Source organism: Frankia sp. CeCAU1 (assembly GCF_977971845.1).
Map to the genome: position 1 here is coordinate 1 of NZ_CDWWXA010000004.1, position 57,671 is coordinate 57,671.

At 70.9% G+C, this 57,671-nt stretch carries 47 protein-coding genes and 1 pseudogene (1 of these 48 running past the window's edge); 17 read left to right on the forward strand and 31 right to left on the reverse strand.

All coding sequences use genetic code 11. The annotated features are described in order from the left end of the window. Positions 1–150: 150 nt before the first annotated feature. Complete coding sequence (locus tag AC08OO_RS01505) at positions 151–1,854, reverse strand: sensor histidine kinase (protein WP_476618161.1); 1,704 nt, start codon at positions 1,852–1,854, stop codon at positions 151–153. Further along, positions 1,851–2,606 (reverse strand): response regulator transcription factor, encoded by a 756-nt coding sequence (locus tag AC08OO_RS01510; RefSeq protein WP_476606532.1) that lies wholly within the window; start codon positions 2,604–2,606, stop codon positions 1,851–1,853. The genes AC08OO_RS01505 and AC08OO_RS01510 overlap by 4 nt, the downstream gene beginning before the upstream one ends. A gap of 574 nt (positions 2,607–3,180) precedes the next feature. Between AC08OO_RS01510 and AC08OO_RS01515 the strand changes: the two genes are divergently transcribed. Beyond that, positions 3,181–3,522 (forward strand): hypothetical protein, encoded by a 342-nt coding sequence (locus tag AC08OO_RS01515; RefSeq protein ID WP_476609260.1) that lies wholly within the window; start codon positions 3,181–3,183, stop codon positions 3,520–3,522. Between the two features lie 58 nt (positions 3,523–3,580). Here the strand turns inward: AC08OO_RS01515 and AC08OO_RS01520 are convergent, their stop codons facing one another. The 4 genes from AC08OO_RS01520 to AC08OO_RS01535 all read right to left on the reverse strand — a co-directional run bounded on the left by AC08OO_RS01520 (position 3,581) and on the right by AC08OO_RS01535 (position 9,016). Next, positions 3,581–5,911, reverse strand: coding sequence for an Hsp70 family protein (locus AC08OO_RS01520; protein WP_476609259.1), 2,331 nt, complete (start codon positions 5,909–5,911; stop codon positions 3,581–3,583). Between the two features lie 375 nt (positions 5,912–6,286). Continuing rightward, entirely contained in the window at positions 6,287–6,952 is a 666-nt protein-coding gene (locus tag AC08OO_RS01525; protein WP_476618162.1) for a hypothetical protein, read from the reverse strand. 10 nt (positions 6,953–6,962) lie between these two features. Continuing rightward, positions 6,963–7,769 carry a response regulator gene (locus AC08OO_RS01530; RefSeq protein WP_476609257.1) on the reverse strand — a complete coding sequence of 269 codons (807 nt, stop codon included), beginning with the start codon at positions 7,767–7,769 and terminating at the stop codon, positions 6,963–6,965. Next, positions 7,766–9,016: a sensor histidine kinase gene (locus AC08OO_RS01535; protein ID WP_476618163.1), complete on the reverse strand. Its 1,251-nt coding sequence runs from the start codon at positions 9,014–9,016 to the stop codon at positions 7,766–7,768. The genes AC08OO_RS01530 and AC08OO_RS01535 overlap by 4 nt, the downstream gene beginning before the upstream one ends. A 364-nt stretch (positions 9,017–9,380) precedes the next feature. On the opposite strand from AC08OO_RS01535, the gene AC08OO_RS01540 reads away from it, so the two are divergent. Continuing rightward, positions 9,381–9,629: a DUF6158 family protein gene (locus tag AC08OO_RS01540; protein WP_476606536.1), complete on the forward strand. Its 249-nt coding sequence runs from the start codon at positions 9,381–9,383 to the stop codon at positions 9,627–9,629. A gap of 37 nt (positions 9,630–9,666) precedes the next feature. On the opposite strand, the gene AC08OO_RS01545 is transcribed toward AC08OO_RS01540, so the two are convergent. Together AC08OO_RS01545 and AC08OO_RS01550 are read right to left on the reverse strand one after the other, a co-directional pair. Next, complete coding sequence (locus tag AC08OO_RS01545) at positions 9,667–11,649, reverse strand: substrate-binding domain-containing protein (RefSeq protein WP_476609255.1); 1,983 nt, start codon at positions 11,647–11,649, stop codon at positions 9,667–9,669. Between the two features lie 291 nt (positions 11,650–11,940). After that, a complete protein-coding gene (locus AC08OO_RS01550; protein ID WP_476609254.1) occupies positions 11,941–12,774 on the reverse strand; it encodes a nucleotidyltransferase family protein in 834 nt (277 codons plus the stop codon). Positions 12,775–12,865: 91 nt separating this feature from the next. Here AC08OO_RS01550 and AC08OO_RS01555 point away from each other — a divergent pair. Next, positions 12,866–13,033 (forward strand): annotated as a pseudogene (locus tag AC08OO_RS01555) (zinc ribbon domain-containing protein); the annotation flags it as partial. A gap of 127 nt (positions 13,034–13,160) precedes the next feature. On the opposite strand, the gene AC08OO_RS01560 reads toward AC08OO_RS01555, so the two are convergent. Further along, a complete protein-coding gene (locus tag AC08OO_RS01560; RefSeq protein ID WP_476618169.1) occupies positions 13,161–13,622 on the reverse strand; it encodes a MarR family winged helix-turn-helix transcriptional regulator in 462 nt (153 codons plus the stop codon). A 471-nt stretch (positions 13,623–14,093) separates the two neighbouring features. Here AC08OO_RS01560 and AC08OO_RS01565 point away from each other — a divergent pair, with 471 nt between their 5' ends. Both AC08OO_RS01565 and AC08OO_RS01570 read left to right on the forward strand, forming a co-directional pair. Continuing rightward, positions 14,094–15,089, forward strand: coding sequence for a phospholipid-binding protein (locus tag AC08OO_RS01565; protein WP_476609253.1), 996 nt, complete (start codon positions 14,094–14,096; stop codon positions 15,087–15,089). Further along, entirely contained in the window at positions 15,086–15,949 is an 864-nt protein-coding gene (locus AC08OO_RS01570; protein ID WP_476609252.1) for a metallophosphoesterase family protein, read from the forward strand. The genes AC08OO_RS01565 and AC08OO_RS01570 overlap by 4 nt, the downstream gene beginning before the upstream one ends. A gap of 14 nt (positions 15,950–15,963) precedes the next feature. Here the strand turns inward: AC08OO_RS01570 and AC08OO_RS01575 are convergent, their stop codons facing one another. Then, on the reverse strand, positions 15,964–16,839 hold the full coding sequence (locus tag AC08OO_RS01575) for a Rieske (2Fe-2S) protein (RefSeq protein WP_476609251.1): 876 nt from the start codon (positions 16,837–16,839) through the stop codon (positions 15,964–15,966). Positions 16,840–16,986: 147 nt separating this feature from the next. On the opposite strand from AC08OO_RS01575, the gene AC08OO_RS01580 reads away from it, so the two are divergent. From AC08OO_RS01580 to AC08OO_RS01590, 3 genes are all read left to right on the forward strand, one after another. Beyond that, positions 16,987–17,415 (forward strand): DUF2795 domain-containing protein, encoded by a 429-nt coding sequence (locus AC08OO_RS01580; protein ID WP_476606543.1) that lies wholly within the window; start codon positions 16,987–16,989, stop codon positions 17,413–17,415. A gap of 81 nt (positions 17,416–17,496) precedes the next feature. Next, positions 17,497–17,763: a hypothetical protein gene (locus AC08OO_RS01585; RefSeq protein ID WP_476606544.1), complete on the forward strand. Its 267-nt coding sequence runs from the start codon at positions 17,497–17,499 to the stop codon at positions 17,761–17,763. Positions 17,764–17,772: 9 nt separating this feature from the next. Further along, positions 17,773–18,024: a hypothetical protein gene (locus AC08OO_RS01590; RefSeq protein WP_011434801.1), complete on the forward strand. Its 252-nt coding sequence runs from the start codon at positions 17,773–17,775 to the stop codon at positions 18,022–18,024. A 41-nt stretch (positions 18,025–18,065) separates the two neighbouring features. On the opposite strand, the gene AC08OO_RS01595 is transcribed toward AC08OO_RS01590, so the two are convergent. Next, positions 18,066–18,296: an FmdB family zinc ribbon protein gene (locus tag AC08OO_RS01595; protein ID WP_011434802.1), complete on the reverse strand. Its 231-nt coding sequence runs from the start codon at positions 18,294–18,296 to the stop codon at positions 18,066–18,068. Between the two features lie 94 nt (positions 18,297–18,390). Between AC08OO_RS01595 and AC08OO_RS01600 the strand changes: the two genes are divergently transcribed. Next, entirely contained in the window at positions 18,391–19,422 is a 1,032-nt protein-coding gene (locus AC08OO_RS01600; protein WP_476609250.1) for an asparaginase, read from the forward strand. Here the strand turns inward: AC08OO_RS01600 and AC08OO_RS01605 are convergent. Beyond that, positions 19,411–19,938 (reverse strand): J domain-containing protein, encoded by a 528-nt coding sequence (locus AC08OO_RS01605; RefSeq protein ID WP_476609249.1) that lies wholly within the window; start codon positions 19,936–19,938, stop codon positions 19,411–19,413. The two genes, AC08OO_RS01600 and AC08OO_RS01605, sit on opposite strands and share 12 nt — an antisense overlap. 270 nt (positions 19,939–20,208) lie before the next feature. Here AC08OO_RS01605 and AC08OO_RS01610 point away from each other — a divergent pair, with 270 nt between their 5' ends. The 6 genes from AC08OO_RS01610 to AC08OO_RS01635 all read left to right on the forward strand — a co-directional run bounded on the left by AC08OO_RS01610 (position 20,209) and on the right by AC08OO_RS01635 (position 27,092). Next, positions 20,209–21,600, forward strand: a complete 1,392-nt coding sequence (locus tag AC08OO_RS01610) for a CoA transferase (protein ID WP_476609248.1) — start codon at positions 20,209–20,211, stop codon at positions 21,598–21,600. Positions 21,601–21,806: 206 nt separating this feature from the next. Further along, positions 21,807–22,976, forward strand: a complete 1,170-nt coding sequence (locus tag AC08OO_RS01615; RefSeq protein ID WP_476609247.1) for a branched-chain amino acid ABC transporter substrate-binding protein — start codon at positions 21,807–21,809, stop codon at positions 22,974–22,976. Positions 22,977–23,048: 72 nt separating this feature from the next. Then, a complete protein-coding gene (locus AC08OO_RS01620; RefSeq protein WP_476609246.1) occupies positions 23,049–23,981 on the forward strand; it encodes a branched-chain amino acid ABC transporter permease in 933 nt (310 codons plus the stop codon). After that, on the forward strand, positions 23,978–25,390 hold the full coding sequence (locus AC08OO_RS01625; protein WP_476606551.1) for a branched-chain amino acid ABC transporter permease: 1,413 nt from the start codon (positions 23,978–23,980) through the stop codon (positions 25,388–25,390). The genes AC08OO_RS01620 and AC08OO_RS01625 overlap by 4 nt, the downstream gene beginning before the upstream one ends. A 134-nt stretch (positions 25,391–25,524) precedes the next feature. Further along, on the forward strand, positions 25,525–26,364 hold the full coding sequence (locus AC08OO_RS01630; protein WP_476606554.1) for an ABC transporter ATP-binding protein: 840 nt from the start codon (positions 25,525–25,527) through the stop codon (positions 26,362–26,364). Further along, positions 26,364–27,092, forward strand: coding sequence for an ABC transporter ATP-binding protein (locus tag AC08OO_RS01635; RefSeq protein ID WP_476606552.1), 729 nt, complete (start codon positions 26,364–26,366; stop codon positions 27,090–27,092). The genes AC08OO_RS01630 and AC08OO_RS01635 overlap by 1 nt, the downstream gene beginning before the upstream one ends. 159 nt (positions 27,093–27,251) lie before the next feature. Here AC08OO_RS01635 and AC08OO_RS01640 read toward each other — a convergent pair whose 3' ends face one another. From AC08OO_RS01640 to AC08OO_RS01660, 5 genes are all read right to left on the reverse strand, one after another. Further along, positions 27,252–28,604, reverse strand: coding sequence for a D-arabinono-1,4-lactone oxidase (locus AC08OO_RS01640; protein ID WP_476609245.1), 1,353 nt, complete (start codon positions 28,602–28,604; stop codon positions 27,252–27,254). A 171-nt stretch (positions 28,605–28,775) separates the two neighbouring features. Further along, positions 28,776–30,020, reverse strand: a complete 1,245-nt coding sequence (locus AC08OO_RS01645) for an acyltransferase family protein (RefSeq protein WP_476609244.1) — start codon at positions 30,018–30,020, stop codon at positions 28,776–28,778. A gap of 230 nt (positions 30,021–30,250) precedes the next feature. Beyond that, positions 30,251–31,084, reverse strand: coding sequence for an SDR family oxidoreductase (locus AC08OO_RS01650; protein WP_476609243.1), 834 nt, complete (start codon positions 31,082–31,084; stop codon positions 30,251–30,253). A gap of 540 nt (positions 31,085–31,624) precedes the next feature. Continuing rightward, positions 31,625–36,187: a cation-translocating P-type ATPase gene (locus AC08OO_RS01655; RefSeq protein WP_476609242.1), complete on the reverse strand. Its 4,563-nt coding sequence runs from the start codon at positions 36,185–36,187 to the stop codon at positions 31,625–31,627. 113 nt (positions 36,188–36,300) lie between these two features. After that, positions 36,301–37,491, reverse strand: coding sequence for a hypothetical protein (locus AC08OO_RS01660; protein ID WP_476609241.1), 1,191 nt, complete (start codon positions 37,489–37,491; stop codon positions 36,301–36,303). Between the two features lie 306 nt (positions 37,492–37,797). On the opposite strand from AC08OO_RS01660, the gene AC08OO_RS01665 reads away from it, so the two are divergent. After that, entirely contained in the window at positions 37,798–38,673 is an 876-nt protein-coding gene (locus tag AC08OO_RS01665; RefSeq protein WP_476609240.1) for an SDR family NAD(P)-dependent oxidoreductase, read from the forward strand. On the opposite strand, the gene AC08OO_RS01670 is transcribed toward AC08OO_RS01665, so the two are convergent. The 12 genes from AC08OO_RS01670 to AC08OO_RS01725 form a co-directional block, all read right to left on the reverse strand. Beyond that, positions 38,561–39,628, reverse strand: a complete 1,068-nt coding sequence (locus AC08OO_RS01670) for an LLM class flavin-dependent oxidoreductase (protein WP_476609239.1) — start codon at positions 39,626–39,628, stop codon at positions 38,561–38,563. The genes AC08OO_RS01665 and AC08OO_RS01670 overlap by 113 nt on opposite strands. 79 nt (positions 39,629–39,707) lie before the next feature. Continuing rightward, positions 39,708–40,286: a tetratricopeptide repeat protein gene (locus AC08OO_RS01675; protein WP_476609238.1), complete on the reverse strand. Its 579-nt coding sequence runs from the start codon at positions 40,284–40,286 to the stop codon at positions 39,708–39,710. Between the two features lie 86 nt (positions 40,287–40,372). Further along, the gene (locus tag AC08OO_RS01680; protein ID WP_476609237.1) at positions 40,373–41,449 is read right to left on the reverse strand and encodes a hypothetical protein; all 1,077 of its coding nucleotides are present in this window, start codon (positions 41,447–41,449) and stop codon (positions 40,373–40,375) included. A 135-nt stretch (positions 41,450–41,584) separates the two neighbouring features. Then, positions 41,585–42,070, reverse strand: coding sequence for a hypothetical protein (locus AC08OO_RS01685; RefSeq protein WP_011434820.1), 486 nt, complete (start codon positions 42,068–42,070; stop codon positions 41,585–41,587). 247 nt (positions 42,071–42,317) lie between these two features. Next, the gene (locus AC08OO_RS01690; RefSeq protein ID WP_476609236.1) at positions 42,318–43,217 is read right to left on the reverse strand and encodes a hypothetical protein; all 900 of its coding nucleotides are present in this window, start codon (positions 43,215–43,217) and stop codon (positions 42,318–42,320) included. Further along, positions 43,214–43,693: an OmpA family protein gene (locus AC08OO_RS01695; RefSeq protein WP_476609235.1), complete on the reverse strand. Its 480-nt coding sequence runs from the start codon at positions 43,691–43,693 to the stop codon at positions 43,214–43,216. The genes AC08OO_RS01690 and AC08OO_RS01695 overlap by 4 nt, the downstream gene beginning before the upstream one ends. Positions 43,694–43,833: 140 nt before the next feature. Next, a complete protein-coding gene (locus tag AC08OO_RS01700) occupies positions 43,834–44,892 on the reverse strand; it encodes a class I SAM-dependent methyltransferase (protein WP_476609234.1) in 1,059 nt (352 codons plus the stop codon). Positions 44,893–44,966: 74 nt separating this feature from the next. Continuing rightward, positions 44,967–46,814, reverse strand: a complete 1,848-nt coding sequence (locus AC08OO_RS01705) for a protein kinase domain-containing protein (protein WP_476609233.1) — start codon at positions 46,812–46,814, stop codon at positions 44,967–44,969. Positions 46,815–46,944: 130 nt separating this feature from the next. Then, complete coding sequence (locus AC08OO_RS01710; RefSeq protein ID WP_476618164.1) at positions 46,945–48,471, reverse strand: serine/threonine-protein kinase; 1,527 nt, start codon at positions 48,469–48,471, stop codon at positions 46,945–46,947. A gap of 131 nt (positions 48,472–48,602) precedes the next feature. Continuing rightward, on the reverse strand, positions 48,603–49,766 hold the full coding sequence (locus AC08OO_RS01715) for a TAXI family TRAP transporter solute-binding subunit (RefSeq protein WP_476609412.1): 1,164 nt from the start codon (positions 49,764–49,766) through the stop codon (positions 48,603–48,605). 194 nt (positions 49,767–49,960) lie between these two features. After that, positions 49,961–51,847 (reverse strand): hypothetical protein, encoded by a 1,887-nt coding sequence (locus tag AC08OO_RS01720; protein ID WP_476609413.1) that lies wholly within the window; start codon positions 51,845–51,847, stop codon positions 49,961–49,963. Positions 51,848–52,170: 323 nt separating this feature from the next. Continuing rightward, positions 52,171–52,671, reverse strand: a complete 501-nt coding sequence (locus AC08OO_RS01725) for a hypothetical protein (protein WP_476609414.1) — start codon at positions 52,669–52,671, stop codon at positions 52,171–52,173. 377 nt (positions 52,672–53,048) lie between these two features. Here AC08OO_RS01725 and AC08OO_RS01730 point away from each other — a divergent pair, with 377 nt between their 5' ends. Then, a complete protein-coding gene (locus AC08OO_RS01730) occupies positions 53,049–54,125 on the forward strand; it encodes a thioesterase domain-containing protein (RefSeq protein ID WP_476618165.1) in 1,077 nt (358 codons plus the stop codon). Between the two features lie 306 nt (positions 54,126–54,431). On the opposite strand, the gene AC08OO_RS01735 is transcribed toward AC08OO_RS01730, so the two are convergent. After that, positions 54,432–55,193 carry an SDR family NAD(P)-dependent oxidoreductase gene (locus AC08OO_RS01735; RefSeq protein ID WP_476607241.1) on the reverse strand — a complete coding sequence of 254 codons (762 nt, stop codon included), beginning with the start codon at positions 55,191–55,193 and terminating at the stop codon, positions 54,432–54,434. Between the two features lie 264 nt (positions 55,194–55,457). Further along, positions 55,458–57,671, reverse strand: partial view of a diguanylate cyclase domain-containing protein gene (locus tag AC08OO_RS01740; protein WP_476609416.1) — the 3' portion only. The gene runs 1,653 nt beyond the window's last position; 2,214 of the gene's 3,867 nt are visible here — the last part of the coding sequence; its start codon lies beyond the right edge, outside the window — the gene reads right to left on this strand; it ends in the stop codon at positions 55,458–55,460.

Sequence of the window (57,671 nt, forward strand, 5' to 3'; positions counted from 1 at the left end):
GGGGGGGCACGTGGGGGGGCTGGTCCCTGGTCCACGGCATGCGCCGCCGATGTCCAGGGGCCCGACCGCCTCCGGAGAGGGGCACCGGGTCGGTGAGTATGGGCGACATGGGGATCACTGTCGACCGCGGACCTTTCGGCTTCTTGTGATCTACCTGTGCGCAGGCTGTGAAGCTCGGTCGGGGTGCGTCGGGCTGGTCAGGCGGGCAGGCTCGGACGGGACCGTCTCCGAGGGGGGGAGGCATCGGGGCAGCTCGACCATGAAGGCGGTGCGTCCCGGCTCGCTCGTGGCCCGCACGTGCCCGTGATGTGCCTCGACGACGGCGGCGACGATGGCTAGCCCCAGCCCGGTGCTACCGGCGGCGCGGGACCGCGAGCTGTCGCCGCGCGCGAAGCGTTGGAAGACCTCGGGGAGCAGATCCGGGGGGATGCCCGGGCCGTCGTCCACGACCGCGAGGATCGCCGTGGGGCCGCTCACGGTCAGGCTCGCCGTGACCTGGGTGCCAGGCGGCGTGTGGGTGCGGGCGTTGGCCAGCAGGTTCGCGAGAACCTGGTGCAGGCGGGCCGGGTCCCCGGTGACCGTGACCGGCTCCTCGGGCAGGTCGAGAGCGAAGCGGTGGCCCGGGGCAGCCACGTGCGCGTCGTTGACCGCGTTGACGATCAGCCGGGAGACGTCCACCGGTTCCCGGACCAGGTCCCGACCGGAGTCGAGCCGGGCGAGCAGCAGCAGGTCGGAGACCAGCGCCGTCATCCGCGCGCTTTCGGACTCGACCCGGCTCATCGCGTAGGTGACGTCCGCGGGGACGTGCTCGCGGGTCCGGCGGGTCAGTTCGGCGTACCCGCTGATCGCCGCGAGCGGAGTGCGCAGTTCGTGGCTGACGTCGGCGAGGAACTGGCGCATCCGCATCTCGCTTGCGTGGCGGGCGGCCAGCGCGGCACCGATGTGGCCGAGCATCCGGTTGAGCGCCGCCCCGACCTGGCCGACCTCTGTGCGCGGGTCGGTGTCGACCTGCGGCACCCGCACCGACAGGGCCACCTCACCCCGGTCGAGGGGTAGCTCGGCGACCCGGGAGGCCGTCGCGGCGACCCGCCGCAGCGGTCGCAGCGTGACGCGGACGATCGCCGTGCCGGCGATCGCGGCGGCCGCGACCCCCACCAGCGCCACCACCCCAGCGATCATTGTCATCCTGGTGAGGGTCGCGTTCACCTGTTTCATCGGCAGCCCGGTGACGACGATCATATCGTCATGGGTGGTCCTCGCGAGGAGCCGATAGTCACCCTGATCGCCGAACGCCCGGGTATACGGCCGCAGGTAGGCGGGAATGCCCGCGACGACGGCGGTCTCGGCGGTGGTCAGCTCCTTCCCCCCGCCGGCGGTATCGATGAAGGCCCCGTAGGTTCCATCCTCGCCCACGACGGCTCCCAGCGTTCCCGGATCGACCGGTCCACGGAAGAACCGGCGAACCCGCAGCTGCTGCGGGCTGAGGCTGGACGGCTGGTCGGCGGCAGCGGAGTCGGTGGCGGCAGCGGAGTCGGTGGCGGCAGCGGAGTCGGTGGCGGCAGCGGAGTCGGTGGCGGCCGGGGCCGGGAGGGCCGGGAGGGCCGGCAGGGCCGGGAAGGACGGGAGGTTCTGGAGAAAGGTGGGTTCCGGCCGGTCCCATCGCCCGCTGGCCTCCCGCAGCCGCCTGTCGAGCTGGTCGACGAGGACACCTCGCAGCGCGACGGCGGTGACGAACACGATCACCAGCGAGACGGTCGCCAGCAGGAGCATCAGGAGGGCGAGCAGCCGGGTGCGCAGTGACCAGCGCGAGGGCGCGACCGGCACGATCCGGACCCGGTGAGCCGGGGAGCTCATGCCGGGCCCGGCGAGGTGCCCCTCGATGACGGGGCGGCGGAGGTCCTCGGTGCCAGCGCCGGATCGGCCGGCCGCAGGACGTACCCGGCCCCGCGCATCGTGTGGATCATCGGGGGGCGGCCGGCGTCGATCTTCTTGCGCAGGTACGAGACATAGAGCTCGACGACGTTCGCCTGGCCGCCGAAGTCGTAGTTCCAGACCCGGTCGAGGATCTGGGCCTTGCTGAGCACCCGGCGTGGGTTGCGCATGAAGAAGCGCAGCAGCTCGAACTCGGTGGCGGTGAGGTGCACCGGCTGGCCGGCGCGCTGCACCTCCCGGCTCTCCTCGTCCATCGTGAGGTCGCCGACGACGAGCCGGGCGCCCTGCAACGCCTCGGTGGTGCGCGCGGCGCGGCGCATCAGTCCGCGCAGCCGCGCGACGAGCTCCTCGAGACTGAACGGCTTCGTGACGTAGTCGTCGCCGCCGGCGGTGAGCCCCGCCACCCGGTCCTCGACGGCGTCCCGGGCGGTCAGAAACAGCACTGGTACGTCCGGGCTCTCCGCCCGCAGGCGCCGAAGCACCTCCAAGCCGTCCATGTCGGGCAGCATGATATCGAGAACGACCGCGTCCGGCCGGAAGTCGCGGGCGAGCCGCAGCGCTCCGCGACCATCCGCGGCGCTGCGCACTTCCCACCCCTCGTAGCGCAGCGCCATCGACAGCAGCTCCGCCAGTGTTGTCTCGTCGTCCACCACGAGGACCCGCACCGATTGCATGGTGTCAGCTTCGCCTCCTTGGCTGGCTGTTACCTGAGGTCTTGCTGTGAGCCTGCTGTGAATGCCGGGCCTGTGAATGCCCGGCGGGGCCGCGGAATCGTAGGCGTGCCACTCGCCGCGATGTCCATCGACGAGACAACCGGGACCCCCTCGAATGGCAGCCTCTCCCGGGGTGGCGGGCCGGACGGCTCCGATGGGACGGACACCACGCTCGACCAGGCATTGCACAACATTTTGCCAAGATTTTATCTTGGTGAGACCAATGAGGGCGAGAGTAGTGAGGGATGGGTTGATCTCAATGGGATCACAATGTGATCTGTCGTCGGGTTGACCGTCGGAGTATCCCCCTTCAGGGGGTTCACCTGCGCAAACTGGGTAGGTGCACAGCATGGCTCGCCACAGTCGTCCTCGGTCCGCCGTCCGCGGTAACCGTCCCCGTATCGTGCGCCGGGTGTTACTGCCCACCGCAACTCTGGTCACCGTGGGAGTCGTGACCGTGGGTACGGCGTTTGCCTGTTCCAGATCGCCCTCAGTGGCGTCGGTTCCCGGGGAAACCAGCCGCGTCGTCGCTGCCGTGGCTCGCGGCGCAGGCACCTTCCCGCCGTCGGCCGGGGATGCGGACGCGATTGCCGAGGCGGTCCGGACGAGCTCGTTCACCGCGCATGTTCCGCCGCAGAACTACGAGGTCACCGGAACCACCCTGGCCGCCAGCGACCCGAGCTGGGCACTGACCGAGCTGCGCCCGACCGTGGCCGATCTCGACCGGGCCGAGGGTGTACTGCATCACACGGGCTCCGGGTGGGAACTGGTCCAGCTCGGTACCTACGAGGTCGGGTGTGGCGTCGCGCCCGAGGCGGTGCTGGACGACCTCGGCCTGCAGTGCCCGCCACGGGACGGCGCGGTCTTTCCGACCTGATCTCCGGGAGTTCCAGGATCTCCGGGCGGCGGCTGTGCCTGCCGGGACGGCCGGAGCGTCAGGGGATGTAGACGATGTCCCAGAGCCGAGCGGTCATGTCGGTACTGGTGGTGGCGAGCAGGAGGCCGTAGGGGGCGAACGCGCAGCTCATCACCGTGCTGCTGTGCCCGGTGAGGGTGGCGATCGCGGACCCGGTCGCGACGTCCCACAGTTGCGCGGTGTCGTCGGTGCTCGCCGTCGCCAGCAGGTGGCCGTCCGGGGAGAAGGCGCAGCTCTGCGCCGAACCCGGCAGAGTGAGCACGGTGGTGCCGCTGGAGGCGTCGGTGAGCCGGGTGCCCTCGTTGCCGCTCGTCGCGAGCAGCCGGCCGTCGGGGGAGAAGGCGCATCCGCCGGCGAAGTTCGTGTGCCCCGGCAGGCTCATGATGATCTCGCCAACCGTGACGTCCCACAGCAGGGTGGACTCCGCGCCGGCGGTGACCAGCAGCCGGCCGTCGGGGGAGAAGGCGCAGCCGTAGACCGAGCCGCGATGGCCGTTGAGGGTGGCAAGGTTTTTCCCGGTCGACGAACCCCACAGCCGGACGGTGCGGTCGGTACTGGTCGTGGCGAGCAGGCTGCCGTCCGGGGAGAAGGCGCAGCCGTACACGGGTCCCCGGTGCCCGGTCAGGGTCACCGTCTGGCGGGCGGCGTCAACGTCCCAGATGCGGGCCGTCTTGTCGCTGCCGGTGGTGGCGAGCAGCTTGCCGTCCGGGGAGAAGGCGCAGCCGTGCACGACCAGGCTCTTGCGCCCGCTGAGTGTGACCGACGTTCGGCCGGTGGCGACGTCCCACAGCCGGGTGCCGTCCTTGCTGGTGGTGGCGAGCAGCTTGCCGTCCGGGGAGAAGGCCGCGGAGGTGACGTCGCGTTCGTGTCCCTTGAGGGTGGCCCGCGCGGTGACCTCGACGTGGTGGGACGGGCGGCTGCTGCGCTCGAAGCCGCGCAGGTCCGCCGGCACCGCCGATCCCATCGGCACCGGCCCGGACGGGAGTGTGGTCGCCAACCAGTCGGCGTCGCGGACCGGAGTGCCGGGTGCCGCGTGGGTGTGGATGAGGCTACCCGGCGCCTCGGCGGCCAGGTCGAACAGGGAACCGTCGGTGAGGCGGACCCGCGCCAGCACGGCGCTCGCGTCGAAGCGCTCCCCGGGCTCGACGAGCCAGCGCACCATCGTCGCCCGCCCGCCGGGGATGTCCCAGCGAGCCGGTTGCAGGACCGGATTCGGGCGCGCCGCGGTGGTCCGGCGGGTGGAGACCGAGCTTGCCCAGGCTGCGGCGCCGAGCACCACGGCGAGCTCGGGATCGGCGGGGAGGTAGATCTGCTGCCCCGGCCAGTCGGTGCCGACCCCGAGCCGACCTTCGAGGATGTCGGTGACGACCGGGATCCGGGAGCTGCCCCCGACGAGGAGCACCCCACTCAGCTTGTCCGGTCCGTAACCGGAAGACTTCAGCAAGTGCTGGCAGCAGGCCATCGTACGGGCCAGGATGGGGGAGGCGAGCTGGGCGAACCGGTCACGCTGCATGCTGACCAGCAGGCCGGCCGGGCTGAAAACATCCTCCACCACGGCGATGTCGGAGAGTTGATGTTTCACTGCCCGGGCGAAGTCGAGCAGCTCGTGGCGGGTCCGGTTGGCCGTGGTCTGGAACGTCTCGCCGATCCCGGGCGGATTCAGTAGCGGTTCCAGCCCCGGCCCGTACAACCCCAGGATCTCGTCGAACAGAATCTGGTCGAGTTCGCGGCCGCCGCAGTCGTGCAGAGCCGAGTGGGAGAGCATCTCGTGCCGGCCGTCCTCACCGACCGCGACCAGCGCCCCCTCGAACGTCCCGCCGCCCAGGTCGTACACGAGCATGAGCGAGCCGGGCTCGGGCGCGGCGCCGACCACCGGCGACCAGGCCGCCGCGACCGGCTCGGCGAGCAGGTCCACGTCGACGAACCCGGCGGCCTCCGCCGCGGCGATCATCGTCCGGCGCAGCGGGCCGGCGGGATCGTAGCTCGCCGGTATCGTGACGACGGCCCGCGACAGCGCCGCACCACCGAGCTGCTGTTCGGCCTCGGCCTTCAGCGCGGACAGCACCGCGGTCACCAGCACGTGCGCCGGATAGCCGCGGCCGTCGAGTGACACGGCGCTGTCCCGGGCCAGATCGCGCTTGACCTCGCCGCGGTATGCCGCGGGCCAGATCCGCTTGCGCCGCTCGGCGAGCGTGCCGACGATCAGGCTACCGCCATCCACGAAGACCGACGCGGGCCAGCTCGCCGAGCCGCTCGCGGGCTCCTTCACCGGTTCGATGCGACCGTCGACGGCCAAGGCGGCCGAGGCACTGCAGGTGCCGTAGTCGATGGCGAGGATCGGCTCGCCCACAGCACCCCCTGTCCACGTTTCCAGTGGGCAGATCGTAGCGATGTCGACAAAGCCACCAGCGACACCCTCATCAGTGGGGCGAACGCCGGGACCGAATGTTTGTGACCGGTTGCCCCCCGTGGCGGCTTTCACCGGTGCGGACAACGGCGGCCGGCGCTTGTCGGCATGAACAGGCGGACTGCCGACCTTCCCCGACGATCGACAGTCCGCGGAATCACGCCGGTGCGCCCCCGATTCGGCACCAAGCCATCTCGCTCCCCCGACGATCCGGCCCGAACCCGTCGCACCGGCGCGGTCCCTGCCCTCGATCCTGGTAGTTCCGATGGGCCGACACCATCCCTCAATCATCGGGGGAGAGCGGATGATCTCCGGCCGTTACCGATCCGTCCGGGTAATCCATCGGCTGGGGCGCCAGGGCACGCGACGCAGGTCGCCCATGGCTGCCGCCAGTCCGGCTACCTGCTCGGCGGCCTGCTTGCCGAGATCAACGGCCACGGTGCGCGGTAGCGAGGACCCCTCGCCCGGGATCGTGCGCAGCCGGGCGACCACCGGTCCGAGCCGGATGATCTGAAGGTACCCCGCGAGCGAATCGCCGGTGACGAGATGCAGATGGGCGGACCCGGCCGTGCCGTCCGTGACGGGCCTGGCCCGGGCGACCAGGCGTCGGGTGAGTGCGGCGGCCCTCCGGTTGTTGCGCAGCAGCCACCGCGAGTCGTCCAGCCGGTACAGATCCGCGTCCGGGGTACCCAGCCAGATCGCGTGCCCACGGTGCACCGCCTGGATCTCACGGCCGTCCGCCTCGGGATTCGTGCCGTCACCGGGGATCGGTTGGTCAGCCGGATGGGCCGTCGCGACGTCGGGAGATCTGATCCGCCACATGCCGACGGGGAGCGCCTCCGGTCCCAGGAACGACCCGCGGAAGGCCGCCCAGAGACGACAGGACCGCGGATGACCCTCATCCTCGCCGTCTCCCCCGCCCATCCTGACGAGGGTGTGACCGAAGCCGGCGCAGGGCAATCCCTCGAAATCAAGGGGCCTCAATCGAGGAGGCTCAGCCGAATCCGAGCTCGCGGGCCCAGAGGGCGGCCGCGGTGCTGGGCGGGATCGTCGCCGGGGCGTCGGGATGGCTCGCCACGTACTTCGCCTTCGCCGTGCGCAGATAGTCGGCGACGACACTGGCCTTGACGTTCATCGCCCGCGCCGCTTCCCGGTGGGACATACCCCGGCAACCGACGAGGACCATCACCTCGGCCTCCCGCGGGGAGGGCCGGTGCAGGCGGCGCCGTCGGCGGGCGGCGTCGAAGATTCGATCGAGCAGGTCGTGCACGGCGGCGGCGGTCATTCCCCACTCGCCGCGCAGCTCGTCAATGAGGTCGCCCTGGGCGAGTCCGCGCAGCAGGTTCCGTTCCCCGGGGCCGATCTCGCCCCGGGACAGCGGTCGCCGGTGCGCATCCTCCAGCAGAAACCCGGCGAGGCGGGCGGAGACGTGGAAGCTACCCCCGGCGACGGCGGTCACCGCCGCCACGAACTGCTGGGCCGGGGCGGTCTTCTCGACGAAGCCGCGAGCCTGCGCGGCGACCGCGTCGAGGACCTCGTCCGGTGTCGCAACCCCGGAGGTCGCCAGCACCCGAAGACCGCGTCGATGCAGGTCGGCCACGGCGGCGGCCCCGGACACCCCGGGCAGGTGCAGGTCGCACACCACGATCCCGGGCGTGGTGTCCCGGTCGAAGGTCTCCAGGCTCGGGGCTGGCGCCAGCACGGAGAACCCCGCGCCGGCGAACCTGGCGGCCAGCGATTCGGTGGCGATCGGATGATCGTCGATGATCGCCACCGGGACCGGCCGGCGATCGACGCTCATCGGCCGGTCCCGGGCGCGCCGGCTCCGGTCGGCTCGGCGGCGGGCCAGCGGAAGGTCACCTTCGTCCCATCGCCCGGCCAGGCGGTCACCAGGGTCTCCCCGCCATACCGGCGCAGGGCGGAATAGCTTCCGGTCATGCCCCCGCCCGCTCGGACGGAGCCGGGATCGAACCCCACGCCCCTGTCCCGGACGACCACCAGCACCGAATCCGCGTCGCCCTCGACGAAGAGGTGGACCTCGTCGGTGCTGGCGGAGTGTCGGACCACGTTGCGCAGGGCCTCCCTCGTCGCGGCCACCAGTGCCTCGCGGACCTCCGCGGGCGGTTCGCCCTTGATCGACACGAAGGGCACCAGGGCGAGCCCCTCGTCGGCGAAGGCGTCCACGACCGCGGACATCATCTCCTCGAGGCCGTTCTGGGTGGAGTCCGGTGAAGCCGTGCCGTCGACGGCCAGGGCCCGCGGGTCCATCCCGCGTGGATCCATGATGATCCGACGCGCCCGCTGTGCCCCGCGCCGGGCCTCCCGGACGAGTGCCGGTGAGGGCACTCCACCGGCGGCGACATGATCGACGACGGGGAGCAGGTAGTCGTGGATCTCCCGATGGGTGATCTCACGCTGGCGCAAGCTCTCGGCCTCCTTCTCCTGCTCGATCGCGAGCCGCCCGGCCGCCGCGGCCTCGTCCTGGGCGGCCGCGGTCGCAGCGGAGAGCGCGCGCAGCTCGCGGGCGATGAGCATGGCGACGACGTACCACAGGGCGAAGCCCAGCAGGTCCGAACCGAGCTTGAGGGAGACGTCCGGCAGCACGGCCAGGCTCCATGCCGCCATCAGGACGGCCACCGCACCGACCGCGAGCAGCGTCAGCCCGAGGCCGAAGCCGATGCCCGCGGGTGCGACGAGGCTGAACGGCACGAGCTCAGTCATGATCTTGTTGCGTTCGTCGGGTTGCGCGGCTCTGGACCCGACGAGCATCAGCGCCACGCAGAAGGCGACGTCCGCCAGGACCAACCGGGGGGACAGCCGGCCCGGCCGCCGCCAGACCCGCCAGGTGAACCAGGATGCCTCGACGGCTGCGGCAGCCACGATCAGCACGGCGATCCACGGGTGGCGCAGGCGAGCCCAGCCGAAGAGCGGGATGATCACGAACGTCGCACAGGCTGCTCGGGTGTAGCCGACCATCCGGGACATACGTTGCTCGGTACGTTGGATGACGTCGCAGGAGGAAGCCGCCGATCCGACCAGCCCGGTCATAGTGCGCAACGGTAGCGAGCCAGCCACAGATCGACCAGTGCCTGCCAGTGCCTGACCAGAAGGAGCGGGCATCTGGTCGTCCCGGTGTGTGAAGAGCGCCATCCGGGCACCGCAATCAGATGCAGACCACGTATCCCGTCACCGTCACGGTCCCGCCGCCGGGTCCCGGCCCGACGCCACCCGAGCCCTCGCAGCCCTCGCCGATCCCCGATCCTGTTCTGCCCGGTCCCGAGCCGACGCCACCCGAGCCCGCGCCGGATCCGGTACCACCGCCCAGCCCGGGGCCGGATGTTCCGATCCCGCCGAACCTGCTGGTCCTCCCGCCAGCCGGGAATCGCGCCGCCGGAATGGGTAGACCGAGGGCATGATGCACCGACCAGCTGGAATTCCCGCGCAGGAGCTGACCGACGCCGACCTCGTCCGAGAGCTGCGGCACCTGCATCGTACCCGGCACGATGCCTTCATCGCGGGGAGCGAGGACGCCTTCGAGACCCACACCGCACGGATGCTGGAGCTCGAACGCGAATACCTGCGGAGGTTCCCGGACGCCGCGAGTCCCGATCCGCGCCGGACCCGAGCCGGCAGACGGCGTGCCGCCGGGGTTCCCGTCTGAGCGGCTTCAGGGGCACGGTTTCAGGGGGCGCGTGGCTTCAGGGGCGGACGCGGGTGAGCGCGTCGAGGTAGATGTCGACCACCTGGCTCGGGTCCGGCCGGAGGTAGGAGCGTCCTGCGGTCGCAGCGGCGATGCGCGACAGCGCGGTGAGGTCGGCGTCGTTGCTGTAGGCGATCATGATTATGGCGACCGGCCGCTTCGGGTCGTACTCGGCGTGCAGCTGTTCGATCAGGCTGTCCAGGCTCGGCGCGGCCGCACCCCGCTTCGTGTCGCGACCGTCGGTGAGGATGACGACCTGGTTGAGCCGGCCGGGGACGTAGTGCTGGGTCAGGAAGCGGAAGGCCGCGAGCGTGGTGGCATACAGATCGGTGACTCCGCCGGGGACGATCCCGGCCTGCGCGGCGATCAGCTCGTCCCGATGGGTGCCGCCTCGTCCGGGTGCGTTGAGCGCAGCCATCGGCACGAGATCCCGGTAGCCCTGGACTCCCTGGGCGCCCTGCTCGCCGGAGAACCGCCAGAGACCGACCTGGCTGTCGGGTGCGAACAGGCGCAGGCCGGCCAGGGAGGTCTCGACGGCCGCCTGCAGCCGAGTTCTTGACGGGTCGGTGCCCGGGACCGGTTCGGCCATCGATCCGGAGCTGTCGAGCGCCACGAGGGTGGCACCACGCTGACGGGCATGGCGGAAGAACCGCCGAGCCGTGCCGAGCGTGCTGTCGGAGGCGTCCGTGCTCGCCAGCTTCGGCGGGACGGAGCGCACCCCGTCGGTCGCGTTCAGCGTCCCGGCCAGCCCGCCTGGGTCATCGTGGCCCGCCAGCTCGGTGGGTGTGCGGAAACCGGCTCCGCTGAGAGCCAGGCGGCCCGCGTCCCCGCGCAGGAACGCGGCGAAGGCGTCCGCCGCGGCCCGCCGGGACGACGAGCTCGCCGTCTTCTTCAGGACGATGTACGGCACCGTCGCCGTGAACATCCCGTCCGAGGGGTAGGACGCCACCAGCGTCGTGGCCGGGCGGTTACCGTTCTGGCTTGTCAGGGACCGGTTGTAGGCGATGACATCGGCCTCCAGGGCCGGGAAGGCCGAGGGAGCGGATCCGGCCGCGCCGTTCTCCGTGCCGCCGGTGCGCATCGAGTCGAAGAGTTGCTGATCATACTCCGGCAGCCGGTCGATGGAGCGTTCCTGCCGGAGCACGGTCAGCTGGGCCGCGCGATCCTGGTCGAACGTGCCGGTGGTCATCTCGGCCGCGGTGAGTCCGCGGGCGGCGCCCACCGTTGCGATGACGGCCCGCAGCGCGGCGGCCGAGTGCTCCGGATTGGCCATGGCGAACCGGAAGTCCCCCCACCGGGGCTCGCCCTGGTGGGTCCAGAAATCGGCCTCGCCCGCGGCCGCGGCCAGTTCGGCCCAGGTCACATGATGCTCGGGCCAACCGAGGCGCTGTGCCATGAGTCTCGGCATGGCGATGACGACGGGCGATCCCGCGATCGTCGTGGCCTTCGCCGGCAGTTTCGCCGTGACCGGGTCCGATTCCTGGCCCAGCTCCAGCCAGTCGGCCGACTCCGGGATCCAGACGTCGGGCGGCCCGGGGGAGTCCGGCGACTCCGGCCGGGACAGTGTGTCGAGCACCTGGTCGGAGGCCACCACCGACACGGCGAGGGTCACGCACGGGCCCGCCGAGCCCTCGGCACCGGCGCGCTGACGATCGAAGTCGGCGGCGAGCCGGCTGATCGGCGCCGCGAGTGCCGGCGCGGTGGTGATGGTCAGGGTGGCCCGTTCGCCGCCGTCCGCGCATTCCCCGGCCGATCCGGCATCCCAGGCGGCGCGGGCCGCGAACCCGATCCCGATGGCGGTCAACGCGCCCAGTACAAGCAGCGCCGCGCCGCTGACGGTGCCCAGGCCGACGGTGACGGCGCGGCTGCGGCCACCGGCCCGGGACCAGCCATACCGGGACCCGCCGTGATGGGACCCGCCGTGATGGGACGCGCCACCACGAAATCTGTTGCGGCGGGATCGATGGCGGGCGTCGGACACGGAGACGTCCTTTCCGCGAGCGAGCGTCGTGTCCGTCCCTGACCCGCCACCAGCACGATGGTCTGCCTAACGTCTCCCGCCGAGCCCATCGCGCAGCGCCCGACACCATCCCCGGGTGTCCGGCCAGCCTCAGATGGTGATGATATTGCGCCCCGCGCACGGTTACCGTGCCGCCGATACTGCCGGTGGCCCGGTTGGGCGTCATCCTTTCTTGGAATACCGGGGTTCGCTGTTGTTCCTCCGTTTCTCACGTCGTTGCTGCGGTGTTCCTACTCATGGGTCCTTAGCGTTCTACCTGGGCTGGGTGTGCGTGTCGCCGCTGGCGAGGTCGGCGGGGGTGTTGACGTCGGCGGGGGTGTTGACGTCGGCGGGTGAGCCGGTGCCGTCGCAGGGCACGCCGGTGACCTCTCCCGGGTGGGCCCGCAGCCACGCCCGGGCGCCGACCTCGCCGCGCGCGAGAGCCGCCACCTCGGGCCAGACCGAGCGGCGCAGCAGGACGGGATGGGCCGGCAGGCCTCCGTAGGTGGCGGTCATCGCCGGATGGGCCAACCCCGGGTCGGCCGCGGCGGAGATCAGACGTTGCACCGCCGCCGCGCCGAGGGAAGGTTGGTCCACCAGGGTGACAACCACGGCGTCGGCGTCGGTGCCGACCAGGGCTGCGAGACCGGCCCGCAGCGACGCGCCGACACCCTCGGTCCACCGCGCGGCCGATACCAGGCGAACCTCCGGTATCAGGCCTGCCGTGGGTTCCAGGCCTGCCGTGGGTTCCAGGCCTGCCGTGGGTTCCAGGCCTGCCGTGGGTTCCAGGCCTGCCGTGGGTTCCAGGCCGATCTCGGGCGCATCCCCGCCCGCGGGCGCCGGCCCGGCGACCCGGCGGGTGGCGAGGCGTTGCACGACGATGCCCACCTTGTCCGCGGCGGCGCCGGTGACGACCACGACCGGCCGGCAGCCCCCCGCCGTGAGCAGGCGGACACCCCGCTCGACCAGCGTCACACCGCCCAACTCGACCAGAGCCTTGGGGCGTCCCATCCGCCGTCCTGCCCCGGCAGCGAGCAGCAGACCGGCGACGTTCACCGGATTCGCGGCGTGGATGCCCCACGAGAGATTCGTGAAGTCACATTTCACCTTCGTGATCTAGACAGGCATCGGGCTGCTTCTGATCGGTGATGCCTGGCCATGCTAGGCGGAGCCGTCCCACGCTGGCTGGTCGCGGTTCGTCGGGATGCTGGAGTACAAGGCCGCCCGGTACGGCCGGACCGTGGTGAAGGTCGACCGGTGGTTTGCGTTGTCGCAGGTCTGTTCGGCGTGCGGGGTGAAGGACGGGCCGAGACCACTGGCGGTCCGGTCGTGGACGTGCCCGGCCTGCGGGGTCGTCCACGACCGGGATGTGAACAGCGGCGTAGCAGGCGGGAATCTCTACCCTTCAGGGCGGAGAGGACGTCAAGAGGCGGCGATACCGAAGATGCCGACCGTCATCGACCTCGGGCGATACGTAGCGACCCCGCATCGTGTTAATGGGGCCTATCCTGGTCGACGATGCGGGACAACATCGACAACAGAGCGGTCTGTTCCTCCTCGGACAGCGGAGCCAGCAGCTTGTCGTTCATCTGGTCGATGCGGTCCGCCACCTGACCGTGGGTCGACTCTCCCCGCTTGGTCAGCCGCAGGACATTGCGCCGGCCATCACGCGGGTCACGGACCCGGCGGATGAGCCCACGCTGCACGAGCCTCGCCACCACATCGGCCACCGTCGACCGATCCAGGGAGGCTCGTTCCCCGAGCGTGCGCTGATCAATATCGGGATCAGCGAGCAGGCTGTTGAGGACCACGAACTGCGGAGGTGTCGTCTCGGTCGAGACGGTGGTGGTCCAGAGCTGATAGGTCACCTGCTGGAGCCGGCGGGCCAGCTGGCCGGGATGGCTGGACAGGTCGACCACGCCGTGGCCGCCTGGGGCGGCCGGCCGCGAGGCCAGGGTGGCCGGCCCAGTGGCGCGTTGTTCAGGGAGGCGTTCGCCGGAGTTCTCCGGTGCGGCTGTTTCCCCTCCGAGGGCCCTGGCCAACTGGTCGGATCGTGTGCGCGTGTTCAGGGTTCGCTTCCAATCCGGTGTCGAAGTAGGCGGGCGACAGGTTTGCCGCGAAGGTCATCATCGCTCATGTCGACGCTCGGTGTCGTCAAGCTGTGAGATTCAGGTGTCTATCAAGCGTCGAAGTGGTAACTCTTGTGGCATGTAGTGAAATTATAACTACGGATAGCCGGACGGCGCCATGCTTCTGTAGTAGTCCTGTCACCGCTTCGAGGTAGTCCTTTAGAGGTGTCGCAATCGCGACAGCCCCACCTGCCGCCCGACTCCGGTGGGGTACGCGAGGTGCATCACATGGTTCCCGCGGGTACGGGCAGCGGTATGGAGGATGCGCCCAGAGGCCTGCGGGAGAGTCTGAAACGCGTGGCTGTGACCCTGAAGGAGGCGGGCATCCCGTTCGCTCTCGGGGGCAGCTACGCCTGCTGGGCCCGGGGCGGCCCCGAGCCGGTCCACGACGTCGATTTCATGCTGCGCGAGGACGACGTGCCGCGGGCGGTCGAGGTGCTTGCGAACGCCGGCCTGCGCCCGGTCGACTCACCCGAGGACTGGCTCACCAAGGTGTTCGACGGCGAGGTGCTGGTCGATCTCATCCACCATCCGGTGGGTCGGGCGGTGACCCGGCAAACGCTGGAGCGGTCCAGCGAGATGTCGGTGGACTCGGTGCGCATGCCCGTGCTGGATGCCACCGACTGGTTCGAGATGACCCTGTTGGCCCTGGAGGAACGGTACTGTGACCTCGCTCGCGTGATACCGATGATCAGAGCGATGCGGGAGCAGGTCGACTGGGATCAGGTGCGTCGCGCGACGGCCACCTCCCCCTTCGCCGAGGCGGCCCTGCTCGTGGCCACCCGGCTCAACCTGATCCCGGCAGCCGGTCGTGCGGTGTCGGCCGAAGGTGCTCCGTCTACCGAAGGTGCTCCGTCTACCGAAGGTGCTCCGTCTACCGAAGGTGCCCCGTCGGCCGGGGGCACCCCCACGGGTTCACGTCCGCACGGTCCGTTGGTGCCAGTGGGTGCGGCGGTGCCAGTGGGTGCGGCGGTGCAGGCCGGGACCGCGAAGCGGATCGCCGACACCGCCGGGTACGGGGCACTGAACCTCACCGAGGCCGATGAGTATCTTGCCGGTGACCTGCACGAACGCCTCGCCGAGGATCCAAGGGTGGCCGAGCTCGGGCTGGAGGTGGTGGTGGATGGCCAGCAGATCCTGGTCGAGGGCGAGGTCGCCACGGACGCCCGCCGCCGGGCCGTCGCGGATGTGCTCGCCGAGGCGCTTCCCGGACGCCTGGTGAGTAACGAGGTCACCATCGCGGATCGGGGGATGCCGACCGAGGCGCCGCCGAACGTGGAGACCATCTCATGATCAGAATTGCCGCGGTCGGCGACATCCACCTGGGCGTGGACAGCCGCGGAACCTTCGCACCGCTGCTGCGTGGACTCGCCGGTCGGGCGGACGTGCTGCTGCTGGCCGGTGATCTCACCCAGCGGGGGCTGCCGGCCGAGGCCGAGATCGTCGCGGCCGAGGTGGCGGACGCCGAGGTGCCCGTCGTCGCCGTCCTGGGTAATCACGACTACCACGGCGGTGCCGAGAACGAGATCATCGAAATGCTGGCCGATGCTGGCGTGACCGTCCTCGAAGGCGGCGGCACGGTCCTCGACATCGACGGCCGTCGTCTCGGAATCGCCGGCGTCAAGGGATTTGGCGGGGGGTTCGCCGGGGCCAGCGGAAGCGACTTCGGCGAACCACTGATGAAGGCGTTCATCCGGCACACGAAGGACGCCGGATCCCGGCTGCGCGGTGCGCTGGAAAGTCTGGATTGCGAAATCCGCGTGGCTTTGATGCACTATGCTCCGGTACCGGACACGCTCATCGGCGAGCGAACCGAGATCTTCCCTTTTCTCGGCAGCTACCACCTTGCCGAGGCAGTGGACGCGGGGGCCGCCTGCCTTGCGCTGCACGGTCACGCCCATGCCGGTTCGGAGCACGGGATGACGGCCGGTGGGGTGCCGGTCCGTAACGTGGCCCGGCCGGTGATCAGGAAAGCCTATGCGCTTTACGGGGTGGGCGAGATGGCCACCACCGGGCGCCCGGGCTCGGACCGCGCGGGCCTACAGCGCTCGGCTGGTGCCGCCGTCCGGGACGGCGTCCCGCCAACCGGCCCGCCAGCCGGGACACCCCGCTCCGCGGCGGACAGCCCCTCGACGCTGTCCCGCCCCAGTTAGCTATTCCGCGGTAGCTATCCCGCCCCAGGCAGCCGTACCCGGACCTCACCATCGGAGATCCACACATCGAACCGCGGCTGGGGCGCGGTCGCGGGACCATGCACCACCGCGCCGTCCGTCACCCGGAAGGTGCTGCCGTGCCAGGGACAGCGCAGGCAGGTGAAGCCGTCCCTTCGGATGATCTCTCCCTTGTGCAGTGGTCCGGACAGGTGGCTGCACCGGCTGGCCAGTACGTCGACGTGGTCTCCCTTCCGGAGGAGGACGAGCGGCACATCCCGCAACAGCCGCGCCTCGGGTCGGCCGTCCGCCAGTTCGTCCAGAAGGGCGAGCGGATGCCAACCGGGCGGCAGCAGGTGTGGTACCTCCTCGGTGTGGTTGACTCCCGACGCCTGCCGGTAGGCCAGATGACCGCCGAGGTAGGCCGACGTGCTGGCCGTGGCGAGGCCGAGCAGCGCGAGACGACGGCCGAGGCGGCCGTTGCCACGCCATCGGATGCCGAGCGAGGCGGCGTAGCAGCAGGCCGCCAGACTGTTCGTCGCGGCGTGCGCCACCCCGACCCGCAGTTGGCGCTCATGCAGCTCGGAGTAGTCGGCGAGGCCGCTGGCGGCGGCCGAGACCGCCGCGAGCAACCCCGTGGCGATCAGTACCCGGGCCGCCCGTTCGGACCCCTCGTGACGTCCCGCGAGCAGGTCCACGATCCCCGCGGAGATCCAGGTTCCGATGGGGAGCGCAGCGAGCGCCGGATGCAGCGGGTGGCCGAGCGGCACGCCGTGCAGGGTGTCCCGGATGGTCCCGTCGCGCAGGGAGCGGCGGACCACGTCACGGATCTTCACTGCCACTGGGTCGAGAGCTTCGGCCCGCTCCAGGCGTTCGGCGGGTCTGACCAACACGTTGTGGGGTATCCGCACCATGGATGCCGGTGTTCCCGCCCATCGCTGGCCGTGAACATCTGCTGACCGGAGATGCCGGGTGGCCCGATCGCGGGTTTGCTTCGTCCGTCAGCGCGCACCACTGGAACAGCGGAAAGGAACGAGAACATGGCAGTGGATCGCGGAAGCACCAAGCACGGCCCCGTGCGCGACGACATCTTGGCGCACGAGGTCGAGGGGCTTGTGCGGGCCGGGCGGGACACGCGGGCGGAGGAATGGCGCTCCGCTGAACCGTTCCCCGAGGAAGCGACCGGTGGCCCGCAGAACCTGAATGCCGCTGGGTCGCGGGTCGGTGTGCCGGCCGGGATGACGCCGGTGGACGTCGAGGAACGCTCCGAGCTCGCCCGCTGGCTCGGCCGGGCGGTCTTCCCCGCCAACCGTGACGAGATCATGGATCATCTGCGTCATCAGCACGCCCCGGACCGGGTGGTTGACGAGGTCGCCGGTGCGCCGCCCGACATCCAGTTCACCTCGTTGGGCGCGCTGTGGCGGGTACTGCGACCCGGCCCTCCCCACGTGGAGTCACGGCGTCACTGAATCCGTCCGATGATCCATAATATGACCAGCATCATGAAGTAGTCGGTATGACGCCGTAGCCGGCGGGGTACGGAGACACCCGTGGGCGGCGGGCTCGCCGCGAGCGTTCTGCTGCTCGTCGGCTTCGCGATGATCGGAGCATTCAACGTTTTTGCCTTCGGTGCCCTCGCCGGCCTGTGGGCGTTGGGTATCGCATGGATCATGGTGCTCGGCCCGCGGGCCATCGATCGCCGGGTCGTCCGCGCTCGGCTGCGGGAGGCGCTGCGGGAGGTGCGGCGGAGACGCCGGTGGCCCGGTGCCTTGCTCCCGTGCGCCCGGGACTGCGTGACACGCCGCTGGCCTGGGTAGGACACGCCCATGGGTACGAGTGGGTTCGGCTATGGCGACCAACGACCCGGATCAGGTGATCTGCTGCAGACCCTCGTAGCCGGTCTGGATCAGACGGAGCGGGAGGATACCCTGCGGTTGTTGCGACGGCGGCTGGTGGAGGACCGGGCCGCCGCGTGCGGCGGCCAGCGGGACCGTCAGGTGGATGTCGGCCCGCGGACCCGGGCGGCGCGTGGGCCGACGAAATCGCAGGCCGCGGGCATCCATCGCCACCGCGGATGAGCCACCGCGGATGAACGGTGGTGTCAGGATGAACGGTGGCGTCAGCCGCAGCAGCCGCCGCCGCAGCACGCGCCCCCGCCGGCGGACGGCGAGGCCATAGCCGGAGCCGGCGTGGCCGAGCCGCGGCTGACGGCGATCGCAGAGAAGATCCGCGAGGTCTCGGTGTGTCCGGAGGGGCAGCTCACCGCGCTGTCCGGCACGGACTCGTGCATGCTGCGGCGAACTTCGAACGATGCGTCACATACCCGGCAGCGGTAGTCGTAGGCAGGCACGGCACCAGGATATGCGGCCGTCGGGAGGCGAGCGTCGGATTCGGCGGATGGCGAGAACGGGTGAGCGGGAGGAGGCCCGACGTACGCTGGCTGTATGCAGCCGCCGGAGGGCCCGCAGGTGGTCGCCGAGGTTGTCCGGGGGCTGCGCAGCGGTGCGCCGTTCGTGGAGAGTTGCCATCACGGCACCGTCATCGGCCTCGGTCGGGATGGGGACAGTGCGCTCACCGTCGGCGTGCCCGACCACCCGATCTTCCCCCGGTCGGCGGTCAAGCCCCTTCAGGCCGCCGCGATGCTTCGTGCCGGGCTGGACGGCATCTTCCTGAGCCGGGAGATCCCCGGTGACCTGCTTGCCATCGTGTCCAGTTCCCACAGCGGCGAGCCGGTGCATCTCGCGCGGGTGCTGGAGATCCTCTCGGTGGCGGGCGTCTCCGTCGACACCCTGCGCTGTCCCGCCGATCTTCCGTTGGGCCCGGCCGCGGCCCAGGCGCACCTTCGCGCCGGGGGCCGCGCGGAGCCGGTGTTGATGAACTGCTCCGGCAAGCATGCGGGGATGATCGCCTGCTGCGTGGTGGCCGGCTGGCCGATCGAGAACTACACCGACCCCGATCATCCGTTGCAGCAGGTGATCCGGCGCACGATCGAGGAGCTGGCCGGCGAGGAGATCGTCGCGACCAGCGTGGACGGGTGCGGGGCCCCGTTGTTCGCGTTCTCGCTCACGGGCCTGGCTCGCGGGCTGCGGGCGATGGTCCGGGCCGCGCCGGGCGGCCCCGAGCGGCGGGTCATCAACGCCATGCGGGCGCATCCCGAGCTGATCGGGGGTGTTGGCCGGTCCGACACCGACCTGATGCGGGCGGTACCCGGCGTCGTCGCGAAGAACGGCGCCGAGGGTGTCACGGTGGTGGCGACGTCCGAGGGTCACGCAGTCGCAGTCAAGATCGCAGATGGTAGTGGGCGGCCCGGCGTCCCGGTCGCGCTGGCCGTGCTGACCCGCCTGGGTGCTCTTCCCGGTCCGGACGCCCCCGGGCACCAGGAGCTCGACTTCGCCCAGCTCGCCGTGCTCGGGGCGCCCACGGTGCTCGGCGGCGGGCGCCCGGCCGGTTCCCTACGCGTGCGGCTACCGGTCTGACCCGGGCGGGGGAGTGCGGTCGGCACGGACGCCCCGGTCCTCGCCTGCTCGGGGACGGGGGTCGGAAGGCACCCGACGGGGACGGCTCGCCACGGTGACCGCGACGGGCGGGATCATCGCCGCGACCACCATCATGATCATGGCGGCGGTCACGGAGTACAGCCGCACCACGGTGCCGGCCGAGATGAACAGGGTCAGCGCCACCAGCATCAGGGCGAGGTAGCGGCGACGGACCATCGGATCGGCACCCGGGCCCGGTGCGGACGGGCCCGGCGATGATCGGCGCGGCGCGGACGGGTGGGGCGTGCCGGCGGCGAGGCGCAGGTCGTAGCGGCGCCGCCGGTCGGGGTCGCCGAGAACGCGGTAGGCGAGGGTGACCCGATCGAAGGCCGGTGACGAACCACCGGCGTCGGGATGGGTGCGGCGGGCGGCCACGCGGTAGGCATGCCGGATCTGCTCGGCGGTGGCGCTGGGCGGTACGTCCAGCACCTCGTACAGCGAGCTTTGCACGCGCATCGGGGTGTCTCCTGCCATTGCCGACCACCCGACCGGGTGGCCGCGAGGCCGGTGTCATGGCGAAAGTACCTACACATGACCAGAATGGGCCTTGGACGGCCCGGGGCGAGCGCGAGTCGGGAGGCCGGGACAGCGGCAAAATAGGATTTTCTGTGCGTTGTGGCTCTTGGCTCTCAGGATCGTCTTATCGGGCGTGCCGGCCTCATTCCGGTTCGGCCGACGGCGCGCTCGGGGCGCCGCGTGCACACCAGGGTGGGACAGGATGGGTGGATGGGGCAATGGCAGAACTCGGAGATTGTCACCGAGGTCGCGTCGCTGGTACAGGATCCGGACATCGCCGAGCGGCTGACCGTGACCGGACCCGCCGACGTCCTGCCCAGCCTCTACCGGGTGACGACGGTGGCGACCGCGTCGGTGGCGGCCGCGGCCGTCGGGGCTAGCCGCCTGCTCGCGGCCCGCGGCGGCGGAGCCCCGCCGGAGGTCACCGTGGACACCCGTCACGCGAGCGCGGTCTTCCGCAGCGAACGGTACCTGCGAGTGGCCGGCAAGCCACCGCCGAGCCCGTGGGACCCGATCTCCGGGTACTACCGCACCGGGGACGACCGGTGGATCCAGCTGCACTGTAACTTCCCGCACCACCGCAACGGGATCCTGGATCTTCTTGGGACGCTGGGCGAGCGCGCCGCCGTCGAACGGGTCATCCGCCGTTTCGAGGCCGAGCCGCTGGAACTCGAGCTGCACGCCATGGGTCTGTGCGCCAGCATGGCCCGTAGCGAGCGGGAGTGGCGCGAGCACCGGCAGGCCCGGGCGGTTGACGAGCTTCCCCTCGTCGAGGTGCGCCGGCTCGGCGACGGCCCGGCGCTCGCCGCGCCCCCGGCCGAGACGCCGGCCGCGGGTCTGCGGGTGCTCGACCTGACCCGGGTCATCGCCGGTCCCGTCGCCGGTCGCACGCTGGCCGCCTACGGAGCCGACGTCCTGCGGGTCGGCGCCGCCCACCTGCCGGAGGTGCACACGGTGCTCGTCGACACCGGGTTCGGCAAGCGCAACGCCTTCCTCAACCTGCGGGTGACCGCGGACGCCCGCCGGCTGCGCGAGCTGATCGCCTCGGCGGACGTGGTGCTCCAGGCCTACCGGCCGATGGCCCTCGACCGGCTCGGCTTCGGCCCGGAGGCGGTCGCCAGGATCCGGCCGGGCATCGTCTGCGCGACCATCACCGCGTATGGACGGCAGGGCCCCTGGAGCGGTCTGCGCGGGTTCGACAGTCTGGTCCAGACCGCGTCCGGCATCGCGACCGCCGCCGCGGCGGTGACCGGGTCCGACCGCCCCGTGCCGCTGCCGGCACAGGCCCTCGATCATGCGACCGGCTACCTCACCGTCCACGGGGTGCTGGACGCGCTGGCGCGGCGGGCGACCGAGGGGGGCAGCTGGCACGTCGGTGTGTCCCTGGCCCGGACCGGTCGTTGGCTGCAGGGGCTGGGACACCACGACACGCTCGCGCTCCCCGACCCGACCCGGGAGGAGGCCGAGGAGTTCTGCGCCACGATGAACAGCGAGTTCGGACCCCTGTCGTACATCCGCCCGGCCGCCACCGTGGCCGGCGTCGCGCCGAGCTGGAGCTCCCCGCCGGCACAGCTGGGCACCAGCCCGGCGGTCTGGGCATAGCCATGCTGAGGTGCCGGGTTCCGCGGGATCGTGCCGGTGTGTAACCGTGCGCCGCCCCGTCCATCCGGGGGGCGGTGCGAATTGGTGCTGGTCAGCGCGTCATTCTCTAGGCGGTGGCGCACCGGCTCGCGGGCCGGGCGCGTCGGGGTGACTGGGCCGGGCCATGGCATCGGAGTCGGGTCCGGCGGGACCGGAGGAGGAATTGCATGGGTAGGCGCCCGCTCCTGGGAGCGATAGCCCTTGCCGCGACCGTGGCGTTGACTGCGGCGGCCTGTGGAAGTGACAGTGGTTCGTCCTCGAACGGGAAGCAGACCATCACGATCGGCTTCCAGGGAGTTCTCTCGGGCGACAGCCAGCAGCTCGGTCTGAACGCCCTCTACGGCGTCCGGACGGCGATCGCCGAGGTCAACGCGGATGCGAGCGCGCCGTTCCAGCTCAAGCTCGTCGAATCCGACGACGGCGGCTCGCCGGATCAGGGCCCGACGGCCGCCCAGAAGCTGATCGATGACTCCAAGGTCGTCGCGGTGGTCGGCCCGATGTTCTCCGGTGCCACCAAGGCGAGCGAGCCGGCCTACACCCAGGCCGGGCTGCTGTCGGTGAGCCCGTCGGCGACGAACCCCGCGCTCACCACCCTGGGCTTCAAGACCTTCTACCGGGTCATCGCCCCGGACACCGTGCAGGGCAAGGCCGCGGCCGACTACATCGCCACGGTGCTCAAGGCGACGAAGGTGTACTCGCTGGACGACAAGAGCGAGTACGGCACGGGCCTGTCGGGTGCGCTGGAGGCCGAGCTCAAGGCCAAGGGTGTCAACGCGACCCACGACGGCATCAACCCGACCAAGGACTACACCTCCGAGGCAACGAAGATCATCGCTGCCGCGCCCGAGGTCCTCTACTACTCCGGCTACTACCCCGAGTTCGCGCTGCTGTCGAAGGCGCTGAAGGGCAGGGGCTTCACCGGAAAGATCATCAGCGGTGACGGATCGCTCGACCCGCAGTACGTCGCGCAGGCCGGGGCCGCCGCGGCCGAGGGTGCCTACCTCACCTGCCCCTGCGGCGACGCCAACACCGACCCGAGGGCCGCGTCCTTCGTCGCGTCCTACAAGAAGGTCAACAACGGGACGAAGCCCGGCACCTACTCCGGTGAGGCCTACGACGCCACGCTCGCCCTCGCGGACGTCTTCAGGAAGCTCGGCAAGGACGTCACCCGGGAGTCCGTGGCCGGCGCGTTCGGTTCCGTGAACTTCCCCGGCATCACCAAGACCGTGGTGTTCGATCCCAACGGCGAGGTCAAGGGCTCCAACGTGTTCGTCTACCAGGTGAAGGGTGGACAGATCACCGTTCTCGGCAACATCGCGGACCTGGTCAAGTCCTGATGTCGGTGCGGGCGGTGGCCGGGGGTGGGACGTCCGGCCACCGCTTCGCCTGGTGGTGAACGAGGCACACGGATGGGTTTCCTCGACCAGTTCTGGCAGCTGACCGTCGACGGTCTGACGGTCGGCTCCCTGTACGCGGTCATCGCGCTCGGGTACACCCTCGTCTACGGGGTCCTCCAGCTCATCAACTTCGCGCACAGCGAGGTCTTCATGCTGGGATCCTTCGGCGGGCTGTTCGCCGCCCGCGCCCTGCTGCCCGGGGACGGCTCGGTCCCGGGCGGCCTCGAATCGGTGGGCCTGGTGACCATGGGCCTCGGCGCCGGCGCGATCTGCGGCGGGCTCGCTGCCTTCACGCTCGAACGGGTGGCGTACCGGCCGCTGCGGCGCCGTTCCGCCCCCCGGCTGGCCTATCTCATCAGCGCCATCGGGGCCTCGCTGTTCGCGGTGAACCTCGCCGGCAAGGAGTTCGGCCGGCAGAATGTGGCCCTGCCCGACCTGTTCACCGACGGAACGGTGTTCACGCTGTTCGGAGCGGACGTCTCCACCCAGTCGCTGGTCATCTTCGCGGTCGCGATCGCGATATTGGTCGGACTGGACCGGCTGGTCGCGGGGACCCGGCTCGGGCAGGGCATCCGCGCGGTGGCCCAGGACGCCGACACCGCGGTTCTCATGGGCGTGAACGCCGAACGCATCATCATCGTCACGTTCGTGCTCGGCGGCCTGCTGGCCGGGGCCGGTGGCTTCCTGTACGCGATGACGTTCAACGCCTCGTACAGCATGGGGTTCGTCCCCGGGGTGAAGGCGTTCACCGCTGCGGTCCTCGGCGGCATCGGCAACGTGCGCGGGGCGATGCTCGGCGGCCTGCTTCTCGGATTGGTGGAAAGCTATGGCGGATACATCTTCCAGGCGTCCTACAAGGACGTGATCGCTTTCCTGGTCCTGGTCGGCATCCTGATGATCCGACCGTCCGGCCTGCTCGGGGAACGTCTAGGGAGGGCAGCGTGAGCGCTGCGACGTCGTCCGCCCGCCCGCCGAGGGCCGGGGCGCCGCTCCCACCCGCCGGGCCGGGTGGCGGGTCTGGTGGCGGCCCGGCGGGCGCATCGCTGCGTCCGGCCGTGCTGTTCTCCCCGGCCCGGCTGCGCCAGCTCGGGGTGCTGCTGCTGGTGGGTGTGCTCGCCGCGGTGGTGACCGGTCCGGCCGGGGGCTCCGACAAACCGCTGAAGGCATTTCAGGATTCGGTGCTGGACGCGCGGATCCTGCCCTACCTGGGGCTCGCCGTCGCGTTGTGGATCGTCCTGGCGCTCGGCGTCGAACTGCGGGGCGCGGCGGGCCGGCTGACGGCCGGCATCCGGGGGCCGGTGAGCGCGGCCTACGCCACCCGGGGCGGCCCGATCGCGCTGAACCTGGCGCTCCTGGCGGTCGCGATCATCGCCCCGCTGGTCGTCTCGACCGCCGCGCAGCAGTCGATGGTCAACGATATCGGCATCTACGCGCTGCTCGCACTGGGCCTGAACGTCGTGGTCGGCTACGCCGGCCTGCTCGACCTCGGCTACATCGCCTTCTTCGCCATCGGTGCCTACGCGACGGCCTACTTCACCTCACAGACCGCGATGCCGTGGCACGCGCCCTTCGTGCTCAACCCGTTCTTCGTCTTCCCGATCGCGCTGGTCCTCGCCGCGCTCGCCGGCGTCGTCCTGGGCGCGCCGACGCTGCGGCTGCGGGGTGACTACCTGGCGATCGTCACGCTCGGTTTCGGTGAGATCATCCATTTGATCGCGAACAACGCCGACAACATCACGAACGGTGCCCGGGGGGCCTTCGGCGTTCCGCACCTGTCGATCAACCTGCTCGGCCTCGGCTACGAGTGGGGCATCGATCCGCTGCCGTATTACTACCTGCTCCTGGTCATCATTGTCGGAGTCATGATCGCCTTCGGTCGGCTGGAACGGTCCAGGATCGGCCGGGCCTGGGCGGCGATCCGCGAGGACGAGATCGCCGCCGAGGCGACCGGGGTCGCGACCCTGCGGATGAAGCTGCTCGCCTTCGCTATCGGCGCCTCGGTGTCGGGCTTCGCCGGCGTGCTCTTCGCCTCCAAACAGTTCTTCAACCCGCAGAGCTTCAGCCTGCAGGCGTCGTTCTTCGTCGTCGCCGTCGTCATCTTCGGCGGGATGGGTTCCCGGCTCGGGGTGGTGGTCGGTGCCGTCGTCCTCCAGGGCATCGCCTTCTACCTGCGCGACAAGGTCCCGCCCGCGGACCGGTACATCTACTTCGGTGCCGTCATCGTGATCATGATGATCTTCCGTCCGCAGGGACTCGTGCCGTCGCGCCGGCGGCGTCGGGAGATCCAGCTCGCGGAGGCCGGCATCGGCGCGGCGGACTCCCTGGGCGCCGCGCCCACGGGGGGCAAGCCGTGACCAGGGGCGGAGCGCACCGCGTCTCCCCGCCGGGACACCGGCGCTCCCGGGGCCGGCAGCGCGGGGACAGCCAGGGCCGCGGGAGCAGCCAGGGCCCGGGGGGCGCCGGGCGCGGCGGAGGCCCGGAGGACCTAGTGGTGGAGGCCCGCGGCCTGGCGCTGCGGTTCGGGGGTGTGACCAGCCTCGACGGCGTCTCACTGCGCCAGCGCCGGGGCGAGATCCTGGCGGTGATCGGACCGAACGGGGCCGGCAAGACCTCGCTGTTCAACTGCCTCACCGGGGCATACCGCCCGCAGCAGGGATCGGTCACCTTCTGGCCCCGGCCCGGCCGGCCGGCCGAGCTGGTGGGGCGCCGCCCGCACGCCATCACCCGGCTCGGCGTCGCCCGGACCTTCCAGAACATCCGGCTCTTCCCCGCCCTGTCGGCGCTGGAGAACGTCCAGATCGGGACCGAGGTGCGGCAGCGGTACGGGCCGCTGGCCGCGGTGCTGGGGCTGCCGGGCGCCCGGCGGGCCGAGCGTGACGGCGTGCGGCACGCGCTGGAGCTGCTTGAGCTCGTGGGCCTGCCGCACCGGGCGCACGAGCTCGCCTCGTCGCTGCCCTACGGCGAGCAACGCCGGTTGGAGATCGCCCGGGCGCTCGGGACCGAGCCGCGCCTGCTGCTGCTCGACGAGCCCGCGGCCGGCACGAACCCGGCGGAGAAGCGTGACCTGGCAGAGTTGATCATCCGGATCGCGGGCACCGGGGTGTCGGTCCTGCTCATCGAGCATGACATGCGGCTGGTCATGTCGGTGGCGACCTCGGTGGTGGTGCTCAACTTCGGCCGGATCATCGCGTCCGGCACGCCGGTGGAGGTCCAGCGGGACCCGGCGGTCATCGAGGCGTACCTGGGCCTGGCCGACGCCGGCGCGGCGGATCCCGATGTGGCGGATCCCGGCGCGGCCGGCCCCGCCGGGTGGAAGGAACTGCGCTGATGCTGCTGACCCTGGCCAATGTCGAGGTCGCCTACGGCGCCGTCACCGCCCTGCGCGGCGTCAGCCTGGAGGTGGCCGAGGGCGAGATCGTCACCCTGCTCGGGGCCAACGGCGCCGGCAAGACAACCACGCTGCGGACGGTCTCCGGACTGCTGCGGCCCCGGGCGGGACAGGCGTGGCTCGACGGTCGCCCATTGTCGTCAATTCCGGCGCACGAACTCGTCGGCCGGGGGGTGAGCCACGTGCCCGAGGGCCGGCGAATCTTCCCGAGCATGAGTGTCCGAGAGAACCTCCTGATGGGCGCCTACCACGACCGCCGGCATGTGCGGACCGACCTCGGCCGGGTGCTCGGGCTCTTCCCCCGGCTGGCCGAGCGGATCGCGCAGCCGGGAGGCACGTTGTCCGGCGGCGAGCAGCAGATGCTCGCGATCGGACGCGCGCTGATGAGCCGTCCCCGGCTGATGCTCCTCGACGAGCCGTCGATGGGGCTGGCCCCAATGATCGTTCAGACCATCTTCGAGGTGATCGCGGAGATCAACCGGGAGGGGGTCGCGGTACTGCTGGTCGAGCAGAACGCGGCCTCGGCGCTGCGGATCGCGGGTCGCGGCTACGTGCTGGAGACCGGCGAGGTCGTGCTGGCTGGCACCGCCGCGAGTCTGCTGGCCGACGACCGGGTCCGGCAGGCCTACCTCGGGGAGGACGTCGGCGGCCGGACCACCGCAGGCTGAACCGCCCGTGACCGCTGCTCCGCCCGTGACCGCTGCTCCGCCCGTGACCGCTGCTCCGCCCGTGACCGCTGCTCCGCCCGTGACCGCTGCTCCGCCCGTGACCGCTGCTCCGCCCGTCGCCACATCAGCGAGAAACCGCCGTGGCGTGCCGCGGTCGGGTCACCGAGCGTTGGTGGCGCAGGCCGGTGAGCCGAGGATGCGGTCGAGATACGCGTTCGCGAACACCCCGGTCGGGTCGGCGGCGTCGCGCACGGCCAGGAAGTCGTCGAAACGGGGATAGAGCCCACGCAGCGTCGCCGCGTCCAGCGAATGCAGTTTGCCCCAGTGCGGCCGGCCGCCGACCGACAGCATGATTTTCTCGGCGAGGCCGAAGTAGTCGCCGTGCGCACCGCGATGATCCACGTGCACGGCGATGTAGGCGGTGTCGCGGCCGTACGCCGTCGATATCGGGATCTCGTCCGCGGCGGCACATCGGACCTCCACCGGGAAGACGGCACGCACGTCCGCGCTCCCCATGGCGTAGACCAGCTCACGCAGCGTCGCAGCGAGATCGGCACGGGGGAGGGCGTACTCCATCTCCTTGAACCGGACCCGGCGGTGGGAGGTGAACACCCGGTAGGACAGGTCGCGGAACGTGCGGCTGCCCGAAGCCCGCGCGCTGACGTGCGCGATGGGCCGCACCGCCGCGGGCATCCGCCGGCCCGTCGTCATCAGCGCGCCGAAGAGGGTGTTCGACACCAGTTCGTCGTCAACCCAGCAGCGCAGCCGGGGCAGCGGCGCCAGGCCGTCGTCGAGCGGACGCCGCTGCCCGCGTCTGACCAGGGCCGTCGTGGTGTGCGGAAACCACGAGAAGCGGAGGTGGTCGGTCTGGTCGACGAGCTCGTCGTAGGTGTCGAGGACCTCGTCCAGGCGCATCGGACCCTCCTGGACCTGCAGGGCGAACAGCGGCACCGCCTGCAGGGTGACCGACGTGACGATGCCGACGGCACCCAGGCCCAGCCGGGCGGCGGCGAACAACTCGGGACGTTCGCCGCGTGAACAGGTGACCACACTGCCGTCGCCGAGTACCACCTCGAGCGCCCGGACCTGGGTGCACAGGCCGCCGAAGCGGCTCCCGGTGCCGTGGGTGCCGGTCGAGATGGCACCCGCGATGGTCACCTCGTCGACGTCGCCCTGGTTGGTCAGGGCGAGCCCGGCCTCCGCGAGCAGCCGGTTCAGCCGGCGCATGGTCATCCCACCGCGCACCGTCACCAGGCCGCTGCCGCCGTCCAGAGCGACGAGGTCGGCGCACCTGTCCAGGCGGACCTGGACGGAGCCCGGGTCCGGGCGGCCGATGGCGCTCATGGAATGGGACGATCCGATCGCCCGGATCTGATGGCCGTCCCGGATGGCGGTACCGACCAGGGCGGAGATCTCCTCCGCGTCGCGGGGGCGGGCGAGGCGCACCGACCGGACGGTCTCGTTGCCCGCCCAGTTGCGCCAGGCCGAGGACTTACCAACGGGCGAGCCCATGGGCACCTCCGTCTGCCGGGACCGATGGCCGCGGTCCGGGGCCGGTCCGGAGTCGGGACCGGCCACCATCGTGAACCGGGCCTTCCCGGCTCCGTCACGCGGGGGGCGGGTGATGGCCGTTCACAGGGCGATGCGTCGTCCGACCTCCGTCCGGGCGGGATGGGCCGGTGGTCACGGACGAGCGACAGGTACGACATGATCTGCGCTTGCGGACTCCGGTGGGATCCGCGGTGGCACATCGGGCAGCAGACTCCGGTAGGCATGACGGGGGGACGATCGTGACCGGAGTACCCCCATCAGCCATCGGCGGGCCGGGCCTTCCACCGTGTGATGCAGGACCGCGGCGAAGGCGAAGGACAGGGCGAAGTCGGCGAGGATGGCGAGCGCCGTCCCGGCCGCGGTAGTGGCGTCGACCCAGCCGAGTTCCCCGCTGATCGTGAGTGTGGCGGGGTGAATGAGATAGAAGGCGTAGGAGATCTCGCCGAAATAGACGAGTGGGCGGGAGCTGAACACCGGAATCCGGCGGCCGTCCGCCTCACGGGTGCCGGCCAGGAAGATGATGATGGCAAACGCCGGCAGTGTGAGCGTGTCCATGAATCCCTGTAGATGGCCGTAGCGGTAGCCCAGGAGTATCGGGACGACCAGCCAGGCGCAGGAGAAGGCAGTGAGCATCCGACGCTGCCACGGCGTTGCGCGGGCACCCTCACGAGCCAGCAACCCAAGGACCACGCCAAGGACGAACTCGCCGAGCCGCACCGCCGGGTTCGCGTACGCGGCAAGATCGAACCGAGAGCCCGCGGTGCTCGCCGCACATGCCACGGCCGCGGCAGGGAGAACGAACAGGAGCGCGGCGCGGATGCGTTCGAGGTTGGTGCGGGTCGCGAACCTGCGGTACACGTAGGGGAAGACCAGGTAGAAGAACGCCTCGCAGGACAACGACCACAGCACGGCACCACCCCAGCCGAAATAGATCGACTGGGTTGGAACCCATGCCTGGACGAGGAGCAGACTCGGCAGGATGGAGAGGGGCTTCGAGCCGAAGTCCCCGAGTGTCCCCAGCGGCCACGCGATCGCGAGCCAGACCCAGATGGCGGCGAAGTACAGGGGATAGACCCGGGCGAACCGGCGCCAATAGAACTGCTCCGCGGTGATCGGCCTGGTCGCCCAGGTGAGGACGAACCCCGACAGCACGAAGAAGAACGTGACGCCCACGTAGCCGATGTTGCCCAGCACCGCGACCACCGGCAGGGTCCCCTGGACGTCCGCGTGGATGTGGCGGAGGAACACCAGAGTGGCGGCGACTCCCCGCAAGCCGGTCAACGTGGGCAGCTCCAGCCCGGCCTGAGGTGCTGGGAGCTGCTGCGAGGGACGGAAGCTCTCCTGCTGGGCGGATTCTGGCGAGGTCCTCCGGGTCAACGCGCTCCCTTGATCGTCAGTCGAGGTCCTCCGGGTCAACGCGCTCCCTTGATCGTCAGCCGTGCGTGCCGTCCCAGGCGAGGTCGCGGCGATACCTCGGAGGAACAAACACTAACGTAGGTGTTGAATTGCCCATCGCGCCCCCGATCGGGTGAACATCGTGGCGCCGGCAGCCGGCTACTGGGCGAACCTGGGACCTGGGCGGCAGCCGCCGCACAGCGTTGTGAGGTCTAGCCCGTCTGTGGACGAGCTGCGAACGAGTCCCTTGGTCCGGGTCCATGGGTGGGGCGTATCACGATCTCGGTGATACTCGCGCGGTCGGGAAGTGCCACTGCCCCGGTCACGACGTCGGCGATGTCGTCGGGCGCGATGAGCAGGTCGGCATTCCACGCCCGCCCCTCGGCCTGGAAGATTTTTTGCTGCATGGGGGTCGCCGTGCGGCCCGGGAAGACCGTGCACACCCGCACCCCGGCAGCCGAGACCTCCGCCCGCAGGCTGTCGGCGATCGCCCGCAGGGCGTGCTTGGCCGCGGCGTACTGGCCGACGCCGGCGCCTGCGGACAAGCCCTGGGTGGAGTTGATGAACACCACGTCGCCACCGGTCCGGATGAGGTCCGGAATCAGCATCTGGGTGAGCACATAGGGCGCGCGTACATTGATGTCCAGCTGTTCGTCAAGGTCGGTCAGTGGGGCGTCGGCGATCGCGCCGCGGTGGTAGGCCCCTGCCGAGTGCACCAGGATCTTCAGGTCCGTGGGCTGATCACGGACCATGTCGACCAGACAGCCGCGGTCCGCGGGATCGGTGATGTCCGCAGCCTGGTGGTGGATGGTCAGGCCGACCTCGTCTGCCTCCTTGACCATCCTCGCCAGCACCTCCTCATCGCGACCGGTCGCGATGACAAATGCGCCGGCCCGCGCCAACCGAAGGGCGACGGCGCGCCCGATCCCGCTGGAGGCACCGGTGACCAGCGCGCCGCGGCCGGCGAGCTGGGGCAGGTGGGTACGCGGACTTCCGCCTAGCAGATGGTCGGCACAGGCGATGGCCAGGTTCTGCTTTGCCGTCACTGCTTGGACGCTCCTCGGCAGAGTGGCGCAGGTCGCTAACCTGGACGAACACGAGCAGGCTGCCGCTGGGATCCGCGGACGGGTCCCGTTCGCCAGCGCGAACACGCGTCGATGCGGGTCGATCGCGGCCATCTGCGGCGAAGTAGCCACATCCCGCACGGTTGCGACTGTACCATCACGTAACGGTCGAGTATGCGTTGGCGCCCAGGGCCGCCCCAGCTCTCCAATCCCCGCCAGGAACGCGGTCAGGTCGAGTGGAGCGCCCGAGGCCGGCGGCTTCCGCTGTCGCTGCGATCAGCAGATCGGGGACACTCGGGGCCCGGTGATGGCCGGCTGCGGCGGCAAGCGTGCGGCGCGGATACTCGACACGCGAGATTCCGGCTCGGGCGGAGGCAGCGTCGAGCTCGGCGAGAACCGCGTCGGCACGTCACGTACGAGGGTGTCGGCCACCGGCGTCACCTCACAGGTTCGATATCAGATTCCTCAGTCGCGATATCATGGCTGCTTTTGTGCAGGCAGCTACCCCACTCACCTCGCAACTCACCTCGCACGTACCCAAAGGTGTCCTGTGGCGGACTGCAGCCCGCCGGACTGCGGCCCGACGGAGGCTTGGAGGAGGAAGGAGAGCAACGTCCCCGCCAGCGACGCGCCGATCGCGATCGACCAGCCCGCCGGACCGAGCGGGGTGCAACCGAAGAACTGGCTGACGCCTGGTACCTGCACGATGGCGGCCAGGACGACCGCCGAGGCGGCGATGCTCAGCAGGACTGTCCGGTTGCGGCCGCCGACGAGCAGCGTCTGGCCCAGTTGCGAGCCGACGAGCGCGGCGAGGCCGACCGTGTTCGCGTGCCGTCGGCGTCCGGTGAGGCGGGCGATGATCCAGGCACCCGTGGCGGCGAGGGTCGTGGCGACCGCCCGCACCGCGATCTCCCGGTTCAGGACGGTACCGAGGGAGCGCTCCGGGCCCTCGCCGAGGAGCTGTCCGGTCGCCTCCGGATCCGGCTCGCGCAGCGCGACGGCCAGGGCCGGGGCGAGATCGGTGAGCAGATTGACGAGCAGCAGTTGCCGCGCGGACAGCGGCGACCGCCCGGTGGCCATGGAGCCGAGGAGGGTGAACGCGATCTCGCCGAGGTTCCCGCCCACGAAGATGCCCAGGGCCTGGCGGACCGAGGCCCACATCGAACGGCCCTCGACGAGCACGTCGATGATCGTGTCCAGCTGGTCGTCCGTCACGACCACGTCGGCGGCGGCCCGGGCCGCCGGTGTGCCACGCCGGCCCAGCGCGAGGCCGACGTCGGCGAGCCGGATGGCGGGCGCGTCGTTGGCGCCGTCGCCGGTCATCGCCACCGTCTTGCCCAGCCGCTGGTAGGCCTCCACGACCCGCACCTTATGCAGCGGAGTGCCCCGGGCGATCACGGCCACCCTGGGCAGGACCGCGTCCAGGGCCTCGTCGTCCATGGCTTCGAGCTCGACACCCGTCAGCATGATCTGGTTGTCGGTGAGCACTCCCAGTTCGGTGGCGATCGTCCTGGCGGTGGCCGGATGGTCTCCGGTCATCATCAGCACCTGCACGCCCGCGGCGCGCAGCGCCTCCAGCGACGCCCCGGCCGTGGTCCGGACCGGGTCGGACAGGACGAGGAAGCCGAGGAAGGCCAACTCGGCCACGCTGTCATCGGTGAGTTCCTCGTCCGCCGGTCGGGGCGCGGACCCCAGGTTGCGATCGGCCACCGCGAGGACGCGGTAGCCCGCGCCCGCGAGCCGGCTGTGCTCCTGGCTGAGCCTCGCCCGCCGGCGGTCGTTCAGCGGTGCCGTGCCGTCGGCGGTCCGGATGTGGGCGCACCGTGGCAGCAGCACCTCGGGCGCCCCTTTGACGCTCAGCACCGTGGTCGTGCCGGTATCCCCCACTGCCGCGTGGTAGCCGCGGCCCGGCTCGAAGGGAAGCGAGGCCGTCGGCGACCACGCGGCGAGACCGTACTCGCGGGTCACTGCCGCCGCGGCCGCTCCCTTCTGCACCGCGCGATCGGTCGGATGCGGCAACTTCTTCTTTCCTTTGCCGCGCGGCGTGGCGCGTAGCCCGGCGGCCAGCACCCGCCGATGCGTCGCTCCGAACTCGGTCACCGCGGCGGTGTGCGTGCCGTCCGAGACGGCGTGCAGGCGGATCCTGCCCTCGGTGAGCGTTCCGGTCTTGTCGAAACCCAGCACGTCCACCCGGCCGAGGGTCTCGATGGTGCTGGGGTTGCGTACCAGCGCGCCCCGTGCCGAGAGCCGCCGGGCGGCGGAAAGCTGGGCGGCGGTCGCGAGGAAGGGCAGCCCTTCGGGCACCGCCGCGACGGCGAGCGCCACCCCGGCGCTGAGCGTGTCCCGGATCGGCAGGCCACGGATCAACCCGGAGGCCAACAGTGCCCCGGCGGCGGCGAGCGCCACCGGAATGGTGAGATCGGTGATTGTGGACAGTCGCGCCTCGACGCCGCTGAGTCGGGCGGGACCGGCGGTCGCGGCCATGCTGTGCCCCGCCTCGGTGGCCGAGCCGGTGGCCACCACCACGCCGGTGCCCCGTCCGCTGGCGACGGTCGTTCCTTCGTAGATCATCGAGGAGCGGTCTGCCAGGCTGGCGGCTGCCACCGGTCCGGGCGATTTCGTGACCGGCATGGACTCGCCGGTCAGCGACGACTCGTCGACGTCGAGCCCCGTCGTCGACAGGAGCCGGCAGTCCGCGGGGACGACATCCCCGGCCCCGACCATGATGATGTCGCCCGGGACCAGGTCGTCCGCCGGCAGCTTGGTCTCCTCGCCGTCCCGCAGCACCCGGGCCGGAACCGCCGAGACGGCGAACAGTCGGGCGAGTGCCCGGTCCGCCCGTATCTGCTGGACCGCGCCGGCGAACGCCGAGCCGATCGCGACGCTGAGCACCAGACCGGCGTCCAGCACGGAACCGGTCGCGGCCGACAGCGCGGCGCCGCCGAGGAGGACGGGGGTGAGCGGGTTGGCCAGTTCGGCCGCGAACGCCCGGACGAGGCTGGGCGCGGTCGCCTGCATCGACACCGCGCCGTCCTGGCGGCGTCGCGCCGCCTCCTCGGTGGACAGCCCAGCCGGGCGGCTGTTGTCCAGCCGAGCCAGGCAGTCCTCGGCCGGCAGGATGTGCCACGGGGTACGGGGGACCGCGGGCGGCGGGGGGCGGCGACCCAGTTCCCGCGCCGCCCAGATCCCCTCGCCGAGGGCTGCGGTGACCGCCGCGGTGACCATTGTCATGGCCCGGGAGACCAGCCGCGGGTCGGCCCCGGTGAGCATGGCCAACGCACCGGCACCCGAGCCCACCTGGGCGAGCCGCACCGCGTGCCGGCTCACCCGGGCGGCCGCGGCGACCGCCTCGATCACGAGGCTGGCGGCGGCCAGGTCATTCCCAACCAGGATGTGCGCCCCCCAGGCCGGCGAGCCGTCGTGGCCGTTCACGCCGACGCCGCAGTCCGCGGTGCCGACCGCGGCCCGTCGGCGGGACACGACCAGGACGCCGCCGCGCTCGGCCTGCAGACCGCGGATCGTCCCGACCAACCGGTCCCCCCCGGGTACCCCGGGAAGGTTGGTGTCCTCCACTGTTCCGCCGGCGCCGGCGGGAAGGTCACCGGCGATGAACACCGCCCGCCCGGAACGGCGGCAGGCGGCCAGCAGGTGGTGGCTCCCCTCCGCTCGCCCGGGTACGACCGACACGATCGCCATCAGCCTGCTGCCCTGAGCCAGACCGAGCACCGTGTCCGCCCCGGACCGGGCCAGTTCGCGGCGCTCCCGGACACCGGTCCGGCCGCGCAGGCCGAGCTGTTCCACCGGCCCGAGGGCCCAGCCCTCCGCGGTGGCGACGGTGCTGATACCGGCCGGACGGAACAGGGCGTGCGCGCGGACCGCGACGTCGCTGCGGTTCGCACCGGCCAGCGGCACGACGTCGGCGATGATGCGTTCCTCTCCGCGCAGGACGTCGGCGTCGATGACGATGGTGTCGACGCGGTCGAGCACCCGCAGGGCCGCCGAATCCATGATGTGGACGCCGCGGCGCGCCAGGACGCGGGTCAACTGGGCGGCGAAGCCCTCCCGCCCGACCCGGGCCGGGCGTGGCAGCGAGGTGGCGGCCAGCGCCACGGCACGGCGCGGATTCCCGGTGGCGGCGGTGGCGGCCGCGAACCCGCCGAGCCCGCCGAGCACGGTGAGGTCGGCATAGCGCTCCACCGGACCGTCCGGCAGCGGTCGCGGCCGTTCGGTCACCACCGGCTCGGCCGCGGCCCAGTCCGGATGACCGAGCAGCCCGTCCCGAGCCGCCATGAAGGCGTCCCGGCGCGCACGCGCCTCGCCCAGCGCGGCCATCCGGTAGCCGGCGTCGACCGCGAGACCGAGATTCCCCTGCGCCAGGGCGAGGGCACCGGCGTTGACCAGCCCGAGGACGACGTCGGCCCGGCCCGCGCCGAGCATCTGCTCCACCCACCGGCGCAGCCGGGGTTGGGTGTCGACGAGGGTGACCAGCGATGCGATCTCGATGGGCAGTGGCACCGCCCGGGCGAGCCGGCCCGCCGACGCCAGCGCGAACGCGACCCCGTCGGCTGCCAGTGCCGCGGCCGTCCGGCGGACCGGCGCCGCGAACCTCGCCACCGCTCCCGGCTTCGGTTCGAGCGCGACGCCCTCCACCCGGCCGAGGGCCGCGACCAGGTCGTCAAGGGTGGGGGGCGGTTCGGCGAGCCCGACCAGGACACATTGCAACGGCTCGTTGACCCGGGCCCACGCCACCCCGGGCTGATTCTCCAGTACTCGTTCCAGCTGCCGGCGACGGGATTCGCCGGCCGGCCCGGAGATCCCACGGAGCCCGAGACCGAGGAGGTGGTAGGCGTCGGCCTTCCCCCGCGGTTCGCCGGCCGCCGTGGAGCCGGCGATCTCGCGATTGACGCCGTCGCGATTGGCGCCGCGGGGCGTGGGGGGCCCGGGTGCGAGGGAACCGGGCTTTGAATCCGGACTCCACCCGGTCCGGGTATGGGTAAGAACCGTATGGGCGAGAACCGGCTGGGCCACCGCCCCCAGGAGGGCGCCCGGCACGCGCAGGACGGTCCGGGCTGCGGGCAGACGCATCCGCGCGGCCTCCTCCTCACCATTGCATGATCATTGCGTGCGGCGGGCGCGGGCCACGGCTGCCTCGTAGTCCTAACCGACTACCCTCTCCGCACGCGTACTAACTGATCGTTCTAGGAGATCAGTTGGTACGCGGACCGGACGCCGTGGCTCTGCACCGCCCCCCGGGCGGTGGCCAGCGCCTGCGGTGAGAAGTTGATGTTGGACTGGTCCATGAAACTGAAGGCGAACAGCCCGTCCAGGCTGAGTTTGCGCACCTCGTCACCGGCGAGCAGGGCGTGCATGTCCGCGTCCCAGGCCGCCTGCGACCCCGACTTGAAATGCGCCACCATGACCGGGCCGTACTGTCCCAGCAGCTTCGTCATGTTCCGCACGTCGGCGGCGTTGGAATCGTTCCCCATCGCCTGGAAGCTCTGGAAGTCCGACGCCCGCAGCACGTCCGCGAAGTGTGTGATCAGAGAGCGGCCGCCGCCCTTCACCGGATCGTCCCAGCGGCTCTGCCAACCGCCCCAGCCCAGCGACACCCGGGCGTTGGGCGCCCCGGCATGGAAGATCTCCTGGGTCGCCAGATACCGGTCCTGCAGAGCCCGGTAGTAGTTCGTGGTCTCGGGTGTGGCGGCCCACTCGTTGGACTGGCACGGATATGTCTGCAGTTCGGTGAAGAGCGTGACGTAGAGCGCCGGGCCGTTCGCGGGTCCGGCGAAGATCGAGGCGAGCTCGCGGGCGTCGGTGAGAAAGGCGCCGGACAACGGGTACTCCCGGCCGCAGGCGGGGCCATGGGAGGTCTGGAAGGTCCCCACGCTGCCGGTGCCGTCGAGCCAGACGACGAGATGAATGCCGTGGCCGGAACGGTAGACCTCGGGAATCAGGTCCGCTCGCCACTTCCGTAGAAAGCTCAGGTCGCCCGGGCCGTTGTACCAGGTGGTGAGAAAGTCCAGGTTCCCGGCGAGCGGCGAGGCGAGGGCGCTGTCGAGCGCCGGCCCGAGACCAAAGCGCAGCTTGCCCGGCTGGGTCGCCGGGACGGGTCTGATTCCCGCCGCCAGCGCCCGGCCCCAGGGGCCGGGCCGCGGATCCCCGTCATCGGGTGGTGTATGGGCGCCGGGTGGTGCATGGGCGCCGGGTGGGCCGGGAAGGCTGGCCGCGCTGGTGGGCCCTGGTCTGTCCGGGCTACTGGGCCCGACCGCGCTGCTGCCGTCGCGGCCGCGCTGTTCGTGACCGAGGGTCGCGACAAGAACAGCACTCATGGCGAGGAGGACGAGGACGAGTGCGCCGGGATTTCGCGGCAGTCGACTACGTAGGGACACGATCCTCCTGCCGCGGTTGCCGGGTAGCGGCGAAATTGTAGTTGATTAGACGCGCATCGGAGTCATTCTTCGTGGGTGAGTCGAGCGGAGCGGGTGAGGGACTCTGACGGCGATGGTGACTTTCCGTAGTAATTTTCGCCGGGTTGTCGACGCTTGGCGTGAGCGATCTGTCGCCTAAGGGAAAATCCGCCTAGTGTCGGGTGAGTGCTCCTCCTTCCGGGTGTTCGATGATGGCGTTTCCTGACATCGCCCTGTGGCGCGCCCGGCGCGGACGCCCGTGCGGAACCCCGGCTGAGCAGGAGGAGCATGACCGCCGACCCGGATCTTCGGATGAGCACCGCTCTCATCACCGGCGCATCCTCGGGCATCGGCGCGGCGTTCGCCGAGGCATACGCGGACCGTGGAGCCCGGCTCGTCCTCGTGGCGCCGTCCGAGCCGAGGCTATGGATGGTCGCGGAGCGCCTCGGCGCCCGGTACGGCACCGAGGCGCACGTCATCGCGGTCGACCTCGCCGACGAGTGTGGTCCGGACCGCCTCGCCGAGGCGGTCGCCGAAGCGGGCCTGGAGGTCGACATCCTCGTCAACAACGCCGGGTTCGGGACACGCGGTCCCTACCACGAGCTGTCCGCCGACCGGGATCACCGTGAGGTGATGCTGAACGTGGTGGCTGTCGAACGGGTCGCGCACCTGTTCCTGCCGGGCATGGTGGCCCGGGGCCGCGGCACGGTCATCAACGTCTCCTCCACCTCGGGTTTCCAGGCCGTCCCGTACATGACCGTCTACGGGGCCTCGAAGGCCTTCGTCCTGTCGTTCTCGATCGGCCTGTGGGCCGAGTACCGCCGGCGGGGGGTGCGCGTCCTCGCGTTATGCCCCGGACCGACCGACACCGAGTTCTTCGAGGTGCTGGGAACCCGGATGTCCGCCGGTGGCCGGTTGCGGACCACGGACGAGGTGATCGCCACCGCGTTCCGTGCCCTCGACCGCGGCCAGCCGTACGTCATCGACGGACGGCTGAACTACCTGACCTCCAATGCCTCCCGGCTGCTGCCGCGCGGACTGGTCGCGCGGATCACCGAACGGGTACTGCGCCCCGGCCGCTCGCGGCCGCCGGACCCGTCGACGTCAGTCCGCCGAGTTCGGCCACCAGCTCGTAGGAGCGGATCCGGTCCGCCAGCCGGGTGACGTTGGTGACGACCATGACCTCGTCGGCACCCGTCTCGTCGAGCAGTGCGTCGATCCCCGCGCGAACCGTCACCGGGGAGCCGACGATGTGCGAGGCGGTGGCGGCCTCCGCGATCGACCGCTCCCGCGAGGTCCACGGGTAGGCGGCGGCCTCCTCGGGCGAAGGGAACACCCCGGGGCGGCCGGTACGCAGCCGCAGCATCGCCAGCCGCTGCGGTCCGGCCAGCCACTGCGCGTGCTCGTCGTCGGCGGCACAGAGCACCGCGGCGGCGACGATCGCATACGGTCGTTCCCGACCGGGCAAGGGACGGAAGGACTTCCGGTAAAGCTCCAGCGCCGGCACCGTGTTCACCGAGCTGAAATGGTGCGCGAACGCGAACGGCAGGCCGAGCATGCCGGCCACCTGGGCGCTGTAGCCACTCGATCCCAGCAACCAGATGGGCGGTACCTCGGCCCGCGGGAACGCGGTGACGCCGCGCCTCGGGTGCGAGTCGGGGAAATCCCCCCCGGCCAGAAAGGTCGTCAGTTCGGCGAGCTGCTCGGGGAAGTCGTCGATGGCCGACAGGTCGCTGGTGCGGCGTAGAGCCCGGGCGGTCGCGGGATCGGTGCCGGGAGCACGGCCGATACCCAGATCGATCCGTCCCGGGAAGAGGGTGCCCAACGTGCCGAACTGTTCGGCGATGGCGAGTGGCGCATGGTTGGGCAGCATCACCCCACCGGACCCCACCCTGAGGGTGGTGGTGGCCGCGGCGACCTGACTGATGAGGATCGAGGTAGCCGAGCTCGCGATCCCCGGGATGCCATGATGCTCGGCCAACCAGTATCGGGTGTATCCGAGCCTTTCGGCATGTCGGGCGAGTTCGAGTGTCCCGTGGACCGCGTCGGTGGCGGGGACGCCGGTGCCCACCGGGACGAGATCCAACACGGACAGGGGGACAGGTCGGGCCGGGCTCACGGCTGGTTACAACGAAGCATTCGGCCGCGCTCTTCCCCGGGTACTTCCCCGGGTACTTCCCCGGGCACCCCGGGGGCCATCAGCCGCCGACCGTCTCCATGTAGTCCTCGGCCACCTCGTCGAGATCGTCCATCGGATAACCGAGGGCGACGCGCACCCGCCGCCGGCCGACCAGCAGGAGATCGAGCATGAAGTCGGGGACCGTGGCGTGCTCGCAGCGGTGGTAGCCCATGGTGAACCAGGCGTGGGCGTCGGTGAGCAGGCCGATTGACTCCAGGCTCTCGGCCACGGCCTCGTAGACGCCCGGATCGACCGACCGGGACGCCTTCAGCTCGGCCCGCAGCGCGGCCGCGTCGTCCTGCTGACCGTTGCGCAGCAGGCCGTCATGCAGCCAGACGCGGGGATCGACCGGGCACTCGCCGCCGTCCGCCACCGCCGCCCGGTAGCAGCGGATCGCCTCGTCCCAGTCGTCCGCGAGCCCGTACTGGCTGCCCGCGTCGACCAGCAGGGATGCCCGGGTGACGCGTTCGCCGTGCGTCTCGCTCCGTTCGGCCAGGACCTCCAGAGTGGCTGCCGCGCCGCGATGGTCGCCGTTTCCCGCGGCCTTGAAGACGATCTCGTCTACGTCGTCATCCGAAAGGCCGTCATCCGAAAGCATGGGAATATTGTCACCCCTGGTTGTGGGGCCGGCACGCGGGCGGCGTGCTCTTCGATGGCGGTCTCACATGGTACCCGTCAGCCGGATCAGGATCGACGGGCCATCTTGAGGGTCTTCTCCAACTGCTCGCGGTCCACCTCGGCGACCCGGCCATTCGTCGGGACGGTCGGGATGTGGCCACCGCCGAGGACGAGGTCGGTGGTGTGCCGCAGGCCCATGTCCTTCTGCTCCACGTCAAGGATGGCCTCCTCGACCCGGTAGAGCTTCTCGATCCTGGAGACCTTCGCCTCGACCTGGGCCGCGACGATGCGCAGCCGCCGTTCGGCCTTGGCCAGCCGCCGTTCGAGTCGACGGTCGACGATGTTGGGCATCGGCTCGTCCCGTTCCGTCGGGTCGTGCAGGTAGAGCTCGACCGCGACGGCGACCAGCGGGATCAACGCCTGGAACAGGATCACCGCGCCGCCGGTGCTCTCGCTGGCCGATCCCTGGGTGCGCACCAGCACGCCGGCGATGGACAGCAGCAGGAAGATCGCGGTGGTGAGGGTCAAGGCCAGCGGCGACGACTTCGACTCCACCAGTTGCTCGCGGATCTCCGGATCGATCTTGAACCGGCCCGCGTCGGCGTCGGCGAGCATCTGTTTCTGGGCCCGTGCGAGGATCGACGCCTTGATGCCGTGGGCGAGCGCCACCCCGGCGATGAACACGGCGACCCCCAGCAGGCCGCCCAGCCACCATTCGGGCCCGTACCCGCCGACGTCGGCGAGGACGGCGTAGGACTGGGCGAAGACGTAGAAGTCCAGCGCCGCGAGCACCGTCAGCACCGCGGCCCGGGCCGGGCCCGCCAGTGCCATCTGCGGGATGCGTTCCTGCACCCCGACGCTGCGCCACAGCCGGCCCTGCTCGACCTTGTTCTTGATCAGCTCGGTCCGCCGCTCTCGGCGTTCGGCCCGGGAGTCGATCTCCATCCGGAGCTCGGCGATCAGCTCTTCCAGGGTCCGTCCGTCAGCCCGGACCGCGGCGCGGACCTCCTGGACCTCCGCGTCCTCGAGGCTCTTGAGGACCTTCGGGCGGGTCTCGGCGCCCGCCAGCGCAATGTCGGCGTCTCCCACCCGGCGGATGAGCTGCTTGGCCAGACGCCCTGGCTGGTTTCCCCTACGCAGCACCTTGGAGGTTCCTACTTTCCGATCTCGGTCCTTCCGGGTTCGACCGGACGGGTTCGACGGGACATTCGACGAGAGGTTCCACGGAGTTGTCGGCCTCGTCGGCTGCTGGTCGGTGTGGTTGGCGTGGTCGGCCGGTCAGTCGATTGGACGGGCGAAGGTGCCGCCGACGAAGCAGAGCATGGCGCAGACGATGCCGAGCACCGAGGCGACCATCGCCTCGCGCGCACCCTGGGCCTCGTCACCGGAGAAGACCATGGTCAGTACGAGCGTGCCGACCCCGACGACCGCACCGACGGCCCCCAGCAGGAACCGTCGCTGGATGGTCTCCCGCGGCGGCAGCCTGGACAGCGCGTCGATCGGGGCGATCCGGCCGGCCCGGGCCTGGTTGCCCACACGGCGGCGGATGTCGCGCAGTCGGAAGGTGTTCCCGGTGATGAAGAAGCTGAGCGCGGTCACGATCATCGAGCCGGTGACGGAGACCTTCGCGAACGGCGACGACAGGGTCAGCCAGACCCAGATCTCCAGCACCGCGAGCATGAGCAGGCAGCTGGTGATCACGACCGTCGAGCGCATGAGGGCCGGGCTGAAATGCTGCTCCTCGGGCTCGTGAAGAACACCCATGGGTCGCCTCCTTGCGTGGGTTTCCACCGGTGCTGTCGCGATCATCAGTGGCTCGGACGTGTCGGCGTGGTGCGCGCCGCGGCGGATGCGGACGGGGTGTTCCGGGAACTCGGGTGCTCCGGCGACGGTCGCGGCCGGACTTGAGGTGGCGGTGAGGGTGGTCAGTGCAGTGCCGCTTTCGATGGGGCCGGGCTGGTCGGGGGCATGAGGATGATGACGCCGGGTGTCCGGCCGGGGCGGGGCCGTCCTAGCTGCAGTCACTGCTGATCCGTCGGCACAGTTCGCCCTTGAGGTAACGGGCGAGGTCCTGCTGCGGGCGGTCCGCTGATCCCTCGTTGACGCCGATGAAACGCACCCCGTCGTTTCCGACGGAGGTGATCTGCCGTGTCTCGAAGCACCGTTTGACCAGTGCCTCGGCGATCGACACGGAGGCCTTCTTACCGTCGACGTTGAGGCAGTCGGACTCCTGGCCGGTCCCCAGGAGGTCCGTCCAGACCAGCACGGTCACCTCGTTGACCTTCACATCGGGCGTGGAACGGACGGCGTTGATCTCGTCGTTGATGCCGGCGAGCAGGCCCGTCACGCTGCCCTTCGGGCTGACCCGCTCGGTTTGGACGATGTGGTCGATCTCCTGGCTGAGCACCTTCGACGCGGCGAGCCGGTCCTTCTCCTCGCGTCGGTCGTTGTTCCGAGTGATCTGGAACATCCGATCACCGTGGAAGCAGTCCGAGTAGGTCATCGGGCCGCCGCCGCTGGCGACCAGCCGGATGTACTCGCCGTTCTTCAGCGCGGTGTCGAGATAGGGCTGGGTCCGGGCGGTCACCCGCCCGGCCGTCTCGGGCGAGTTGTCGGACAGGTCGAGAAGGATCAGTAGCAGGGGTGCGCCGTTGTCCGGGGCCTTCTCCTGGTATCGGGTGCAGTCCAACGGAGCGGAGGCGTCGGCCCTGCCCAGCAGACCGCCGGTGTTGCAGGCGGTGAGCATCGGCGTCGCGAGCAGCGTCGCCGCGACCAGGCCGGCGAGCAGCCTGCGCCGGGCCCGTCGCCGCGGCCCGGCAACCATCAGATCGTCCTCGGTCGCATCCTCGGTCGCCGCCGTGGAAGCGACGGGAACAGCGACGGGAACAGCGACGGGAACATTGCTCGTCATCGCAGCACGATCTCCACTCGGCGCCGGCTCGCGTCGGCGACGCCGTCCTGCGCGCCTTCCTCGCCCTTGCCCTCGACCTCCAGCACCGAGCCGGGGATGCCCTGAGCCGCAAGCCACGACTCGACCGCCTTGGCGCGATCCTGCGACAGCCGCAGGTTGTCCTCGGTCCGACCCAGCCCATCGCTGTACCCGATGACCGCGATGTGGCCGGGGTGTTCACGGATCGACGGCAGAATCTGCCCCAACGCGGTCACGGCCTCCCTCCGGAGCTCACTGCTGTTCGAGTCGAACAGGTAGTCGGCGCTGACCGTCGTCACCTGGCTGCCGTCCGGCTGGGTGATGAACTTGCTCAACGGTGGCAACGGATCAGCCGCGACGGCGGGCGCGATCCGGGTGGCCCGTGGCGCCGGAGCGAACGAGGCGGTGTCGCCGCCGCTGGAGGAGCACCCGGCCACGAGTCCCAGCGCCGCTGTCATGACCACGCCCGCGCACGTGCGGACGGCCGGATTGCCGCGTCGCCTGAACGTGGCATCTCCGGGTGTGGAGTGAGCGTGATACACGGTCTGCCCCTAACGGCGAATCCGGGGCTCACCATAACGGGGGGGATCGGGCCGTCTCACCGCACCCTGGGGCGTTGTTCGCATAGTGTGTCAGCCCGTCGCGGCGTTGAGTCGGTGGCCTGGTGCGCGCCGCATCCATGCTGATCGGCACCCGAGGCCCCGGAAGGGAGCTGGGTTACGAAGATCGAGGTGGAGGGGACGTATCCGCCCCGGATCGGTCCCCATTGCCCCCAGGCCCGCTCCTGGCCAGGAGGCCATTCCGGCTCGATGACGTCGAGCAGGATCAATCCCGCGGCGACGATCTCGCGGACCCGGTCGCCCATCGTGCGGTGTGTCTCGGTGTAGATCGCGCTGCCCTGCTCGTCGTGCTCGGTGTAGGCGCGTCGGTCGAAGTAGCTGTGGAAGACCCGCAGGCCGTTCTCGTCCGGGTCATCCGGCAGGCACCAGACGAACGGATGGGTCGTGGAGAACACCCAGCGGCCGCCCGGCCGCAGCACCCGGGCGATCTCCCGCATCACGGTGCCACTGTCGGCGACGAACGGGACCGCGCCGAACGCCGAGCAAGCCACGTCCACGCTGGCGGCCGCGAACGGGAGCGCCGTGGCGTCCGCCCGGACGAGTGGCACATCGATACCGGTGCGGATCCCGAGCGCGCGAGCCTGGTCCAGCTGACCGCCGGACAGGTCGAATCCCACCACCCGGGCGCCCTGCCCGCGCAGCCAGCGGGCGCACTGCGCGCCGCCGCAGCCGACTTCCAGGACCACCTTGCCGGCGACGTCGCCGAGCAACCCGATCTCGGACTCCCGCAGTCCCTCCGGGCACCAGCAGAAGTCGCTGTCGCCGTGCTCCGACTGGTAGTCCGCCGCGGCATCGTCCCAGTAGAAGCGGCTCGCCCGGCGGGCCGTGCCCGGGTCGATGTCACGGTAGCCGTAGGCCGGCAGCGGCGCGGAACCGTCCTGATCGGTGTGGCTTGGGCCGGTGTGGCTTGGGCCGGTGTGGCTCGGGCCGGTGTGGCTCGGGCCGGTGTGGCTCGGGCCGGTGTGGTCGGTCGGGCCGGTGGTGCCGATGCTGTCGATTGTGCCGGTGCTGTCGGCGATGTTGTCTGGACTTTCCACGGTGACCCATGCTGGCATCCGGACCCGCGGCCACCCCGCTCGGGATGGGCGTTCAGGTCACGACCGGGGCCTGTTTACGGAGCGTGATGGGTGACGGCCGCGCCGATCACCGCGCGGTCCTCGGTGATGGTGACCGGCGTGTACACCACCATGCCGGCGGAGTTGCGGTCGACGAGACGTCCGCGGCGGCTCTCCCCGACAAGACGGGCCCGGCCCTCCAGCGACCCCACGCCCACCTCGTGGTCGGCCGGGCCGAAGGGGCCGGTACCGACCAGCCCGGCCTGCTCGGGAACCTCGGTCACGTAGATCCGCACGATCGCTCCGGGCACGGTCGTCCAGCGCAGGACGGTGCCGCCCAGGGTGGAACGGGCCTCCAGATCCACCACCGCGCGCGGCCGTGCGACGACCCGCACCAGTACCTCCGCGGCACCCGACGGGGCGACGAGACTATCCGAGGCGTCCGCTCCGGCGACCCACACCTGGTAGCGGTAGATCGCGCCGGGTGCGGTGTCCTGGTCGAGGAAATAGCCGTCGGATCCGCGGAACCGGCGCTTCGCGCCCGACAGCGGGGAGGTCTCGGCGAAGGTCCGTTCGATGACGATGCAGCCCTGCCCCGGAACCGGTCGCCAGGACAGCGCGACCGCGTCGTCGATCATGCTCGCCCGCAGCGCCGTGACGGGCGGGAAGAGCGTGCGGGTCGGGGTGCGGACCGGTACGGACCGCAGCTGGCCGGATTCGCCGGACACCGTGGTGACCACCTCGTGCCAGTGCGGGACGCCCCTGGGCACGCCGGCGTCGAACAGCTCGGTGGCCGTGGTGATGCCCAGGCTGCGTTCGCGGCGGCCGCCGGGGGCCGTGGGGTCGACAAGAACACGCGACACCCGGTAGGAGGCGCCCTGCGTGGTCGATGGTTCCCATCGGAGCAGGACCGCGCCGTCCTGCTCCACCGCGGTGAGCTCCGTCGGGGCGGCAGGATGGCCGGTCTGCGGCGCGCCGGGATCGACGTGTCCGCTGGGCACCTGGCTGGGCGCCGCTCTGGCGGTGGGCCCTGGATGCCAGGACAGCTCGTCAACGTGGGCCGCCCGACGCTGCGGATCGGCCTGGGCCGCCCGGGCGAGCAGCTCGCGCGCCCGGGCCGGGGTCATCCGCCGGCCGGGGTCCTTCTCCAACAGGCCGTCGAGCACCGCGGCCAGCTCGCCGGCCCGGTGCGCCTGGGCGGGCGGGTGCAGCAGGATGGCCGCGAGCATCGCGCCGAACGTGTCCCGCTCGAACGGCGGCCGGCCCTCGACGGCGAAGTACAGCGTGCCGCCCAGGCTGAACAGGTCCGCCTCGAAGGTGGCGGGCTGGTTGTTCAGCCGCTCCGGCGCCATGTAGAGGGGGGTCCCGAGGACACCGGTGACGGTGAGGGTCGGGTCGCCGTCGCCGGTGGCGATGCCGAAGTCGGTGAGCACGATCCGTCCATCGGTCCCGATCAGGACGTTCGACGGCTTGACGTCACGGTGAACGATGCCATGCGCCCGTGCCGCGACGAGGGCGTCGAGCACCGCGGTCCCGATCCGGGCGACCTCGGCAACGGGCAGGGGCCCGTCGGACCGGACCACCTCGAACAGGGACCGGGACGGCACGAGCTCCATCACGATCCAGGGCAGGCCGTTTTCCAGGAGCACGTCGAGGATGGTGACGACATGCGGATGGCCGCGAAGCTTGGCCGCATGGCGCGCCTCCCGCAGGGCGCGTTCGACCCGGCCCGCGCGTTCGGCCTCGGCGACTCCGCCGGCGAACTCGATCTCCTTGAGGGCCGCCTCGGTCTCCAGCACGGAGTCGAAGGCACGCCACACCGTCCCCATCGCACCCGCACCCAGCCGCGCGACGAGTCGGTATCGGCCCGCCACCATACGGTTGCCTACCGGAACGGTAGCCACGACACCCCCTTGGCTTCCTCCATTGTCGCAGGACAGCTTCCCAGGTGGACGGAAATATCGAGACGCTGCCGAGCAGCCCGCTCGCCGGGGTCGGGTCGGGTGACCCCGGGCTGGGCCGGGGTTGGGTCGGTCAGGACGGGTCGGGGCGTTCCGGCACGAGGTGCTGGCCGGGGGCCGCGGCGCCGTGCAGGCGCAGGGTCGCCCCGGCGGCGTCCGCGCCGGCTTCCCCACCGGTGTTCGTACGGGATGCCGGGTGGGTCGGTTCCAGGAGCCGGTGTGACCCCACCGGCTCACCCGGCCCGTCGGTTCCAGGCCGATCCCCCGGGGCCGGCCGGGACGGCGCCATGGCGCCCGCGAAGGCCGTGGCGACGATCAGGGCGCCGGCGACCGACAGCAGCACGCGATTCGGCTCGTCAACATCCAGGACGCGCGCGAGCAGCAGACCGATCCCCGACCCGCTCACCGCCGCGGCCACGGTCATCAGGACACCGATCCGCCGGTCGCCCAGGAAGATCGTTTGTCCGCAGATGAGGCCGATTATCGCGGCGGCCACCGGCCCCACGACGGCATGGCCGGTCCGCTCGGTTCCGGCGGCCCAGACCCCGACCGCGGCGGCCAGACCGGTCAGGGCGAGCAGCGCGGTCAGGACCGATGGCCGTGACGAGGACGGGGATGGCCGTGACGGATGCGCGGGCCCGACTGCGGGGAATGGCGGCGTCGGGACGGATGAGGGCGTGGGGGGAGGGGTTGCCGGCGGGCCGGGATTCGGGGTCGGCCGGGTCTGCTCGCGGTTCGGTTCCGCACCCGTGACCGGGGGGACGTCGTTGCTGGCGTCGGCCGTCTCCTCGGGGGAGAGCCGTTGGGTGAGCAGGCGGACGAGCTCGCCGGCGGAGGGCCGGTGCCCGGGGTTCTTCGTCAGGGCCTGACGAACGGGACCGAGCAGCCGCTCGGGCACGCCGTCGAGCTCCGGCTCGGTCGAGCTGATGTGCAGCGCCACGATCTCCGGCGCCTCGCCGCGGAAGGGCCGCCGCCCGGTCGCGGCGAAGACCACGCAGCATCCCCAGGCGAAGACGTCCGCGGCCGATCCCGCCTGCTGGCCGTTGATCTGCTCGGGGGCCATCCAGACCACGGTCCCGACGAGTTCGCCCGCCTGGGTGTAGCCGGTGTAGTCGGCCGACCGGGCCACCCCGAAGTCGATGACCTTGGGACCGGCCCAGGACATCACGATGTTCGCCGGTTTGAGGTCGCGATGCACCACGCTGGCGGCGTGGATCGCATCGAGGGCCGCGGCGAGACCGATCGCGAGCCCATCCAGAGGGCGGCCCGTGAGCGGGCCGCCCTCCCGGACGGCGGCGTGCAGGGTGGGGCCCGCCACGTATTCGGTCGCGAGCCAGGGCTTCGGCCCGTCCACCTCGGCCCTGATCACCCGGGCGACGGTGTCGGCTCGCACATGCCGGGCAGCCGAGACCTCGGAACGGAAGCGGGCACGGAACTCGGGGTCACTGGCATGCACCTCGTGCGGCACCTTCACCGCGACGGGCTGGTCGTCCGGTCCGAATCCCAGGTAAACAACGCCCATGCCGCCGGCGCCGATGCGACTGTGCAGGCGATAGGGCCCCATCACTCGTGGGTCGGTGTCGTTCAGTGGTCGTAGCACGGCTGGTCCTCGAGCGTCCCTGTCCCCGGCGTCCCTGTCCCCGGCGCTTCTGTCTCGGACAGTGCCGTCTCCGGCGGCACTGCCTTTGGTGGCGCTGTCACGTTGGTGGCGCTGTCACGTTGGTGGCGCTGTCACGTCGCACCACAGCCCGGTGGCCGTCGGAATCTCCGAACGTAGTACTCCGCGGCGGCCCGATGCAGCGGTATATAGCAGAAAAGTGGGCCTTCGTAGACGGACAGCGCGTCCGGGACCGTCCGTCCTCCGGGGTTGTCGCCCCACAGCTCCTTCGCGTAGTCCTGCGGATCCCGGAACAGTTCGGCGGTCGCCCGCCTGACCAGCACCGGATCGGCGTCCGCATGGGCGAGCAGGCCGTTGGGGATCGTGATGGTCCGGACCGGCGAGATCCCCCGGTAGTCGTCGGGCCCGAGGCTTCCGGTGCCGAAGACCGGCCCGGCGAAGAAGTGCCCGCGGGACCGGTAGAACTGGTCCCAGTCGGCGGTGATGCCGTCCTGGTAGCTGGACAGGTCGAGCAGGCGCAGCCTGGCGCCACCGGCGATGGCGTTCTTGATCTGCCGGGTTCCGGCTCCGCCCGCCCAGACCACCGCGTCCACCTTCCCGGCGGACAGGCCGCGCAGGGCCTCGTCGATGGAGGATTCGTCCAGTTCGCCGCGGCAGTCCTCGGACAGGGCCACCCGCAGGAGCACCTCGCTGATCTGCCGGACCCCCGATCCCGGCCGGCCGGCGGCGATGGGTCGGTGGCAGAGATCGGCGAAGCGGGTGATGTCGACGTCATCCGACCTGCTGGTGGGGTCGCGCACGATCACGTGCAGCAGGTCCTGATGGACGGGGCCGATGGTGCGCAGACCCGCCACCGGGTGGCCACCGCGGTTCGGATCGAACTGGTTGACCCCCTCCGCCGCGTCGACCGTCGTGTTGAGCTGCGCGATCGCCAACCCGCAGACGCGGCTGTCGGGTGATTCCAGGTTATAGATGTTCTCCGTGGAACCCGCCGTTTCCACGACGTCCACGTCGAAGTGTTCCGGGGCGGCTTGCAACCGGGTCCGCAGTACCCGGGCAAACTGGTTGTAGGGTGACCCGACACTGCCAGTGAAGATCTGTACCGAAGTGCAGGCGGATCGGCCCGCTGGCGGCCAGGCGGCAGCCCTGGAACGATCGGACGTGGTAATGAGCAAAGTGACGACGGCGACGGCGAGAACCACACCGATCACCACGGTGAGGCGTTGCCGTCGGGTCAGCCTTTCCGGCCGGGACCCGGCCGGTTGGTCCGTCGACACCGCGCATCCTCCGCTCTGGGATGTGGATCATTGACGACCATGGTCGCGGAATGCGGGAAATCGTAGAGGAATCGGCAGAGCAGGTTCACGGCCGGGGGTGCGGTGGTAAAGCGCCCGCCTACCAGCTTCTCGGAAACTCTTCCGGAGCGCGATTCCCGGCGGGCCTTCGGGCTTGTCCGGTGGACGACACGGGGTCACCGGTGGCGAGGCCAACGCCCGGCTTCCCGGCCTGGGAGCCACAGGTCGACCCCGCCGACCCGGCTGGGAGCCGCGCCGACGAGTTCGCGCAGCAGCGTGCGTAGCTCGGCAGTCCGCCGCGCCGGTCCCAGCACGACGGCGTCCGGGGCGAGCCGTTTGTAGGCCGCCCGCAGCCGCGGCGATCCCGACATGGCAGCGGCGGTCGTCGCGCCGTTGTCGATGTCGATGAGGGCGGACGTCAGCGCGTCCGGCGGGCTGTGGAACGCCGCCCGGCCATCGGGCCCGGGGACGGTGCAGTAGCAGCCGGGGATGACGAACCGGAAGTTCGCCCTGGCCTGCCACAGCATGGCCTCGGCGTTCTGGGGATGGGGAAAGGGGACGACGAGTGCGGTGGCACCCTGCGGAATCAGGGTCACCCCGTCACTGGTGAAGAACGCGGGCGTCGTCATCGACGTGGTGAGCATCGGGGCGGGGACGAGCGCCACCAGGGCCGCGAGTGTCAGCAGGCCGGCTCCCAGCCGGACGGTCCTGGCCTGGACCCGAGCGGGGATCTCCCGGCCGGGGTCCGGATCGGCGGGCACCGTCCGGTCCGACGCCAGCTGGTCAAGCCCGGTCGCCACCACGATGGCCGCGCACATCATCACGTATAACGCCAGGCGGGAGGGCAACACGTTGCCGAGTACCGGCACGTGCTGAAGGGGCCGCCACGGGAGGGGAACGCCGGTGCCCCGGCCGTCGACATGCAGGTGACCACCGAGTGAGAGCACGGCCATGACCACGCCGAGCGGAGCGAACACCCCGACCAGCGGAGGCCGGCGCGCGCCGCCCGTTGCGACGACGACCACGACGATCAGAACGATCAGTGGAGCGCCCAGGTAGCCGCTGACCTCGACCGCGTTCCCCGTGAAACCGAGGCTGTGGCGCAGCGCGCCGTCCGGGGCGACGGCCTGCATGGGCGTCGGCGTGACGAAGGTCAGCAGATCCGTCACGGCGATTCCATCGGGTTGGATCGAGCCATGGATCCGCTGGGCACCCAGGAACTGGGTGCCCAGCGGCCAGGCGAGCGCGACCGCGGCGACCCCGCCGGCCGTGGCGAGGCCGGTCAGGGCCGGTCGTAGCCGCGATCGGATCCGATCGCGATGACGTACGGCGAGGATCACAAGGCCGAACGTGGCTGTCAGCGCAGATGTGGCGAGCAGCTCCTCGCCGATCAGCGCCTGGGCGATGATCGCCAGACCGAGCAGGACGCCGGTGCGCCGCGGCCCCCGCCCGCGGACCACGAGATCGTCGAGGAGCAGCAGGAGAACCGGTGGGAACGGCGCGAAGGTCAGATGCAGATGACCGTAGGACGCACCGATCATGTACGGTCCGAAGCCGTACAGCAGGCCCGCCAGCGCCGCTGGTCCCGGACGTACCCATCGGCGCAGCACCCAGAACAGGGCGAATCCGCTGATCACGGGCGCCAGAGTCAGTAGCACCGTCAGCGTGGTCACGGGGCCGCCCAGCAGCGTGATCGGTGCGGCCAGCGCGCCCAGTAGGAGCACGGGTGTGCTCCACAGGACGTCGGCCCCGTCGGGGGCGTTGATGTGGTGCGTCAGGAACGGGTTGAGCCCGTCGGCGAGCGCGTGCGGCGTCCAGCCGAGGAACCAGGCGAACAGCATGGCGTCGTTGCCGCCGTAGGAGACGTTCCCGAGATTCCCCCAAGCGGAGTGGAAGATGCCGATGGCCACCGCCAGGTATCCCACCGCGACCAACAGCGGCGGAGGAACCTGGATCCGCCAGGACCGGATCTCCGGCGCCGGGCGTGCACCGTGGCCGGGAGCATGATCGGTACCGTGACCGGAGATGCCTTTGGCGGCCCCAGCGGTTTCGGATTGCGTCACGACGGCCCCCCTCGTGTGCCCGTAGACCCCGATCCGCCCCCTGCGGACGGGATGTACGGGGCGTTCACGACCATAGTCGCCCTGATTGCCTCTGCAGCTACATAACGTGATGATTTGGCGGTGTGGGGTGACGGTTCGCCCGCGACGCGGCACAGGGAGAGATACCCGCCGAGGGAGAGTTCCTCAGCCGGCTACGGAAACCCTCGCCGGTTTTCCGGGACCGCGTTCGTTCTCGCGGGTCCGGCGGTTCCTGGTGCTGGGCTGTCCGGTGCTGGGCTGTCCGGTGCTGGGCTGTCCGGGCCGTTCCGGTGTGGTGCGCGGTACTACCCGGCTGCCCGGTCCTGGCCGCGGGGCGTGGCGCTCGGATCCGCCCATTCCGCCACCAACGCGGCGTAGCTGCGATAGCGCGCAACGGCGTAGTCGTCGGAGACGACGCCGTCGCGGTCAAGCACGGCGACGGGATAGCCGCGCTCCGCGCGATAGCCCCGTTCACCGACGATGACCCGCCCCCCGAGCCGGACCACTCCGACGACGTACGGCAGGGAGGTCCAGCGGGGCGGGCGGGCGGTGGCCAGGATGCTCGGGTCCCGCCAGGCATACAGGCCGCAGGCGCAGTGCTCGTCCGGGACCCGTTCGTGGCCCGCGCCGGGCTCGCCGGGCTCGCCGTCCCGGTCCGGCCGGCGGGTGCGCAGGCAATGTGCCTCGGTCATGCCGTCGGCGCGCCAGAGCAGCAACCCGGGTGGAAACGGCGACCACGGCGTCCAGGCAGGGCGTAGCTGGCCGCGCGCGTCCACCGCCCACTGCCGCCAGCCGAGCAGGCTCACCCGGGAACCGGTTCCAGGTCCGGTTCCGGCGCGGCCGGGACCGGGATGGTCAGCGGCTCGGAATCGGGAAAGCTGATCGGCTCGTCTTCGACGATCCGTTCCGGTCTGCCCACATCACCCACACGTCTACGTTGAGCGCCCGATGCCGAGCCGTCAATGCCCCGGCGGGTAGCCGTCAATGCCCCCGGCGGGTAGCAGGCACCCCATCGGGGTACGGGCCCTCCCTCCGGGGGCGGGCCGACCAGCGGAACCAGGCGCAGCGCCGCGGGCCGCAACCACTGGTTCCCACGAACTCCTGGTCGGCGTGTCGATGATCTCCACCGGTGGTGTTCAATGTGCTCTTCGCCTAGTCCTGTGGGGTGATGTCGTTGCCGGGCATGTCTGCGGCCGATCCGTACCAGGTGGCCGCGGCCCTGCTGTGGGCCCGCGTCCTCGGTCTCGAGACCGTCGGTCTGCATGACGACTTCACCGATCTCGGCGGTGATGCGGCGACCGCGCAGGAGCTGGTGGCGACCCTGTGCGACGAGTTCGGGGTCCGGCTGCCGAGCTCCGTGGTCGCCCAGGCGCCGACGCCCGCCGCGTTCGCCGAGGTGTGGGCCGCCCGGCAGAGCGAGTCCGTCGGGCATCCCACCGTGATGCCGCTGACGCCCGACGGTTCCGGCACCCCGTTGTTCTGCTTCCCGGAGGCTGGTGGGCCGGCGATCGGTCTGCTCCCGTTCGCCCGGTACTTCGCGGGCGAACGGCGAGTCTACGGGATGCAGGCGCACGCCCTGGAACGGCGGGGCGTCCCCGACTGGTCGGTGTCGGCCGCCGCCCGGCGGCACGTGGGAGAGATTCGTCTTCTCCAGCCGACGGGTCCCTACCTGCTGGCCGGGCACTCCTTCGGCGGACTGATCGCGTTCGAGGCCGCGCAGGTCCTCCGGAAGGCGGGCCACGAGGTCGGCCTGCTGTCGTTGATCGACACCTATCTGCCGGGTACCTCGCGGCTGACCCGATCCGGGGCGATCGTGCCGACCAGTCAATTGGAGGGAGCGCATCCGGACTCCCCAGCGCCGCCCGACGCCGGTCGGGGGATCGGCCCACTCGCCGCCGACGATGGGCCCACGCTGACCCCGCGGGTGGTGGTCGACCGCCTGCGCCAACTCGTCGAGCTGCCGCTCGCCGGCGTGGTCCGCTTCCGGGGGATCCACCAGTACGACGTCTTCTACAACCAGGGGCGCATTCTGACGATGACCTACCGCCCCCGCACCTACGATGGCCGGACGACGGTCTGGCTCGCCGACGACCACGACGAGATCGAGGCCTGGCGGGGCGTCCTGACCGGACCCGCCGCGATCCGCCGGATCGGTGGGGACCACCGCGGCGTCCTGCGGGAACCGCTGGTCGCCGGGGTGGTGGCCGAGCTGCGCCACGAGCTGGCGACGGTGCCCGGCATCGACGGCCGCCGGGTCTGATCTCCTGCGGACCGCCATCCCCACGCCGCCCGCGGAGACGTTTGCCGCACTGCGGCGGCGCTACCCGCAGGTCGACCCCGAGCGACTCCTCCCGGTCGGGTGTGACGCGGCGCGTTCGTTGATCGCCGAATGTCTTGCCGCCGGGATGAGTAAGTTCGTCGTTCATCCGGTCACGACACCCGGCGGATGGCCGGATTTCCTCGACGCCTTCGCCGCCGAACTCATGCCGCTCGAGACCTGATCGGCGGGCGTTCCTGGCGAGTAGGACGATCGTTCCTGGCGAGTCGGACGATATGGACGGAGGGCTCAGGTGATGGTGAAACCGCCGTCGACGGCAAGGGTCTGCCCGGTGACGAAACTGCCGGCGTCGGAGGCCAGGAAGAGCAGCGCCGCGGTCAGTTCCTCCGGTTCACCGAAGCGTCCGCCGAGGACCCTCGGCAACTGGGTCCCGAGGTACTCGGGCTGGTACGCGGCGGTCATCTCAGAGTGGAAGAAACCCGGCGCCAGCGCGTTCACCCGGATGCCGCGTCGGCCGGTCCATTGCTGGGCCAGATCACGGGTGAGGCCGACGAGTGCGGCCTTGCTCGCCGCGTAGGCCGCCTGCGGCAGGCCGGCGGTCGTCAGACCGAGAACGCTGGAGATGTTAACGATGCTGCTGCCGGGTCGCATGACCCGCGCCGCCGCCTGCGCCATCCAGTAGCAGCCGCCCAGGTTGACGTCGATGACGGAGCGGAACTGTTGCGGGGTCTCCTTGAGCGCGGGGATGGCGGTGCCGATCCCGGCGTTGTTGACCAGGATGTCGACCCGGCCGAAGGTCTCCATCGCGGCGGCGACAAGGTGTTCGCAGGAAGCGGGGTCGGTGACGTCGGTGGCGACGGGCAGGGCGCGGCGGCCCTCCTTCTCCACGAACTCGGCGGTGGTGGTGAGCCGGTCGACCCGGCGTGCGCCCAGGGCCACGTCCGCGCCGGCCTCGGCCAGGCCCCGGGCGAAGTCCACCCCGAGACCAGAGGACGCCCCGGTGACGACGGCGACCCGACCGTCCAATCGGAAACGGCCCAATACGGACATGGCGTGCTCCTTCACGATAAGGCGGCTCGCGCCTGATCATGGATCCCATCCCGGGCCGGCGAGCGATCCGGGCTTCCCGCGCCGCCATCCTTGCAGGTCCCGGCGGCTGGCCCTACCAGGCTGCCGGCAAACGTGTTCCGGAACGTGTGATCTGTGGGTCGGGGGGTACTGACGACGTGTCGGTTACTTCGACCTCACCGGTGGTGAAGCGCGACAATCCCGCGCACGTCGACAGGGCGACCGAGGGCCTCGGGAGAGCGGAGGTCATCGCGCCGCGGGGGAGATGGAGCGTCGGGCCCGGGCGCTTGTCTTCGCCTCGTACATGTCCGTATCGGCGTGCCGGACCACGCTCTCGGGACTGTGCGAGCCGGCGCCCCCGACGGCCTGCGAGGACGCCAGGCCGATCGTTGCTTTGACCACAAGGGTGTTGCCGGCCACGGTGAGGGGTGCCTCGACGAACTCGCGCACCCGCTGCTCGGTCTGGCGCATCGTCAGGGAGTCGGCCCCGGGCAGCACAATGACGAACTCGTCACCGCCGAGTCGGAACGCCTGCCCAGCATGTGCTTCCGGTCGGATTATCTCGGGACCGATCATCTCGGGATCTATCAGCGCGGGACCGATCGGCTCGACCGGTCCCGCGCTGGCCACCGACGGGCCCGGGGCGAGGACGCCGGCCAACCGAGTGGCGACCGTGCACAGCACATCGTCGCCCACCTGGTGACCGAACGTGTCGTTGATCGGTTTGAAGTCATCCAGATCGATGAGTAGAACCGCGAACGGAGTCCGCTCCCGAGCCAGTTGATCGAGGAATTCGGTAAGCGCCGCCCTGTTCGGCAGGCCGGTCAACGGGTCGTGGGTGGCACGTTTCCGTAGCTGCTCCTGCAACTGACGACGTTCGCTGATCTCGTGGCAGGTGAGCAGGACACCACCGTCGAAGCGGCCCGGCCCGGACGCGGGCCGCCAGGCGCCGGCCTCGATGTCGAACCAGCGATGGTCGCCGTTAACCGTCCGCATGCGGACGTCCAGAAGGGACCCCGGTCCACCACGCTGCCGGTCCGCGAGGAAGGCCCGCGTCGCAGCCTGGTCCTCGGGATGGACCAGGTCGATGAGCGGCAGCCCGATCATGGCCTTGACCGGGTAGCCGAGCAGGCTTTCGACCGCCGAACTGATGAAGGTCGGCCGGCCCGCACGGTCCAGGTTGACGATGATGTCGTGCGACTCGTGCAGCAGGGTCTGCAGCCGCGCCCGGTCGCGCCGGACCGCCTGCTCTCCCCGGAAGATCATTTTTGTCAGGCCTGAGAACGTGACGGTCACAATGCCGAGCAGCAGCAGATCGCCGACGGCATGGTTGTCTCGCGGGTCGCGCGGCAGCGGGCCGTCCTGTTGCAGTATGAGGTACCCCCACGTGGGATGGCCGGGGATCGCGGCGGCAACGGCGACGTGACCGCCGCCGTTGCGCACCGTCACCTGCTGGCTCTGGCCTGGCTTGATTGATCGCAGCTCCGTGCCGTCAATCATGGCGATCCCGACCGCGGACGGATCGTCGGACAGGGCGATGCGCCCGGCCTCGTCGACGATGACGATCCGGGTGTCCTCTCCGGTGCCGCTCGTCCCGGTACCCCCGCCGCCAAGAACGCGGACCATCTCGGCTCCCGGCATCCCGGCTCCCGGTCTACCCATGAACAGAAACGCGGCGCTGCGTCCGTCCCGCACGATCGGCACGATGCTGTACGCCCGAACCCGATCGCCCAGGTGGAAAACAGGGATGTTGATTCCGCTGGTGCGGGCGAGAGCCCAGATCCGGTCCCGTGGGGGGAACGGGATTGTTGCGCCGGTGGGTTGGACCGCCGTCGGCCTGCCGTCGAGATCGACCAGTGCCAGAACGGTGTCGGGGCCCGTGAGCGCCGACCGGGAGACCGACGCCAGCACCCGCTGGTCGACAGCGGGTTCGGTCAGCGACCAGGGAAGTCTGGAGATCGGGTCGATCAGGCGCACGGGTTGACCCAGGTCCGCGACATACTCGGCCAGACGGAGGACGAGGGAGTGGGTCTCGGCGATGTGCTGGGCCTCGTCTCGCCGCCGGTTGGCATTCTCGATCTCCAGGGTGACCGCCGTGGCGGCCAGGATGACGGTCCCCAGCACGAGCAGTGGGATGGCTCGCCCCAGCTGCTCGCGCACGGTTGTCCGCCAGCGTCGAGGAGACAGCGGATGCCCGGTCCGGCCCGCGGGTGACGATCCGGATGCGCCTGGGGATCCGGGCAAGGCTGGGAAGGACATCGAGCGCGGTCGGGTGACCGGGGACCGCGGCATGATCCGGTCGGTGGCGAGGAGCACAGACGCGGACGGTGCGGGCGCTTTGAGCGTGGCGGTTTCGGCCGGCGTGCATTGGACGGCGGTGGGCCTGGTCACCGCGGGCTCCACCGTGGTGGTCTCGGCCGCTGGGGGGTCCGCCATGGCATATCGTCCCGGACCAGCCTG

Excerpts from the sequence above, each read along its gene's own strand:
- AC08OO_RS01580 (WP_476606543.1), top strand. The coding sequence starts at position 16,987 with ATGGCAGTGGATCGCGGAAGCACCAAGCACGGCCCCGTGCGCGACGAC.
- AC08OO_RS01675 (WP_476609238.1), bottom strand. The coding sequence starts at position 40,286 with ATGCTTTCGGATGACGGCCTTTCGGATGACGACGTAGACGAGATCGTC.
- AC08OO_RS01690 (WP_476609236.1), bottom strand. The coding sequence starts at position 43,217 with ATGACGAGCAATGTTCCCGTCGCTGTTCCCGTCGCTGTTCCCGTCGCT.
- AC08OO_RS01620 (WP_476609246.1), top strand. The coding sequence starts at position 23,049 with ATGGGTTTCCTCGACCAGTTCTGGCAGCTGACCGTCGACGGTCTGACG.
- AC08OO_RS01635 (WP_476606552.1), top strand. The coding sequence starts at position 26,364 with ATGCTGCTGACCCTGGCCAATGTCGAGGTCGCCTACGGCGCCGTCACC.
- AC08OO_RS01730 (WP_476618165.1), top strand. The coding sequence starts at position 53,049 with ATGTCTGCGGCCGATCCGTACCAGGTGGCCGCGGCCCTGCTGTGGGCC.
- AC08OO_RS01640 (WP_476609245.1), bottom strand. The coding sequence starts at position 28,604 with ATGGGCTCGCCCGTTGGTAAGTCCTCGGCCTGGCGCAACTGGGCGGGC.
- AC08OO_RS01510 (WP_476606532.1), bottom strand. The coding sequence starts at position 2,606 with ATGCAATCGGTGCGGGTCCTCGTGGTGGACGACGAGACAACACTGGCG.
- AC08OO_RS01535 (WP_476618163.1), bottom strand. The coding sequence starts at position 9,016 with ATGACCGGGCTGGTCGGATCGGCGGCTTCCTCCTGCGACGTCATCCAA.
- AC08OO_RS01600 (WP_476609250.1), top strand. The coding sequence starts at position 18,391 with ATGCAGCCGCCGGAGGGCCCGCAGGTGGTCGCCGAGGTTGTCCGGGGG.
- AC08OO_RS01530 (WP_476609257.1), bottom strand. The coding sequence starts at position 7,769 with ATGAGCGTCGATCGCCGGCCGGTCCCGGTGGCGATCATCGACGATCAT.
- AC08OO_RS01735 (WP_476607241.1), bottom strand. The coding sequence starts at position 55,193 with ATGTCCGTATTGGGCCGTTTCCGATTGGACGGTCGGGTCGCCGTCGTC.
- AC08OO_RS01610 (WP_476609248.1), top strand. The coding sequence starts at position 20,209 with ATGGGGCAATGGCAGAACTCGGAGATTGTCACCGAGGTCGCGTCGCTG.
- AC08OO_RS01655 (WP_476609242.1), bottom strand. The coding sequence starts at position 36,187 with ATGCGTCTGCCCGCAGCCCGGACCGTCCTGCGCGTGCCGGGCGCCCTC.
- AC08OO_RS01590 (WP_011434801.1), top strand. The coding sequence starts at position 17,773 with ATGGGTACGAGTGGGTTCGGCTATGGCGACCAACGACCCGGATCAGGT.
- AC08OO_RS01605 (WP_476609249.1), bottom strand. The coding sequence starts at position 19,938 with ATGCGCGTGCAAAGCTCGCTGTACGAGGTGCTGGACGTACCGCCCAGC.
- AC08OO_RS01685 (WP_011434820.1), bottom strand. The coding sequence starts at position 42,070 with ATGGGTGTTCTTCACGAGCCCGAGGAGCAGCATTTCAGCCCGGCCCTC.
- AC08OO_RS01540 (WP_476606536.1), top strand. The coding sequence starts at position 9,381 with ATGATGCACCGACCAGCTGGAATTCCCGCGCAGGAGCTGACCGACGCC.
- AC08OO_RS01695 (WP_476609235.1), bottom strand. The coding sequence starts at position 43,693 with ATGACAGCGGCGCTGGGACTCGTGGCCGGGTGCTCCTCCAGCGGCGGC.
- AC08OO_RS01615 (WP_476609247.1), top strand. The coding sequence starts at position 21,807 with ATGGGTAGGCGCCCGCTCCTGGGAGCGATAGCCCTTGCCGCGACCGTG.
- AC08OO_RS01570 (WP_476609252.1), top strand. The coding sequence starts at position 15,086 with ATGATCAGAATTGCCGCGGTCGGCGACATCCACCTGGGCGTGGACAGC.
- AC08OO_RS01505 (WP_476618161.1), bottom strand. The coding sequence starts at position 1,854 with ATGAGCTCCCCGGCTCACCGGGTCCGGATCGTGCCGGTCGCGCCCTCG.
- AC08OO_RS01665 (WP_476609240.1), top strand. The coding sequence starts at position 37,798 with ATGACCGCCGACCCGGATCTTCGGATGAGCACCGCTCTCATCACCGGC.